The following is a 56317-nucleotide window of genomic DNA, read 5'->3' on the forward strand; positions in this document are numbered from 1 at the left end:
TCGGCGCGCACAATGCGTCGAACCTGCTGGCGGCCATGGCCGTGGCCCTGCAGTGCGGGCTGACGGTGGCGCAGTTGCAGGCCCTGGAAAGCTTCGTTGGCGTGTGCGGCCGGCTGGAGCGCGTGCCCAACGCCAAGGGGCGGCATGTGTTTGTGGATTATGCCCACACCCCGGATGCGCTGGAAAACGTGTTGCGGGCCCTGGACATGCTTCGTCGCGGGCGGCTTTTTGTGGTGTTCGGCTGCGGCGGCAATCGGGATCGCGGCAAGCGGCCGCTCATGGGCCGGGCCGTCTGCCGCTACGCCGACGTGGCCGTGCTGACTTCGGACAATCCGCGCAAGGAAGACCCCGAAGCCATCATGGATGATGTGCTGCCCGGGCTTTCGGCCTGCAAGGACGTCATCCGCATGGCCGATCGCCGCGCGGCCATCGCCGAGGCCTTGCAGCGCATGGACGAGGCGGACATCTGCGTCATCGCCGGCAAGGGGCATGAGGATTACCAGATCATCGGCGAAACCAAATATCCGTTCAGCGACCAGCAGGTGGTCCGCGACGTGCTCGGGAGCGTGTCATGACCGGCATGATCCTGGGGCAGATCGCCGCCGCCATGCAGGGCGTGCTCTCTGACGCTGCGCACGCGGACCGCGCGCCCACGTGCATCGCCACGGACAGCCGCACCGTGTCGGCCGGGGCGCTCTTTTTCTGCATCAAGGGCGAACGGTTCGACGGCCATGATTTCATCCGGGACGTCGCGGCCAAGGGCGCACTGGCCGCGGTGGTGGAGCAGGATGTGCCCGACGCGCCCATCCCCCCGATTCCCCCGATTCCCCTGATCCGCGTGGACGCCGTACTCCCGGCCCTGGGCCGGCTGGCTCTGGCGCACCGCCGGCAGTTCGCAGGCAAGGTGGTCGGCGTGACCGGCTCGGCCGGCAAGACCACGGTCAAGGAGTTGCTGGCGCATCTGCTGGCCGGCCTGGGGCCGGTGGCCAAAAACGCGCGCAACTTGAACAACCACATCGGCCTGCCCACCTCCATGCTCGCCGCCACAGGCGAGGAGGCCTTTTGGGTCATGGAGACGGGCGTGAATTTTGTAGGGGATATGGACCCCCTGGCCGCCATGCTGGAGCCGGATCTGGTGGTGGCGGTAAACGCCGGCGCGGCGCATCTGGAAGGCCTGCACGACGTGGCCACCGTGGCCAGGGAGAAGTGCAAGCTGGTCCGGGCCCTGCGCGAAGGCGGGATGGCAGTGGCCAATGCCGACATCCCGGAACTGCGCCAGGCCGTGCTCGACACGGGCAAGCCGGTGCGCTGGTTCAGTACTGTGAACGCGGCCGCGGCCGACTATCACTGCGAATTTCAGGGCTGTACGGAAACCGGCGGGCGATTTGCCCTTGCGCTTCGTGGGGAAGGCGTTGTAGTGGACGCACCCTTTGCCGCGCCCTTCCTGGCCCAGAGTCTGGCTGCAGCAGCCGGAACGGCCCATGCCCTGGGCGTGCCGGCGCAGCAGATTGCCGGGCGCCTGGCCACGGCCCAGCTGCCGGACCAGCGCTTCCAGGCCACCCGTGTTGGCCGCTGGCTGCTCATCGACGACTCGTACAACGCCAACCCCCTGTCCATGGCTGCGGTGCTGGAAGCGGCGCGGGTGATCGCCGGGCCGGCCAGGCTGGTGGCGGTGCTGGGGGAAATGCGCGAGCTGGGCGAGATGGCCGAAGCCGCCCACAAGGCCCTGGGCGCCCAGCTGACCGCTGCGATGCCTGCTGCGGTGTTCTGGACAGGCGGGCAGGGCGGGGCAGTGACGGCAGGGCTCAGGGATGCCGGCGGCGAGACGCCGGTGCGGATGCTGGAATCGCCCGAAGCGTTTGCGGAATCGCTGGCGGCGTTGTTCGACAAGGATGAGGAGGATGTGGTGGTGCTGTTCAAGGGGTCGCGGTCCAACAAGCTGGAACGCTATGTGGCCGCGTTGCGCGCCGTGCTGGAAGGAGCCTGCTGATGTTGTATTATCTGCTCTTTCCCCTGCACACGGAGCTGACGTTCTTTTACGTGCTTCGGTACATCACCTTCCGTTCCATCTGGGCCATGCTCACGGCGCTGGTGGTGACCATCATGATTGGTCCCACCTTCATCCAGTGGCTCAGGCGCATCAAGTTCGGCCAGTACATCCAGGAAGATTGCGTCAAGGCCCACATGGAGAAGGCCGGCACCCCGACCATGGGCGGCCTGCTCATGATTGCCGGCGTGGCCGTGTCCGTGCTCTTGTGGGGTGACCTGACCAACCATTACGTGTGGCTGTGCCTGATGGTCTTCCTGGGCTTCGGGTGCGTGGGCTTTGTGGACGACTACGCCAAGATCCGCAAAAAAAAGAATATGGGCCTGAGCGCGCGGGGCAAGTTCCTGCTGCAGGTCTTCATTGCCGGGCTGGCCATGCTGGCGCTGATTTACGAGCCGGCGTACAACACCACGCTCACCGTGCCCTTTGTCAAGGAATTCACGCCGGATCTCGGCTGGTTCTACCTGCCCTTCGCCATCTTCGTCATGGTCGGCTGCTCCAACGGGGTGAACCTGACCGACGGGCTGGACGGCCTGGCCATTGGCCCGTCCATCGTGGCCTGGGTCTGCTTTGCCGTGTTCGTGTACGTGGCCGGGAACAAGCTGGCCTCCAGCTATCTGTATGTCTCGTACATTCCCGGTGTGGGTGAGACGGCCATCTTCTGCGGCGCGCTTATCGGCGCGGGGCTAGGCTTTCTCTGGTTCAACGCCTACCCGGCCCAGGTGTTCATGGGCGACGTGGGCTCCCTGTCCATCGGCGGGGCGCTGGGCTTCGTGGCCGTGCTGGCCAAGCAGGAGCTGGTGCTGCTCATCGTGGGCGGGCTGTTTGTGGTGGAGACGCTTTCGGTGATTCTGCAGGTCGGGTGGTTCAAGGTCAGCGGCGGCAAGCGGATTTTCAAGATGGCCCCGCTGCACCACCACTTCGAGCTGCAGGGAATTCCGGAATCCAAGATCATCATCCGCTTCTGGATCATGTCCATTTTGCTGGGCTTTGCGGCCCTGTCCACCCTCAAGCTGCGGTGAGTTTGTCATGACGGCCACTTCCGTTTCCCTGCCTCAATGCTTCGCCGGTACCCGTGCCGCGGTGGTCGGCCTGGGCCGTTCCGGCGTGGCTGCGGCCCGCTTGCTGCTGGCGACGGGCGCGAGTGTGCGGCTCATTGACCAGCAGGAAGACCGCTGCCGCGACGTGGCCGACGCGCTGAGAGCGGAATACCCTGCCGCAGTGGTGAACATCGCCTCCGGCCCGCATCATGCCGGCCAGTTCGAGGGGCTGGATCTGGTGACCATGAGCCCGGGCGTGGCCGTGGCCAAGATCAGGCCCTTCCTTCCCGCGGAAAACGCGCCGGAGGTGCTGGCCGAGATGGAGCTGGCCGCGCGCTTCACCAGCATCCCCATGCTGGCCGTGACCGGCACCTCGGGCAAGACCACCACCGTGACGCTGATGGCCCGGATGCTGGAAGCGGCGGGCAAACAGGTGTTTCTGGGCGGGAACATCGGCACGCCCCTGGCCGAGTTCGTGCTTTCCGGCGAAACGGCCGACGTCTTGGTGCTGGAGATTTCCAGCTTTCAGCTGCAGACCTGCACCACTTTTCATCCCCGGGTGGGGGCCTTCCTGAACCTGACGCCCAACCACCTGGATTATCACGTGGACATGGAAGAGTACCTGGAGGCCAAACTCCGGCTTTTCACGCACATGGCGGCGGATGATCTGGCGGTGATTCATCGATCCCTGCAGCCCGAGATCGAGCGCCGCGGCGGAATCGCCGCGCCGGTCCGCTGGTTTGACGAAACCAGCGAGATTTCCGCCGGCCGGCTGCTGGGCGCGCACAACCGGGCCAATGTCCAGGCTGCCTGGCTGGCCACGTCCTTTTTTGGGGTGACCAAGACGCAGGCCCGGGCTGCCGTGGACGCCTTCGAGCCGCTGCCACACCGCATCCAGCCCGTGGCCGAGGTCAAGGGTGTGCTCTTTGTGAACGATTCCAAGGCCACGACGCCCGATGCCATGGCTGCGGCCATCCGCAGCGTGGAGCGGCCGGTGCGTCTGCTGGCTGGAGGCGTCTTCAAGGGCGGGGACCTGACGGAACTGATCCCGCTTCTGCAGGAAAAAGTCGTCCAGGTGGCGCTGTTCGGGGCCAATCGGGACGTTTTCGAGCAGGCCTGGAAGGATGTGGTCCCGGTCAGCTGGGATGACAGTCTGGAAGAAGCCACCCGGCGGTTGTTCGCCGCGGCCAAGCCGGGCGAGGCCATTCTGCTTTCGCCGGCCACGGCCAGTTTTGACCGCTATTCCGGCTATGTGGCGCGGGGCAAGGACTTTGTCCGCGTGGCCGAACTGCTGGCAGGGGAACAGGCATGAGTTCCGTACGCATCGCCATGAACGCCTCCGGGCCGCCGGCACCGCCGCGGATGATGAAAACCGCCGGTTCGGGTGGTTCGTCCTTTGACGCCGACTGGCTGGGGCGCATGGATTTCCTGCTGTTGGGGCTTACCCTGCTGCTGACGCTCTTCGGGCTGGTGATGGTGCTTTCGGCCAGCGGGGTCATGGCCTCGCGGCAGTTTGGCGGGGCGTATCACTTCTTCATCCGGCAGTGCATTTTTGCGGTGGTGGGGCTGGGCATCATGAGCTTTTTGGCGGCGGTGCCGTTGCAAAAGATCTACAACATGACCTACCCCATGCTGCTGGCCACCACCATCTTGCTGCTGGCGGTCATCGCCTCGCCCCTGGGGGTTACTGCCAACGGGGCCACACGGTGGATCAAGCTGGGATTCTTCAACTTCCAGCCCATGGAAATGGCCAAGATCACCCTGGTGCTGTATCTGGCCTGGTTTTTCTCGGAAAAGCAGGACATGGTCGGCCGGTTCTGGGTGGGCGTGGTGCCACCGTTTTTCGTCACCGGCGTGTTTGCCGGGCTGACGCTGTTGCAGCCGGACTTTGGCGGGGCAGCCATGATGACCATGCTGCTCTTCCTGCTGTGTCTGGTGGGCGGGACGCGGTTTGTGTTCCTGGGCGGGTCTGTGGCCCTGGCCGGCATGGCCGGCTGGCTGCTCATCGTCAACTCCCCCTACCGCTGGAAGCGGTTCACGGCCTTCCTGGATCCCTTTGCCGACGCGCGGGACACCGGCTATCAGCTGGTGCAGTCCATGTACGCCTTCGGCTCCGGCGGGCCCCTGGGCGCGGGGCTGGGCGCGTCCAAGCAAAAGCTTTTCTTCCTGCCCGAGGCACACAACGACTTCATCATGGCCGTGGTGGGCGAGGAGCTGGGATTCGCGGGCGTGACGGCGGTGTTCATCTTCATGGGGCTGCTCTGCTGGCGGGCCTTCCATATTGCCATGACCCTGGAAAACCTGCGCGACCGGCTCACGGCGTATGGCCTGACGCTGATCATCACCCTGGGCGCGGTACTGAACATGGCCGTGGTCCTGGGCGCTGCGCCGCCCAAGGGCGTGCCCATGCCGTTTTTGAGCTACGGTGGCTCCTCGCTGCTGGGGGCCATGGCCTGTGTGGGCCTGCTGTTGAATCTGTCGCGACAGCCACGCGGCAATCGCTCCCTTGGCGGTCTGGGAGGCGGACGGTAATGGCACTGGAACGCGTTCTGCTCACCACCGGCGGCACCGGTGGCCACATCTTCCCGGCGCTGGCCGTGGCCGAGGCCCTGCGCCAGGCACGCGGCGGCAGCGGTGCGGAGTCGGTGCGGCTGCTCTTCGTGGGCGGGCAGAGCGGGCCCGAGGCGCGGTTGTGCGCCAGGGCGGGCATTGAATTTCTGGGCCTGCCAGTACGCGGGGTCATCGGCCGCGGGGTCAAGGCCATAAGCGCCATGGCCGCGCTGGTGCAGTCGTTCTTCCAGGCCTTGCGGATCCTGCGCCGGTTCCGGCCGCAGGTGGTGGCCGGGTTCGGCGGCTATGCCTCCTTCCCGTCCATGGCCGCGGCAGCCGTGCTGGGTTTGCCCACGGCCCTGCACGAGCAGAACAGCGTGCCCGGCGTGAGCAACCGGCTCCTGGCCCGCACGGCGCGCACCGTGCTGCTTTCCTTTCCCGATGAACTGCAGCGATTTCATGCTGGTAAGACCGTGCTGACGGGCAATCCCGTGCGCCGGGATATCGCAGCCCTGCATGAGACGCCGCAGGCGGTGTCGGGTGAGAAGCGGCTGCTGATTCTTGGCGGCAGCCAGGGGGCAGTGGCTGTGAATGACGCCATCATCGCCGCCCTGCCCAGACTGCGCGAGGCCGGAGTGTCCATCCTGCACCAGGCCGGCGAGCGTGACGCCACCCGTGTCCGCGCGGCCTACGAAGCCGCCGGCTGGGACGGCAGCTGTGTCCAGGCCTTCATGGACGACATGGCCGGCGCGTACGCCTGGGCCGATCTGGCCGTCTGCCGCGCCGGGGCTTCCACGGTGTTCGAGCTGGCCGCGGCCGGACTGCCGGCGGTGTTCATCCCGTTTCCCTTTGCCACGCACAACCATCAGGCCGTGAACGCCCGGCATCTGGAACGGGCCGGGGCAGCCATTTGCATCGAGCAGCAGCAGCTGGCCAGCCGAGATCTGGCCGGTGAAGTGCTGGCGCTTTTCTCCAACCCTGAACGGCTGGCCGCCATGGGGCAGGCCGCCAGAGCCTGGGCCCGGCCCGGGGCGGCAGCGGACATCGCCGCGGCCCTGGAACGGCTGGCAGACGGGACCCAGGCAAGGACCATTGCATGATTACGAGCACGGGACATCAAATGCGCACCCGGGTGCGCCGCATGCACATGCTGGGCATCGGTGGCGCGGGCATGAGCGGCATCGCCGAGGTGCTGCTGAACCTGGGATATACCGTCTCCGGCTCGGACCTGTCCGACGGCCCGGTGGTCCAGCGCCTGCGGGAGCTGGGGGCCACCATTTACAAGGGGCATGCCCGCGGACAGGTGGGCGAGGCGGATGTGGTGGTCAAATCCACCGCCATTTCTTCCGAAAACCCCGAGCTGCAGGAAGCCATGGAACTGGGCGTGCCGATCATCCCGCGCGCCGAGATGCTGGCCGAGCTCATGCGCCTGAAGGCCGGCGTGGCCGTGGCCGGGACGCACGGCAAAACCACCACCACGTCGCTTTTGGCCGGAATTTTTGAGGAAGCCGGGCTGGACCCTACGGTGATCATCGGCGGCCGCCTGAACGCCTACGGCTCCAACGCCCGGCTGGGCGAGGGCGACTATCTGATCGCCGAGGCCGACGAGAGCGACGGCTCCTTCCTCTGCCTCTTCCCGCTCATCGCCGTGGTCACCAACGTGGACGCCGATCATCTGGATCATTATCCGAATCTGGAAGCCATCGACGCGGCCTTCATCCAGTTCATGAACCAGATTCCCTTCTACGGCCGCAACGTCGTCTGCGGGGATGACCCCGGCGTGCAGCGGCTGCTGGGCCGGGTCAAGCGGCCGGTGCTGCTCTATGGCTTCGGGCTGCACAACCAGCTGCGGGCCGAGGTGTTGGAATGTTCGGACATCTCCCGTTTCCGCGTCCTGCTGGACGGCAAGGAAGTGGGGGAGGTGCGGCTCCATCAGCCCGGCCGGCACAATGTGCTCAACGCCCTGGGGGCCATCGGCGTGGCCCTGGAGGCCGGGATTCCGCTGGACACGGCCTTTGCCGGGCTGGAGCATTTCCGCGGCGTGGGGCGGCGATTTGAGCGCAAGGGCGAGAAGGATGGCATTCTGGTCATCGACGATTACGGGCACCACCCGGCGGAAATCCGCGCCACCCTGGAAACGGCCAGAAGCTGCTTCCCGGGGCGGCGGCTGGTGCTGGCCTTCCAGCCACACCGCTTCACGCGGACGCAAGCGCTGTTTGGCGACTTCTGCAAAGTGTTTTCCACCGTGGACAAACTGCTGCTCACGGAAATTTATCCCGCCTCCGAGGCGCCCATCCCCGGCGTGAGCGGGCAGAGCTTGGCCCAGGGCATCCGGCAGATTTCCAATACCGATGTGACCTACTGCGCGGACTTTGCCGCCGTGCTGCAGGCCCTGCCGGACGTGCTGCAGCCCGGGGACATTTTCATGACCATGGGCGCGGGCAACATCTGGACCGTGGGCAGGGACTGGCTGGAGTCGTGAGGGATTCATGAGCACGCCGTTCATCACATCCGGCAGCAGACTGCTGCAGAACAACCGGCGCGGCAGCGGGAACAACCGCTACCGTCGCCAGGCCTCGCCCCTGCGCAAGCTGGAGCTGCCACGGTTCCGGGGCGGATTCTCAGTTCGCATGCCGGGTGTGCCCGTGATGACCGGTGTCTGGCAGTGGGGCGTGAACCTGTTGCTGTGGCCGCTGTTCATCATCGCGGCCAGCTGTGCCTGTCTGCTGCTGTATCGCTACGTGACCTCGCACGAGTATTTCACCCTGCGGGAGATCGAGGTCAGCGGCAACCGGCGGTTGACCAGCTCGGAAGTGATGCAGGCCGGTGGCGTGCATCTGGGGCTGAACACCCTGGATCTGGCCATGCATGACGTACGGGGCAAGCTGCTGGGCAATCCCTGGATCGAATCGGCCACGGTAACCCGCGAGTTGCCGGCCACCTTCCGGTTGACCATCGTGGAACGCGAACCCCGCTGGTGGGTGCAGCAGGATGAGGGCATCTTCTATGCGGACGAGCAGGGCCGCATTATCGCCCCTGTGGAACCGCGGGGTTTCACCTCCTTGCCGCTTATTCGACTTGAAGATACGGACCCCTCCATGCTGACGGTGCTGAACCGGCTGCGGCAGATGGCCGAGTCGAAAAAAATGCCGTTCACCATGCAGGCCGTGGGCTGGGTGCGGCTTTCCGCCGGCGGGGGGGTGGAGATGCATCTGGAGCCGCAGGACATCACCGTGGCCATGGAGTCGCATGACCTGCTGTCGCAGGTGGCCAGGCTCAAGGCGGTGTGGGGCGATCTGACCCAGCGCAATGAGCTGGAACGGGTGACGGCCATTCGCCTGGCCGGGGAAAAATTGTGGGTGGAGCGCAGCGGGCCGGCGATCGGAGCCAGCCCGGCAGCCCCGAAAAAGTTGAACAAGGGCCCGCAGGCGCCCAAGAAAGCCGCCAAGTCCTAGGACCGGCGGACGCAGCAGAAGCACGAGGCAAGGAGAAGCCATGTCCAAGTCCGATCTCATCGTAGGTCTCGACATCGGCACCACCAAGATTTGCGCCGTGGTGGGAGAAGCCACGCCCGACGGTGTGGATATCGTCGGCATCGGCACCAGCCCCTCCACAGGGCTGCGCAAAGGCGTGGTGGTGAACATCGAGCAGACCGTCCAGTCCATCAAAAAGGCCTTGGAAGAGGCGGAGCTCATGGCCGGCTGCGAAATCAGATCGGTCTATGCCGGCATCGCCGGCAGTCATATCAAGGGCTTCAACAGCCATGGCGTCATTGCCGTCAAAGGCGGCGAGGTGGGCGAGAAGGATGTGGAACGGGCCATCGATGCCGCCAAGGCCGTGGCCATCCCCCTGGACCGGGAAGTGATTCACATCCTGCCCCAGGAATACATTGTGGACGACCAGCGCGGCATTGCCGATCCGCAAGGCATGAGCGGCGTGCGGCTGGAAGTGCGGGTGCACATCGTCACCGGCGCAGTGACCAGCGCGCAGAACATTGTTCGCAGCTGCCACAGATCAGGGCTTGACGTCGCGGACATTGTGTTGGAATCACTTGCGTCTTCCAAGTCTGTGTTGACGGCGGAAGAGCGGGAGATCGGGGTGGCCCTGGTGGACCTGGGCGGCGGCACGACGGACATTGCCGTCTTTGCCAATGAATCCATCAAACACACCGGCGTGCTGGCCCTGGGCGGCACGAATCTGACCAACGACATCGCCTTCGGCCTGCGCACGCCCATGGCCGCGGCGGAAAAGATCAAGGTCCGGTACGGGTGCGCACTTGCAGATTTGGTGAAAAAGGACGAAACCATTGACGTCATGAGCGTGGGCGGGCGGGACTCCCGCCGTCTCTCGCGCCGGGTGCTGGCCGAGATTTGCGAACCACGGATGGAAGAGATTCTTTCCCTGGTGGATCAGGAGCTTGTCCGCTCCGGATTCAAGAACATGATCGGCGCGGGCGTGGTGCTTACTGGCGGCACGGCCCTCATCGAAGGCTGCCAGGAACTTGGCGAGCAGATTTTCAATCTGCCCACCCGGCTGGGATACCCGCAGCATGTGGGCGGGCTCAGGGATGTGGTCAACAGCCCCATGTACGCCACGGCGGTGGGGCTGCTTATGTACGGTGCGGAGAAGGAAGGTCTGGAACACAAGTTTCGCATTAGGGATGCGAACGTCTTCAACCGCATTCTGGGGCGGATGAAGAAGTGGTTCTCGGACATTTCGTAAGGTTTCTGGGGAAACAACGTGCAGCATGGGGATTTGCAGGAGGGAGTTATGGAGTTCCAAGAGCTTGAAGGCGAACAGATGGCCAAAATCAAGGTCATCGGCGTAGGTGGCGGCGGCGGGAACGCCGTGAACAACATGATCGCATCGGCCCTCAAAGGCGTGCGCTTTGTGACGGCCAACACCGATATCCAGGCCCTGGCGCGTTCCAAGGCCGAATTCAAGATCCAGCTGGGTGAAAAACTCACCAAGGGGCTGGGCGCTGGCGCCAACCCCGACGTGGGCCGCGACGCCACCCTGGAATCCATGGATCAGGTCAAAAAAATTATTGGCGATGCGGACATGGTCTTCGTCACCGCCGGCATGGGTGGCGGCACCGGCACCGGCTCCGCGCCGGTCATCGCCCAGTGCGCACGCGATCTGGGCGCCCTGACCGTGGGCGTGGTGACCAAACCCTTCTACTTTGAAGGCAAAAAGCGCAAGGAATCCGCGGAACGCGGCATTGCCGAGCTGCGCCAGCACGTGGACAGCCTGATCACCATCCCCAACGACCGCCTCCTGGCCCTGGCGGCCAAGAAGGCCACCTTCATCGAAATGCTCAAGAAGGCGGATGAAGTGCTGTACTACGCCGTCAAGGGCATCTCGGACCTGATCATGCTGCCCGGCCTGATCAACCTGGACTTTGCGGACGTGAAGGCCGTGATGGGCGAGATGGGCCTGGCCATGATGGGCACGGGCATTGCCCGGGGCGAAAACCGCGCCCGTGAGGCAGCCATGAAGGCCATCACCAGCCCGCTGCTGGAAGACGTGTCCATCGAGGGCGCCAAGGGCGTGCTCATGAACATCACCTGCGGCCCCGACCTGACCATCGACGAGGTCAGCGAAGCCGCGTCCACCATTTCCGAAGCCGCCCATGAAGATGCCCGCATCTTCTTCGGCACGGTGTTCGATCAGGATTCCACGGACGAAATGCGCATCACGGTCATTGCCACGGGCATCGAAACCGCGGCGGAAATGGCCCACAACGCCATGCCCGGCATGGCCCAGGGCCTGACCCGCGCCCAGCTGCTGCAGGGCCGGGAACCCGGCGGGCATGGCGGTCCTGGCGGGTATGGCGGTGGTGGCGGTGGCAATGTCACCCCCCTGCGTGGCGGCGCCAAGCAGCCTCCCCGGCAGGCCCCGCAACCCCCCGTGCGCGGTGGCGGCTACGGTGGCCCTGCCGGCGGTGGCGCGCCCATGGCGCATGAAGGGCTCTCGCCCATGACGCCAGGCCTCAAGGCCCGCAAGCAGGCCGGCCTGGAAGACGAATGGTCCATCCCTGCCTACCTGCGCTACCGCAAGGGCCAGGAAGAAGCCAGCATGGGCCAGATGAGCCCCGGTTCCCATGTTCCGGGAGAAGACGACTTCGTCTTCGATGAGGAGGAATTCGAGATCCCCTCATTCATCAGGAAGCAAGCGGACTAGGCTCCCCACCTGGATCCGCGTGCCTCGGGGCCAGTGGTGGCAGCACCAACGGCCTCAGTCGCACTCCATACCCCCCACTCCCCGAGTCGGCTTGGCGGAAGCGGCCCCAGACCGCACCGCCAAGCCCGACCGGGCGAAGTCGGCGCCCCCAGCCTCAGGCCGGGAAGGGCGGTATCTCCCCTGCGCTTCTTCATCGCGCGCTGTTTCCTGTTCTCAGAACGGGACCCGACGCTCCATGCGAGTGGCCATGCGAGTGGCCATGCGAGTGGCCCTCTTCTCCTTCACACGCGGTGAGGGAGTGGAAGAGGGGTCACGGTTTGTGTTTGGCCTGTGCCACCAGTCTCCATATGACGGCCTTGGAGGAATGGTTGTGGGAACGACCCGGGGGAAGCGGCTTGTCTTCTTCAGATGTCGCTTCCAGCCCGCAGATTTCACACCGATAGATCCCCGAGTACGGTGCCGGGTCCCCAGGGTTATGCAGGGTGTCGAAATCAATACGGTCTGACTTTTTAAAGTAGGCGAGATTATTGATGATAGGCATAATGACCTCGGCGATGGTAAAGGTTTCATTCAAACCAAACAGTAAAGATATCAAAAACGCCAAGCTAATAAATTTAAATTTGTTGAAGAATATTCGCCGGTGCACTGGCCAGTCGGAAATACGAAGAAAACCCCGCCAGGAGGGTCCTGACGGGGTGGAGGTGGCGATGCGGCGGCGATGGCGGCGCTATTTGATGCCCAGCTGGTCCTTCAGGTAGGCAAAGTCCAGGTTGGCTGAGACCAGCTGCGCGCCCTGCTTGATCTTGATCACCGCACGGAGCTTGTGGCGGGTGAGGATGGTTTCCATCTTTTTGGCCACGGTAAAGGTATCGTCCCGGACCACGATGATGGGGATGGAGAGGACTTCGGAGCGGGTCAGGATGATGTCGTTGGGATAGAGGTTGCCGGTGAGCACCAAGCAGGGGCAGGCGCCTTCCAGGGCCACCAGCTGCACGTCGGAACGGTCCCCGCCCACGATGACGGCAGAGTTCTTGTTCTTGCGGAAGTGGGTCATGAAGTTCTCCACCTGCATGGTGCCGATGAGGAAATTCTCCACGACCTTGTCAGCCTTGTTGTGGGCGGAGATGATCTTGCCGCCCAGGCGCTCGGCCAGCTCGCCGACCTTGATGGCCCCCATGAGCGGATCCTTGGGGATGACGCCGACCACCTTGACGCCATTGTTTTCCAGGAACGGCTTGATGAGGGTCTCGACCTCATTCATGTAATTGGGCGGGATATCGTTGAGGATGCAGCCGGCCATGGCGTCGCCCAGGGTGTCGCGCAGAACCACGAGGTAGTCGTAGTTGAGTTCCTTGCGCAGGCGGTCGATGACGATGCACTTGAGGCCCAACTCGCGGACCACGCGCACGCCGTCCAGGCGGGAGTAGCGGCCGGAATACATGGACCCGGAACCGGCCACAAGCATCACATCGCGGTCTTTCTGCAGCGCATCGTAGGCGGCCTGGATGTCTGGCAGGCGGTCGGGCTCCTGGCCGCTGAAGGCGCGGACCTTGAAGTCCTGGGTGACGACCACGGGCGTGACCCTGGCCGGATCTTCCTTCAATCCCAGCACATCCTGGACGAAGAAGGCGTCTTCATCGCCAAGCTTGCCGTCCACTTCCTGGGGCATGGCGCCAACGGGTTTCATGTAGCCCACGTTCAGGCCTTCTTTTTGCAGCCTGAGCCCCATGCCCATGACGATCATGTTCTTGCCCGAGTACCCCTCGGTGGAACCTATGTAAATGCCGGCGGCCATGGCGTTCTCCTTAAAGAAAGGGCGCGGAAAGTCTGTTCGGAAGGCTGTAACAGCATTGAGCGAATCAGCCAAGAGGGAGTTTGTTGAAGTTCCGGGGGTCGGGCGCCGGGGCTGTGCCTGCAGTGTGGCAGGCAGGGCATGTCCAGTGTGAGTCCGCCCGTTCAGGGGTTGACCCTCTGGAGCGAGGAGGTATACCGGAAAAATGCGTGGGGGCTGCCCGACGCATTACCCATGCAACACGTACAACACTCGCCGCAGCGCCAGGGGGGCGTCGCCATGTCGACAGAGCCAACGCGCGACGAATTGCTCGTCACGTTTCAGAATCGTATTCACTACACGTTTTGCGAAGTCAAGTTGCTGGATCAGGCTCTGACGCACAGCTCCTGGGCCAATGAGCACGGTGGCAAGGAGCCGCACAACGAGCGCCTGGAGTTTCTGGGGGATGCGGCGCTGGAATTATGCGTGACCCAGGAACTCTTTGAGCGGTTTCCTGACGAGCGCGAAGGGGAGATGACCCGCATGCGGGCGCGGCTGGTGAGCCAGCCTTCCCTGAGTGGGGCGGCGCGGCGCATCGGCCTGGATGGCTGCCTGCGCCTGGGACGAGGCGAGGAAAGCCAGGGCGGCCGCGAGAGGGCCTCGCTGCTGGCCGATGCCATGGAGGCCGTGATCGGGGCCATCTTTCTGGATGGAGGCTTTGAGCGCGTGCGCGAGGTGCTGCGGGAACTGTTTGCGGAAAGCTGGCCCGTGGCGGTGGAACGCAACAAGGTGAAGGATTTCAAGTCGCATTTACAGGAGCTGACGCAACGGTGCTACAAGGAGCGCCCTGCGTACCGCCTGCTCTCGGCCACCGGGCCCGAGCACGCCAAGGTGTTTGAGGTGCAGGTGACGCTGCCTACTGGCGTGGCACTTACTGCCACCGGCCCGAGCCTGAAGCGCGCGGAGCAGGCCGCCGCCCGTGCGGGGATAGAACTGGTGCAGCGGGAATGCAGACTGCCATAAAAAGAGAACGAGCATTTCGGGATGACTGCACTGCGAAGCAGCCTGGCATGTTGTGTAATTGCCAGGGAATGGCAGCTGATTGATGGTTCAAACAATACAAGCGTGCATGGTTGCCGCGCCAAAAGAACAACAGGGACCCGTCCCGCCAGGGGATGAGTCGCTTGACATATTCATATCCGCGGGGATATCCCTTAGATACAGCTGGGAATGATCGTGCAGCGGGGAACATCCTTAACCTTGTACAGTGAGGAGGGTGTTTTGTATGAGCATTCCAAACAAAAGCAACAAGGGCTGGGCGGACATCGTCTCAGGGAGGACCAAACATCAGCTGAAGTTTCTGGCCGCCAAGGTATTGCTGGGGCGACTGGTGCACGCGGCGCAGGAAAACCCTTCGCCAGCGGTAATCAGTGCGGGCGTGGAGCAGTTGCATGAGCTGTATTCCAAGAATGCGCACATGCCCAGCGTGCAAGAAGACATGAAAACCATATTTGGATAAAAGGGGGTGGTCATGAGCCAGAACATGCTGAACATTGCCGAGGCAGGGGATGCCATTGCCAGAGGACGGGTGCTGTTGTTGGCCGGGGACGAATCCGCGCTCAAGGCCTTGCCCCGGGGCAACTGGATCGGCGGCACCATCCCATATTTCATGTCTTCCGAATACGGTGGGGTGGCCACCAGAGAACAGATTTTTGCGACGGATTTGACGGATCTGGCCGCCGGCTGGGAGATCCAGCGCTACGATGCGGAAACCGTAGCGCAGGTGTATGTGAATGCGCCGGAAAACGGGTGCAGCTTCATCCTCATTCCTGCCTCCAGCCCCACCCACCTTTCTTTTGCCCTCAATGCGCCCAATTACGAGCAGTTCGGCGTGCGTCCGCTGGTGGGATGGATTGCCGGGGTGCACCTGGAGGATCTGGGCAAGCAGAGCCCCAAAGTCATCAATGGCCAGACAGGGGAACAGGTGGAAGACGGCGCCCTGGTGCTGGCCGTAACCCTGCCTGCCGGCAAGGCCGCCTCCCTGGGCATTATCAACCTCTTTGAACAAGGCGATGGCGACTCGCTGACCTTCCCGGAAACCGGCTTTGCCACCAAGGATGTGTTCGTGAATGGCAAACGCCGCAACTTTGCCGAATACATCACGGAAAAACAGCTGGATACCAAGCTGCCCCTGGTGGCGGACTACTATGGCGAGTCCGTGAACATCAGCTTCCAGAGCGTGGATGCAGCGCAGGGGCTGGTGCAGTTCTATGCCCCCGTGTTCAGCGGCATCCGATACAAACACGCCCGGCCCGTGCCCGACTATGTGCACGATTTCAAGGCCAGACTGGCTGGAACCGGCAGTGTGGAAGCCTCCCAGCTGATCTTTTCCTGCAACTGCATCCTGAACTATCTGTATTCAGAACTGGAGAGCAAAAAGACGGAACCCTTCACCGGGCCGATCACCTTTGGCGAAATCGCGTATCAGCTCCTCAACCAGACCCTGGTGTATGTGGAACTGCACGACGTGTAAGCCCGACGGGGTGTGATGCGGGGGGATGCTGCCAGCAGACCGCGCACAGGGTACTCGCAGGATACGCAGCGGCTGCGCATGGGTAAGCGGCATGTCCGCAGGGTAGAGGAACGGTTGCGCGTTGACTCCTCGTTTGAAACATCCTATCCCTACCCGTGTAGGTACAGTCAGCGTTGCTGACAACGCTGTGTGCAGGACTAATCCCATCGAAACGAGCACTTAGGGGCGAGTGGGGGGAGCAGGCATGAACATTCCAAGCGCAACCAACGAAGCCTGGCTGCGGATTGTGATGGGCAAGGAAAAGCATGCCCTCCGGTTTCTGGCAGCCAAGGTGCTGCTGGGCCGGCTGGTGCACGCCGTGGAGCAGGACCCCTCGCCGGAGAACGTTGCCGACTGCATTACCCAGCTGTACCAGCTGTATGCCTCCAATCAGCACATCCCCAAGGTGCAGGAAGACTTGCGCACCATCTTCGGAATTCGTTGAGAAGGACACGCAGGCTCCACACATTGGAGCTCCCTCCCCGGCCGGGCCGGTGGCGCCGGCCGGGGAGGACGTCCCGGTCATCTGACAAGCTGACTCTCCAACCGTCCGAAAAGTTTATCGTCCGGCACATATTCCATCCGACAACAACTCCAGTTCGAGAGGCCGGCAGTCGTCAGGCATTACTCAGTGCGTCTCAGCGTACGGCCTAGCCGCCGCCGATGAGCTGCATGGCCAGACGGGGCAGGCTGTTGGCCTGGGCCAGCATGGCGACGGCGCTCTGGGTGAGAATCTGGTTGCGCACGAATTCCGTCATCTCGGTGGCCACGTCCACGTCGGAGATGCGGGATTCGGACGACTGCAGGTTTTCAGCCTGGATGGAAAGGTTGGTGATGGTGTTCTGCAGGCGGTTCTGCAGGGCGCCCAACTGGCCGCGGATGGTGTCCTTGGACACGATGGCCGAGTTGATCATGGTCAGCATGTGCTGGGCCGCGCTCTGGGTGTTGATGCGCCGGTGGCCGTTGATGGTGGCATCCCAGAAGCCCAGGGAGGAAGCCGTGGCGCTGCCGATGTTGATGAAGTAGTAGTCTTCCGCCGAATCGTTGCCGGTGCCGAAGTGGATCTTCAGCGGTCCGGTGGACTCAATGCCGTTGCCGCGGTGCGACTCGGCCAGGGTGAGGTTGGGATCGGCAGAAAGCGTGCCATCCAGCAGTTTGACGCCGTTGAAGTCCGTCGCGTTGGCGATACGGGTGATTTCCGACATCATGGCCTGGAACTCGGAGTCGATGAGGATACGCTGATCCGAGTTATAGGTGCCGGTGGCGGCCTGCTCGGCCAGTTCCTTGAGGCGGATGAGCTTTTCGTCAATGACCTGCAAGGCCCCGTCCGCGGTCTGGATCAGGGAGATGGCGTCATTGGCGTTGCGCACCCCTTGCTGCAGGGTGGAGATGTCCGCGCGCATGAGTTCGCGGATGGCCAGACCGGCGGCGTCGTCCGCCGCGGTGCCAACCCTCAGGCCCGAGGAAAGGCGACGCGTGGAGGTGGAAAGCCGTCCATAGCTCTCCCCAAGGTTCCGCGCGGCGTTCATGGCCATGAGGTTGTGGTTGATAACCAGGGACATATGCATAACCTCCGTGTTGATGCTTGCCGAGTATTAAGCAAACCTGGTGCCAGAGAGACTTTTGTTAATGGTTTCTAAAGGTTGTAATTTTTTCGTATGCTTGCGTATGGCAAAGCGTCAATTTTTTCCCGGTCCGAGGGCCTTGCAGGGCTGCTGGCGCGGAAAAAATCGCCTCTGCCCCTCAAGTTGTGTCAGGATCTGGTCGATGAAGTAGGAGCAAAGTTCCCAGTGTGGCGGGATGGTCCCGGCATGGGGTGCTTTGGCGCAGGCAAGGTGGTGCTCCATGGCGATATCCCAGGTGAATCAGTCGTCAGGGCCGGGCGCGCGGCTGCAGTCGGGCGCAGCGCCGGCACAGATTGCCGAGGTGGCGTCCTCGGGCACAGCATCCGCAACGTCTGCCGCAATGGTGTCGCGCCTCTTCCGCCAAGGTAGCGGACAGGCACAGGACGAAGAAGGGCCTGGCGGTGGGCAGGGGCACTCTGCAGGCCACGCAGCCCCGGACGGACGGACCGCGGCCGCCGGACCCGGCGGGCAGGCCGACTCGCAGGCCGGAACGCCGGAAGACGCGACCAAGAACATGGCCCTGGATACAGCCCTGCAGCTGGCGGAAAAATACACGGCCTTCCAGGGTGTGGCCCTGGAATTCAACGTCCATGAGGACTCCGGCCGGCTGCAGGTGATTGTGACGGACAAGGCCACTGGCAAACTGGTGCGCAAGATTCCGGAAGACGAATTTCTGTCCCTGGCCCAACGCATCAAGGAATACAATGGCGGCCCGCTGCTGAACGACCGCGCCCTGTGAGGCGCGGCTGCCGGGAGTCGCGGAAGCTGGCGTACGGTAATGCAGGCAGAGGCCGCCGCAGTCTTGGGACTGCGGCGGCCTGTTGGTGTTGAGGCGTGTTTGTGCTGTGAGCGGGCTAGCGCTTGAGCATGATGACTTCGCCGAGCATGGAGTCCGTGGTGGTGATGACCTTGCCGTTGGCGGAGAAGCCGCGCTGGGTGGTGATCATATCCACGAATTCCTTGGCCAGGTCCACGTTGGAGAGTTCCAGTGAGCCCGAGGAGATGGTGCCCATGCCCGAGGAGCCGGCCGGCTGCGAGCTGGTGAGCGGGGCGTCGCGCGTTTCGGAGAACAGGTTGCCCCCTTCGCGGCGCAGGCCGGTCTTGTTGTTGAAGTCGAAGAGCGCGACCTGGTAGAGGTCCAGGGTGACGCCGTTGGAGTACCGGCCCTGGATGACGCCCTCGCTGTTGACGATGATGTTCTGCAGGTAGCCGAAGGTGTAGCCGTCCTGGGACTCGTATTCCGTGGAGGACGAGCTGTCGTAGCTGGTGGTGGCGGCAGCCTGACGTTTGGCGCTGGAGGTGTAGTGGGGGATATCGTCCAGCGTGGTGGCGAGGCCGGAGCCGGTGTTGATATCGCCGATGTCCGAGGCGCGGGAGGATTGCGCACCGGCCAGGGGGTCCACCCAGGAGGTGTTGGGCGCGGCTTCCAGGCCGAAGTTGAGTTCAATGAGCTTGCCAGCGGCGTTGGAGAGCGCAGGCTGCGTGGGAGTGCCGTCGGCATTGACCACCCAGCTGGCGTTGGAGAGCCCGGAGAAGTTGGCGGCAAACATGGGATAGCCATTGTTGGAGATGGCTGTTGGCCGCCAGTAGTCCAGATCCTTGAAGCCGGCGGTGGAGTTGGCGTCGGACTGCAGGGTGTAGGCGGAAAGGGCTTCCAGCTGGCCTGCGGAGTTGAAGGTCAGCGTGCCGGCCATGAGCAGGCCTGCGGCGGAGGTGCCGGCGATGGCGTCGCCAAAGACGCGCTTGTCTTCGTCTGGATTCATGGTGACGATGTATTCCCAGGTGTTGCGGCCATCGGAGTTGGAGACCTGGTCGTAGTACACTGTCAGGGTATGGGGGGAGCCGGCTTCGTCGTACACCTTGATGGTGGTGGAGTATTCGTACTGCAGGGACCCGAGAGGATCTTCAAGGGTGGCGTCCCAGGTCTTGAGCAGGGCGAAGAAGGGATCGACAGGATCGCTGGTGTTGTCGCTGCCGTCCTTGTCGAGCTGGGTGATAAGGGTGACGTTGTTGGTGTGCTGGGGTTCGGCCACGCCGCCTGCTTCCAGCTTGATGTTGGTGATGGACCCCACGCGGCTGACCTGGGTGGCTTCCTCGGAATTCTCGCTGCGCGTGTAGGTGTTGGCCGGCTGCACCGAGGAGGTGGAGAGCCTCCAGCCCTGGAGCACGTAGCCGTTGGTGTCTTTGAGGTAGCCGTTTTTGTCGAACCGGAAGTTGCCGGCGCGGGTGTAGTAGCGGTCTTCGGACCCCAGGGGGGAGACGCCGAAGAAGCCGTTGCCCGTGATGGCCAGGTCCGTGGACTCGTTGGTGGTCTCAAAGGAGCCCTGGGAGAAGTCGCCATAGATGGCGGAAGCCTGGACCCCGCGGCCAACCTGTGCGTTGGGATTGCCGCGCGTGGGGTAGTCCTGGCTGATGAAGTCGGCGAAGTGCATGTGGGAGGCTTTGAAACCCACCGTGTTGACGTTGGAGATATTGTTGCCGACGACGGACATGCGGTCCCCGTGGGCAAGCATGCCGGAAACGCCGGTCCACATGGAAGATGTCAGGCTCATTGCCGTCCTCCTTGACTGCTTTCGTAAAATTCCATGTAAATTTGCTATGGTAAGCTGGCTTAACTGTCAGCCGTGCTGTCGTCTTTCTTCGAGCTGGAACTGGTGTCCGTACCGCTTTCCGCAGCGCCGACCACTTCCTTGATGGAGGCGAAGTCCACGGTGCGGCCGTCCTTGAGCTGCAGGTAGAAGGTGCCGCTCTGCGTCTTGACGCCGGACACCTCGCCGGTGACGTCCATGTTGACCAGGACGAGTTCGCCGTTGGCGCCTTCGCAGGACATGCCCACGCCGTAGATGCCGTTGGCCACTTTCTTGCCATCGTAGTCCGTGCCGTCCCAGGTAACCTCGTAGCGGCCGGCCTGGTGGGGCCCAAGGGCGATGCTCTGGACGAGGCCGCCGGCCTGGTCGTAAATGTTGACGAACCCGCTCTTCATGGGTTCCTCGATTTCGTACCACAGGGAGGTGATGCCCTCGTCGGTCTTGGAGAAGGTATTGCCCGTGGCCACCACTTCCTTGCCGATGAAGCTGACGGCGGTAAGCATGTCCTGCCGCTCGGTGCCCTCGTTGAGGGAGTCCACGCCGTCGGCGATCTTGGTCAGCTGTTCCAGACTGGAGAACTGGGCCAGCTGGGAGGTGAATTCCGTATCCGCCATGGGGTTCAGGGGGTCCTGGTTTCCAAGCTGGGTGACGAGCAGGGTAAGGAACGTGTCCTTGCCGAGTTCATCGGAACCAGTGGTGGAATCCGTATTGGTTTTGTAGGCGGTGCCGGTCAGTCCGAGGCCGCTGGTGACATCGACGAACATGGTGGACTCCTGAACTAGGCGATGATGTTGATTCCTGCGGCCACACCGGCGTTGCGCAGCATGGCCAGGCGGGAAGATTCTTCCCCTGCACCATCATTTTGCATCTCTTGGGCCAATTGTGCGTCCTGTGCGGCAGCGCGGCGCAGAAATCCCCAGGCCCGCTGTTCGGCCGCGCGCGCGCCCTGTTCCTGGGCATAATTGTGCTGGCCGGCGCCCTGCCAGGCGGCCTGCTGGTCCTGGGCAAGATTGGTCTGCACGTCCAGTTTTTCCACCTTGAGGCCCTGCTGTTCCAGGTGCTGGCGAAGCTGGGTCATCTGCTGGCTGAGCAGGTGGGCGGTGTCCTGGTTGTCCGTGCGCAGGGTGGCAGTGACTTCCTTGTTGGCATTCATCTGCAGCACCACGGTGACCTTGCCCAGATCCGGCGGATCCAGCCGCAGGGTAAGCTGCTTGACGCCCTCGTTCAGGGAGCGGAGCATGCCCTCCTGCACGGTTTGCAGCACGCGTTCGGACGAGACGCCGGCGCGTTGGAAGGCGGCTTCCGCCCGGGACATCTTGGCCTGCTGGGTGAGGAGCTGGCTGTCCTGGGCGCGGGCAGCGGCGGCAACCGCTTCCGCCTGGGCGGTGCTGGTCGTGGTGGTGCTGGTCGTGGCGGTGGTGGACGTCCGGGCGTGGGCATCCGCACCAATCTTGTTCCACATGTCCCGCCAGCTTTGTTCCTGCTTGGAGAACGGCTGGTCCTGGGTGGTGGTGTTTTTTTCCTGGGCCTGTCCCTGCTGGGCCTCGGCGCTGGTGTGGCCCTTGAGAAGGGCGTCCCTGGCCTGCTGTGCCGTCTGCTGGGTGGCGTCCTTGCTGGTGGTGCCCGTGTGGTCCGTCTGGCCGTTCTTGGCGGCGTCTTCCGCGCCACGCTTGCCAACCTCGGCAATGGCTGCCTTGGCGGTAAGGGGATCCGGCGTCTCGCCCTTGGTGCCTTCCACCGCGCCTTCGTCGGTCTGGCGATGGTTGCGGGCAGCGGCTTCCTTGATATTGAACCGCTGGGCCTGGACGTCACGGCTTTCCTTGTTACTGGCCAGCTGGTCGCGCTTGGCTTCGTCGAGGGCCTGGTTGAGGGCGCTCTTGAGCTTGTCGTTGAGCAGATCGCGGGTGGAGTCGCGCAGGCTGCCAGTCAACTCGCCATTGGTGATGGCTGCTGTCTGGCGCAGGGTCATGGTGATGGCCTGCAACCCGGCGCGGCCAAGGCGGGCTTCGCCATTGGCGTTGAAGATGCCGGCAAACTGCTGGGCCGCGGATTCATCCAGCCCGGTGAGCTTGGCCAGGGCGGCCAGCTCGCCATAGCGCATGGAGACAGTCTTGGAGTCGCCCATTTCGGCGATCTTGGCCTGGATCTGCACCCAGGCCTTGCTGCCCTGGTTGCTGGAGAACTGGGTCAGGAGTTCCTTGGATTCGGTGGGCGTGAAGCCGAGCTTCTGGAAGAAGCCATGCAGGGTGCGCAGTTCCTCATCAGTGAGGGACTTGCGGCTGGACTCGCCGGTGTTCTTGGCGTCCAGGGTCTGGTTGACCTCCTGCATGAGGCTCTGCCAGGTCATGCCATTTTCGCTGGTGACCTTTTCCCGCAGGGTCTCCACTTCTTCCTTGCTCAGGCCGGCGCTGCGCAGGTCCTGCTCCAGGGCGGAAAAATCTTCCGCAGACACCTTGAGCGTGGCGGCCGAGGCCTTTTCCGATCCAAGCGTGGTGGTGCCCTGCGTGGAGCTGGAACCGGTGGCGCTGGCGGTGGTCGAGCTGGTGGTCGAACTGGTGGTGTCCCTACTTAAACTCGAAAGAATATTGGAAAAATTCTGCCCGTCGCCGGAGTCGGACGAGAAGGAGGAGGTGTAGGCATCCACCTGCTGCTGCAACTGTTGGCTCAATGGAAGAATCTGCATGGCTGGCTCCTTGAGCTGCCATACATCAAGAGCCGTGCCAGTGCGGGAGGTGCCAGGAGAAGATGACGGGATCAGCCGGCCAGGCCGTGCGCGCGCTCCACCAGCAGCAGCGCCTGGGCATAGCCCTGGGCGGAGAAATCGTGCTGCTGCAGGGTCAGGTGCAGCACGCTGGTCAGGGGGCGCAGCAGGGGCGGATGGGCGCGCCAGAAGGCTTCTTCCAGCAGTGCGCCGGTGCGCAGGGCTTTGGAAAGGTCGCGGCCCAGGCCACCGAGCCCCTTGCGAAAGCGCAGGGCCAGGGCCGGATGTCCCTGCTGCAGGGCCTGCCAGCCGGCCCGGGGAGCAATTTCGTCCCACAGGCCGAAGACGTGGCCCATATAGGCGTGCCAGAAGCCGGCCAGGGCCTCGCGGGCGGCGGGCTGGTGGTCCGGGGCCAGGGGCAGGAGGGCGTAGAGCCCTCGGGCATCCCGGCCCGTGGCCGACAGGCGCAGGCCGGGCAGATGGCGCACAGGGAGGGCCAGGGGATCGGCCGTGCGCAGGAATCGCCGGGCCAGGGCGGCAATGGCCGGGGGGGAAAAGGCTTCCCGGCAGGGCGGCTGCTCCCCGCGATGACACCGCCAGCAGCCCGTGCAGCTCATGGCCGCCTGGACCACCAGATGCCCCGGGGCGTGGGGGCCGGTTTCCCAGGGGCTGACCGGTCCCATGGAGAGGTTGATGGTCTTGAGCCCGGTCCAGGCGGCCAGATGCATGGGGCCGGTGTCCGGGGTGATCATCAGCCCCAGGGCCTGCCCCATGCGGGCAAAGCCGCTGAGGTCGAAGCGGCCGCAGAGATTGGCCACGGGCGCGCCGGCGGCGGCTTCCACCTCCCGGCCCAGGGCCACTTCGCCCGGTCCGCCCAGAAGCACCGGGGCCACGCCACGGCGGGCCAGCTCGCCGGCCAGACCGGCCCAGAAGGTGACCGTGGGGCGCTTGGCCTCTTCGCTGGCTCCGAGGAACAGGCCCACACGCGGCTTGCTCTGGAGGGGGGTGCGCGGCGGGGGCAGGGTGGTGGCGGCAATTTCGGCCAGGGGAGTCACGTCCAGGGCGTTGAGTTCGGCCCAGTGGAAGCGGTTGTGCCGATTGTTGTGGACCAGGGAGGCGCGATAGCGTTGCCAGTCGCCATGCACGTACATGACCCCCTCGCTGGTGCGCACAGGGCCGAGGGTGCGCTCGGCCGTGAGCCGGCCGGCCAGCCAGGCGGCTTCGGGGCGGTGGCTGAGGTTGAGAACGAGCTTGAAGCGGTGTTTGGCCAGCGCCTCGGCCTCGGTCCAGTCCACATAGGCGGCGTGCGGACTCAGCGGCATGAGATGCTTGAAGAATTTTCGTTCCGCCACCACCCAGAGCGGCCGGCCCGGATACTGCCGCGTGAGCCACAGGAGCAGGGGGAAGGTGAGCAGGATATCCCCCATGCGCTGCATCTGGAGGACGAGGACCGGGGCGGAGGCGCTGGGAGCGGCCATGCTCAGCCGAAGATCGCCTGCATCTGCCGGCAGAGCTGCAGGATCCGGTGGTCGTAGGTGTGCTCGGCCAGGACACGATGGCGGGCCGCGGCGACCATGCGCTCGCGCTCGGCGTCATGGGCCAGGTAATGGCGGACCAGGGATTCGATTTCCCCGGCGTCCTGATACACGGCGATTTCCTTGCCTGGTTCGAGGAGATCGGCCAGCTGCTCGCGCATGTCCGTAAGCACGAAGGCCCCGCAGGCCGGACAGTCGAAAATGCGCTGGTTCACCGCGCCCTTCATCTGCTTGCTGGTGGTGTTGAAGTTGATGGCCTGGGCCGGATAGAAGGCCGGGAGCTGGTCATAGTAGCTCAGTTCACGGTGCCAGGACCAGGGCCGGGATTCGCGGCGGAAGAGGATCTTCCAGCCTGTGTCCCCGCAGATGAGCGGGTCGAAGGGCAGCAGGCGGGAGACACAGTCGGCGCGGTACTGGCGGGTGGCCTCCCAGGTGAGCATGGCTTCCAGGGCCAGGCGGCGTTCGGCTGTGGGCAGGGCTTCCCAGTCGGCAAAACGGGCCGGGTGGCGTTCGCGCAGGAATTCCAGCACACCGCGGCAGTCGCAATCGCCAAATTCTTTGGCAATAGTCCGGTATTCAAGGAGAAACTCCCTGGGTGGACGGGCCTTCCGCATGCGGTGCCCCACCTTGAAGACCATGGAGTTGCCCACAAAGCTGACCCTGGCCCGGGGCATGCCCGACCAGGGCGGCAGGCCGGGCCGGAAGCGGTGGGTATCCGTGCCCAGGGGCAGGTAGTGCACGTGCTCGAACCCCAGGGCCTTGAGGGACGGCAGGTTGTCCTTGTCCCAGGTAAAGACGGCCGTGAGTGGGTGGACGACCTTGTGGTACAGGTTCAGGATCAGGTGCGGATTGTCCACGAACCAGGAGGCCAGGGGCAGGCGCATCTGCTCCAGGAGGCTGATGAGCACGCCCTCGCGGTCCACGCCGAGGTGGTTGATGGTAAAGAGGAAATCCGGCTTGAATTCCAGCACGGCCGTAAGCAGTTCCTCCATGAACCGGCCGGCGCCGATTTCCTGGTCCTCGATGTGGATGCAGTGCAGGGGCACGCCCAGACGGGCGCAGGCGGCCTGGACCTCGCCCATGAGAAAATACTGGCTGGTAACGCCCAGGATGCGTGGGGGCCAGTGGGTGAAGCGGGGCTGGCGGGCGCGGTCCCAGAAGTTGTGGGTCTGGCTGGCGGCAAGGCGGTCCTGCAGGGCCTGGTAGTGCCCGCGGTCGTGGCGCAGATAAAAGGGCAGGGCGATGGGGTGGAAGGGACGGCCGTTGTGAGCCATCTGCCAGCGGGTCAGGGCGGCCAGGGCGGCGGCGGCATCGGGGGCGGTGATCCATTCCACGCCGGGATGCCGTTCCTGCAGGCCGGTGGCGGCAAGAATGTCCAGCTCCTTGTCCACCACAGCCACCGGAGCGCCGGGATGGGCGGCACAGAGCGTTTCCAGCGCCGCACCCAGGCCGGAACCCAGCAGCACCAGCAGGCTGTCGGCTGGAGGGGGCGTGCCTCGAAGAGCCTCCTGCACCAGGGCCGCCTCGCCGGCACGGCCCTGGCGTCCGACCATACGGCGGGTGCGGCCAGCCTCGGTGAACAGGACGTCCTGAAGCAGGCCGTCCTCAACCTGCAGGGAAATCATCGGCCTGTTCACCAACTACGATCTCCCGGCCGGTGGAAAAAGAATTCGGTGCGCCGGTTGGTGTGGCGGTTCTCGTCCGTGGTGTTGGGCAGCAGGGGCTGGGAGTCGGCATAGCCCACGGCCTTGAGCCGGCTGGAGCGGATCTGCCCTTTTTCCATGATGTAGCGCAAGGCAGCGGCGGCGCGGGCCGAGGAGAGTTCCCAGTTGCTGGGATAGAGGTTGCTGGCGGTGGGGTGGTCATCTGTATGGCCGCGGACCACGAGGTCGTAGTTGTGTTCCTTGAGGATGGCGATGACCTTGGCCAGGGCGCTTTCGGCCAGCGGGGTGAGGGTGGCCGAGCCAGGCTGGAAGAGCGCGTCGTTGTCCACGCGCAGGATCACGCCCACGTCATCGGTGGCGACCTTGGTGACCTGCTTGAGGGAGGGGTCTTCCAGCATGGACTGGAGCTGCACCACCATGCCGAGCATGGCGCGGTCGTCCGAACTCATCTTGATGTCCTTGCGATCCAGGGCGACGGGGGACATGGCGGAATATGGGGCTTCCTTGCGCTTGGTCTGCACGCCAAAGGCGTCCTTGATGGAGCCCACCATGTCCTTGAACTTCTGCGCATCCATCTGGGCAAAGGAAAGCAGCAGCACGAAGAAGCAGAGCATGTTGGTGGCGAGGTCGGCAAAGGTTGCCAGCCAAGGCGGCAATCCCTCCTCGCATTCCTGCTCCTGGCATTTTTTGGGTGGCGGCGGCGCGGCAGCTTTGTTCTTGGCCATGATCCGCGCCTATTTGTTCCTGTCTTTCGGGGGGAGGAAGGATGCCAGCTTTTCCTTGATGACATTGGGGTGCTCGCCATTCAGGATGGCCAGCACGCCCTCCATGGTCATTTCCATGTACTGGCTTTCCTCGCCGCTGCGCTCGGCAAGCTTGTTGGCCAGAGGCGAGAAGAGAATGTTGGCCAGGAGCGCGCCATAAAAGGTGGTGAGCAAGGCCACGGCCATGGCCGGGCCGATGGAGGAGGGGTCGGAAAGATTCTGGAGCATCTGCACCAGACCGATGAGCGTGCCGATGAGGCCAAAGGCCGGGGAGTACACGCCCATGGCCTTGAACACGTTCTGCGCGCCCTTGTGGCGCTTGACCATGTTGGAAATTTCCGTCTCCATGACCGAACGCACAATGCCTTCCTCGGTGCCGTCTGCCACCAGGAGGATGCCGCGCTGCAAAAAGGGATCGGACACGCTGACCTTTTCCAGGGCCACCAGGCTTTCGCGGCGGGCGGTTTCCGCCAGCTGGATGATCTGGCGGACGTTGGCCTGGGGGTCTGGCGACTTGAAGATGAAGGCCTTCATCACCGCCTTGAGCGAGCCGATGACCGCGCCCACAGGGAACATGATGAACGTGACGCAGAACGTCCCCCCGCCCACGATGATGATGGAGGGGATATCAATAAACCCGCCAATGCCGCTGCCCATGGCGATGGAGCCGAAGACCAGCACAAAGCAGAGAATAAGGCCTAAAAGGGTGCCGATGTCCATCGAGTCATTGTCCTGCGTTCGTGTTCCCGATCAGTTTCAAGCCGTTATACGCTCGACAACGCTACAGGGAGGTGACGGCGATGGCGCCGTTTACCAGCCGGAAGCGTACGTGTTCCATGTGCTGGTCCACCATCAGCTGTGCATTGCCAATGGTCAGTTCCACCAGGGGCCGCACTTCTCCCTGGACAATCAACTCGCACTGGTCCAGGGCGCCGAGCAGGTCCAGCCGTTCGTCCACCGCGGCAAGCTTCTGCTCCAGAAGCGCCTTGCGGGCCCGGGCTTCCTCCTGCTTGGGCAGGAACTCCCGGGAGGAGGCCGGTCCTTCGCGGCGTCGCTCGGCCAGGTACAACAGCTGTTCCTCCACTTGTTCCAGGGCGCGCAGGATGGCGTCCTTTCTGAGTAGCATGAACGGGTTACGCCCAAGTACCACCTGGGTGATGGTGCAGGAACCACCGCCGAGCTGGTTTCCCACGTGCAGTCTGCCCATGCAATAGGTGGAACCCCCCTGCAGCCGGCCGCCAATTTCGATGCTGCCGCCGCAATAGCTCTGGCAGTGCAGCACAGAATTCTTGATTTGCATAGATTTCCCAGCCACAAGCTGGGAATTTTCCGCAAAGCCGGCTTTCAGGGTCAATCCCGCCTTGAGCACGGCCTTTTTTTCACCTTTGATACCCCCCAGGCAGACAATATGCTCCTTGGCTTCCAGGGTGGAACCGCCAACAGTATCATCGACCTGAATGCTTGTGGCCTTTAGAGAAAAGCCGGATTTGACTTCCTTGTGCACGTGCATGTGCCCGACGAAGGTCACATTGCCGGTGTGAAAGTCCACATCCCGGCGGATGTTGAGCTGGTCGTGCACGCGGATGAGGCCATCGAGGTAGAAGACATAGCCGTTGACAGCGGCCAGGAGCTTCATGGGATTGTCAGGATCCGGCCTGGTGCCAATGCCGGCAGGGAGGGTGGGGGTATCGAACACGAAGCGGGTTTGCCCGGCAGCCTGCTCCGGGGTGATTTCGGCGAATTCGGCCAGGGTTTGCCCGGCGAGGACGTTCTGCACATAGCCCATGTTGTAGTGGTCCACACCGCCGTGGGTGGCCAGCCGGGGCTTGAGGTGCTGGTGGTCGAAGTCGGGGTCAAAATGGTGCATGAGCAGAAAGGGCATGGTGGCACACTCGTTTCAGTGCGGCGCGGTGCCGCGGGCGATTCAGGGCTGGGGAAGGTCACTCCGGGCTGTCGGCGCAGTCTGAGCCTTGGTCACATTCCGGGCAATGGTCAAGATAGAAAAAACTATCCGCCAGATGCACCAAGTGCAGGGTTTTCATGATTTGCTCACAGGGCTGGGTCAGGAACAGGCGCTTGCCGTGCAGGGCAGTCCAGCGTTTGGCGGCCACCAGCAGGCCGATGCCTGTGGAGTCGAGAAAGGTTGCCTGGCGCAGGTTGATCACCACCCGCTCCAGCCAGGGCTGTTGGATGGCGTCTTCCACGGCATGGCGGATGGCAGGCATGCTTTCCACGGGGAGATGGTCCGCCAGGGTCAGGAACAGGGTGGCCTCAAGGCGTTGCAGGCAGGTGTGCGGCATCGGTGGTCCGTATCCTGTCAGCGGTGGGGGCATGCAGGTGGGGGCGGAAGCTGGTCCGCGTGGTCCACCATGGAGAAGTAGCGGGTCAGCTGGACCAGATCCAGGGTCCGGCGCACCTGGATGCTGGGCTTGAACAGGTGCAGCGGGATGCCCAGGGCCTGGAACCGGCTGTTCAGGGCCACGAGCATGCCGATGCCCGAGGAATCCATGAACCGGACGTGCTCCAGGTCGATGACGGCCATGCGGCAGCGGGCATCTTCCAGAAAGGGCTCCATGGCGTCGCGGAAGCGGCCGGTGGCGTCCAGGGTGAATTCGCCGTGGATGTGACACTGCAGCACATTTTCTTCCAGGGCAATGTGAAATGGCGGGAGCGGGCTGGTCATTTTGTCCATGGAGTCTCCGGGGCGGACTGGCCTGGCGCGCCTGATGCGCCTGATGCGCCTGATGCGTCAGATGATTCGGAAGCTTCGGGGGCGCCAGAGGGCGCGGCCCCTGCCGTGCCGTTCGCATCCGCCTCCGGCCAGAGCCAGTGTGCTGCAGGCACCTGCATGCGCATGAACACACTGTTGCGGTGTGCGCCTTTGCGGCATTCAAAATGGCTGGCCAGACGGGACATGATGAACAACCCCCGGCCTCCCTCTGCATCCGGCCGGGCGTTTTCCACCTTGACCGGCCAGGTGGGAAAACCCACGCCCCAGTCGGCCACTTCCACGTCGATATGCTGGCCGAGCCGCAGCGCCAGGATGATCTCCACATCGCCCGTCGAGTGGGCGTCCGGGTAGGCGTGGCGGACCACATTGGCGCAGGCCTCGGTCAGGGCGAGGTCGATATTGTAAAGCAGTTCCCTGTCGGTCACGGCCTCGGCCAGCAGGGCCACGGCAGCCTTGGCCAGCCGGCGGCTGGGGCCCGGCAGGGCCCGGGTGCGCAGGGAGTAGGTGTCCGCAGCCATGCGCTCTCGGCAGGGCGCGTCAGGGCACAGACCGGGAGGCGCAGCGAGGGGGGCATTCATTCCATGGCCTCCACCCAGAGGGCGGTGCAATCATCGCGAAACGCGGGGGGCTGAGGGGACGATGGGGACGCCGCCAGGGAGGCATCCGCAGCAACGGGAGTCTCGGAAAAGAGGGTGTCTGACGCTGGCTCTGCCTGGGCCAGGCTGGCCAGGGCCAGATCCAGCTGCTCCAGCAGCCGGGCCTGGCCGCCCTGGCGCTGCCGCTGTGCTTCCAGGGCCTGGGTCAGCTCCAGAAAACGGTCCAGGCCGAGCATGTCCTCGGGGCCGCCGCCAGCCAGACTCCATTCGAAGAAGCCGTCGGTATAGCAGAACAGGCGGGAGCCGCGGGCCCAGGGCAGGGACTCGGTGCGCCAGGGGGCGCGGAAAAAGCCCATGAGCGGCGCCGTGGGCTCCAGGCGTCGGGGCGGGCCGTCCTTGGGAAAAAGCAGGGGCGGGCAGTGCCCGGCGTTGCACCAGGTGATGCGGCCGGCGGTACGGTCAATTTCGGCCACGAAGCAGGTCAGGTGGTCCGGCGCGGTGGCCAGAATCTCCAGGAGCTGGTTGTTGAGCAGCTCCATGGTGGCGGTCAGCTCCATGCGCAGGGTTTTGGAAACGTGGAAGATTGTCCGCACAATGGCCATCAGGCAGGCGGCCCGCGCGCCGTGGCCGGAGACGTCGGCCACCACCAGCCGCAGCACGCCGTCATCCACGGGGAAATAGTCGAAATAATCGCCGCTGGCGTGACCCGAGGGGCGGTAGAGGCTGTCCACCACCAGCCCTTTCAGGAACGGGCTGGCCTGGGGCAGCATCATGCGCTGCAGGCCGCCCACGGTGCGCAGCTCCTCGGCCAGCTTGTGCAGGGAAGCCTTGAGGCTGCGGGTGAGCAACACCTGCCGGGCGGCCACCTGGGTCCGGGCCAGGAGTTCCACGCGGCCGCAGGGTTTGGCCAGAAAGTCGTTGGCGCCCAGGGAGAGGATTTTCGGCCGCACGGTGCGGTCATCTTCGGCCGTGAGCACGAGGATGAAGGTTTCCTGATCACCGACCTGATTGCGCACGTAATCCACCACGCCGAAGCCGTCCAGGCCGGGCATGTTCACGTCCAGGATGATGATGTCCGGCGGTTCGCGATGGTACTGGTCGATGGCTTCCAGACCGGTGCAGGCCTCGCGTACGCAATAGCGGTTGCCGAGCATGGCGGCCAGACTGAGGCGGATGACCTTGGAATCGTCCACCAAAAGGACGCAGATGCTGGCGTCCCCGGTCAGCGCGGGCGTTGGCGGCGCCGGCGGCGTCGGGGAAGGCGGGGGTGCGGAGTCGGCCTTGTTGTGCATGCGGTGCCTGGTTTGCCGTCCTTACCGGGCGTACGCCGGGCGTGTGCCGGGCATGTCTCGGGGGCATGTGCCGGCTGGTTGCAGGGAGCGCGTTGCAGAGGCCGCGGGGGCGGCCAATGCGCGGCCGGTTGTGCAATCAGCTGCCGCCAAAGAAGGCGGTATCCAGCTGCATGGTTACTGGTCCCCAGTTGACGAGGGAGACGTCCATGTCCCCACCAAAGACACCGCCACAGACACGACCCGGCGCCAGGGCCTCCAACGCTGCCAGCAGGCGCTCGTACAAGGTCCGGGCCACCTCGGGCGGGGCTGCGGTGGTGAAGGATGGCCGCCGGCCGCTGCGCAAGTCCGCGTACAGGGTGAACTGCGAAACCACCAGCAACTGGCCGCCATGCTCCAGGACATCGCGATTCATCTTCCCCGCTGTGTCAGGGAAGATACGTAAACTGACGAGTTTTTTCAACACGGTCGACCAGCATTTCTGGGAGGGCAGATCAAGGCCGTCCGCCACGCCGAAACCGGCCAGCACGAGCAGGCCCGGCCCGATGCGCGAAACCTCGTTTCCCTCGCAGTGTACGGCCGCCTCGCGAACGCGTTGCAGGAGCAGGCGCATGCGCGGGTTCCTGCTAAAACTGCCCTGCCGGGCTGTAGCTGGCGCACTGGCCGGGTTTTTCGCAGACCGTGACCGAGACCAGCCGCACGGGATAAGCCGTCAGCAGGGGGGCGAGATTCTGGAAGATGGAGCGAGCCAGGTTTTCCGAGGAAGGATTCAGCTGATCGAAGGGCGGGACCTCGTTCAGGTTGCGATGGTCCAGGGCGGCCAGGACCTGATCGGTACAGCGTTTCAGGTCCCCGAAGTCCATGAGGATTTCCACCGTTGGGTCCAGGGTCTGGCCTTCCACGACCACCTGCACGGAAAAGTTGTGGCCATGAAGCTGTTCGCATTTGCCCTGGTAATGCCGCAGGGCGTGGCCGGCGGCGAAGTCGCGGGTGACGCTCAGGCGCCAGGTATCCGTCATGTCAGGCAAGTCCTTGGCGAAACTGTTCAAACTGGCGGTAGAATTCAGGCGATGGATCCACAGCGAGCCGATCGTCGAGTTCCATGTAACAGATGCAGTCGTCCACCAGCAGGTTCAAGCGCACGGGAGTATCGCCTTCATGGGCCTTGAGCAAGGCCTTGAAGGTGGCGAGGCCCCCGTTTTCCAGCCGGGTGGCCTGCAGGGGCAGCCGTACCGGCTCGGTGCAGGCCGCCAGGGCCAGTTCCAGGAGCTGGACTTCTTCCACCAGCAGTTTGACCGCGGGCGGCGGGGCGTCCTCATCGTCACTCTGGGCCTGACCGGCGCCGTCCTTGTCATCGATGAGGGCCGTGAGCAGGAGCGGTTTCTCCTCCAGGATCAGGGCCTTGGCGGCCTCATAGGTTCTGGGGAAGAAGGTGGCTTCGGCCGAGCCGCCCAGGTCTTCTATCTGGGAGAAGGCCATCTTGTCGCCCTTTTTGGTCAGGTGCTCCTTGAGGGAGGTGATGATGGCGGCCACGCGGACCTGGCGGCGGTCCGGCAGGCCGCGGCATTCGGCCAGGGGGGTGGCCTGCAGTCGGAGGAGCTGCCGGCGGAAGGGCATGAGCGGGTGGTTGGACAGGAAGAAGCCCAGGGCCTCCTTTTCGTACCGGGAAAGAATTTCCGCCGGCCATTCCGGGAGGTTGGCTTCCGGACAGTCGAAGCCCACGCCGGGCATGGGGGGCGGCGCTTCTTCGGCCGGGGTCAGGGAGAAGAGGGAGACAATGGAATCGTCCTTCTCCTTGGCCTTTTTCTGCGCCCGGGCCACGGCCTGTTCCAGGGACTCGAACAGCGAGCGTTCCGTGGCCCCCATGCTGGCCAGGGCGCCGCATTTGATGAGGCTTTCCAGGACGCGTTTGTTGGCCTTGCGCAGGTCGATGCGGGTGAGGAAATCCAGCAGGCTGACGAAGGGGCCGTCGGCCTCGCGGGCGGTGACGATGGAGTTGATGGCTTCGTCGCCCACGTTCTTGACCCCGCCCAGGCCGAAGAAGATGACGCTGCCCTGCACCGAGAATTCCCGGCGCGATGCGTTGACGTCCGGCGGACGGACTTCCAGCTGCTGGCCGTCGGCGTCCTTCATGTCCTTGCAGGCGGCGATGTACTGCAGGAGCTTGTCCTGGTTGCCAAGTTCCGAGGTCATCAGGGCGGCCATGAACTCGGCGGGGTAGTGGGTCTTGAGCCAGGCCGTCCAGTAGGAGACCAGGGCGTAGGCCGCGGAGTGGGACTTGTTGAAGCCATACTCCGCGAATTTTTCCATCAAGTCGAAAATTTCGTTGGCTTTTTTCTCGGGCACGCCGTTATTGGACGCGCCTTCCACAAAGATGGCCCGCTGCTTGGCCATCTCCTCGGCGTTCTTCTTGCCCATGGCCCGGCGGAGCAGGTCCGCGCCGCCCAGGGTGTACCCGGCCACGATCTGCGCGATCTGCATGACCTGTTCCTGGTAGACGATGACGCCGTAGGTGGGCTGCAGGCATTCCTTGAGGGTGGGCCAGGGGTAATCCACCTTTTTGCGGCCGTGCTTGCGGTCGATGAATTCATCCACCATGCCCGAATTCAGCGGGCCGGGGCGATACAGGGCGAGCATGGCGATGAGATCGTCAAAGCAGGTGGGCTTGAGCATGCGCAGGTACTTGCGCATGCCTGAGGATTCCACCTGAAAGACGCCGTCGGTATCCCCACGCTGGAAGAGCTTCCAGGTTTCCTCTTTGGGATCGTCCAGGGGCAGGGCGTCGAGATCGGGCACGGGCTTGCCCTGGCGGCCGATGTTGTCCAGCGAGTCCTGGATGACGGTCATGGTCCGCAGGCCCAGAAAGTCGAACTTGATGAGGCCGATTTTCTCGACCATCTTCATGTCGAACTGGGTGACGATTTCCTCGCGTTTGCCGCGGTATAGGGGCAGGCGGTCGGAGAGGGGGCGGTCGCCGATAACCACCCCGGCGGCGTGGGTGGAGGCGTGGCGGCACAGGCCTTCCAGCCGCTGGGAAACATTGAGCAGCCGGGCAATCTGCGGATCCGCGGCCTGCAGGTTGGCCAGGTCCTGGCTCTGCTCCAGGGCCTTTTTGATGGTCATTTTCAGATCTTCGGGAACAAGCTTGGCAATGCGGTCCGTCTCTGCAAAGCTCATGCCCAGGGCCCGGCCCACGTCCTTGATGACAGCCTTGGCCTTCATCGTCCCGAAGGTGGTGATCTGGGCCACGGAATCGCCGCCGTACTTCTCGCTCACATAACGGATGACCTCCGTGCGCCGGCGTTCGCAGAAGTCCACGTCGATATCGGGCATGGACACGCGCTCGGGGTTCAGGAACCGTTCGAAGAGCAGATTGTACGGGATGGGGTCGATGTTCGTGATGCGGAGTGCCCAGGCCACCAGCGAGCCGGCGGCCGAGCCGCGGCCCGGTCCCACGGGGATGCCGTGGTCCTTGGCCCAGTTGATGAAATCCTGCACGATGAGGAAGTAGCCCTCAAATCCCATGCCGCCGATGACCTTCAGCTCCGTCTCCAGCCGGGCGCGGTAGGCCTCGGGATCCACGGGATAGGGCATCTTGCGCAGCCGGGCCTCCAGCCCCTCGCGGGCCAGGATCTGGAACTCCTCGCTCACCGTGCGGCCCTCGGGCAGCTCGTAGCGCGGGAAGTGGTGGCTCTTCAGGTCCAGCTTCACCTGACACATCTCGGCGATGCGCAGGGAATTCTCAATGGCTTCCGGGCAATTGGGGAAGGCGGCGCGCATCTCGTCCGGGCTCTTGAAATAGAGGTCCCGCGTCTCGAACCGCATGCGCTTGGGATCGTCCACACAGGCCGCGGTCTGAATGCACAAGAGGACGTCGTGGGCGTCCACATCCTCCTTGGTCAGGTAGTGGCAGTCGTTCGTGGCGATGAGCGGCAGCTTGAGCACGTCCGCCAGCTCGATGAGCTTCAGGTTCAGCCGGGCCTGCTCGGGCAGATCATTGGCCTGGACTTCCAGAAAAAAACGGCCGGGGAAGATGGAGGCATAGTCCCTGGCCGTCTCAATGGCCGCATCCATGCCCTTGCGCAGCATGGCCCTGGGCACCGCCCCGGCCAGACAGGCCGACAGCGCCACAAGCCCTTCATTGTATTGAGAAAGGAGCTTCAGATCCACCCGCGGCTTGTGGTAGAAGCCGTTCAGATGGCCGATGGAGACAAGCTTGACCAGATTCTGCCAGCCGGTCTCGTTCTTGGCCAGCAGCACCAGGTGATGGCGGTTGCGGGCATGCTCGGGCTCGCGGTTGGTGTGGTCGATCTCCTTGCCGGCCACGTACACCTCGCAGCCCAGAATGGGCTGGATGCCCTCCTTCTGACACTGGGTGTAAAACGTCAGCGCGCCATACAAATTCCCATGGTCCGTAATGGCCGCCGCCGGCGCGCCGTGCGCCTTGGCCTGGGCCACCAAATCCTTGATGCGGATGGCACCGTCAAGCAGCGAATATTCCGTGTGGCAATGCAAATGGACGAACGACATGCAAGGCTCCGATGAAAAGACGTGTGGGAGCTGGATAGCAGAAAGGGCGAAGGAAGAAAACGGCGAAGGAGAGGGGAAGAAGGGAGGAAGGGAGAGGAGAGAGGGGAGGAGAAGAAGGAGGAAAGGGGGAAGGAACCGGGGGAACTGAGTTCCCCCGGACCCCCTCCGGTTGGGGGGCGCGGGAAGGGGAAGGTATGGAAAAGTATTATTCTGAGATGCCCCGCGTTGTTGCCATGACTGAGGGCGAGGTGATTCAAAATGCCCTGGATGATCCGGATGCGCAACCGCGGGGCAGCGCTTTCATGCGCAAGGTCGTTACACGGGTTCGTCGCCCTGGGCGGGCTCCGGAACCGTGCGCGCTTGTGGCGTAGGAGCCAGATGTTGCCGCCTATTTTGGCAGGCAACAAGATTGCAGTGCGGCGGTATTTGGAGCGGGAGAAGGTGCAGGTGCGACAGATGGTTTTTTAGTTGTTCGGAATAACAGCTAAAAGTCTTTGGAGGGGAGAGCGCGAGAGGGGAACCTTTCTTCAGAAAGGTTCCCCTCTCGCTTCTGAATTCCCTCTACACCCCTGCTGCCTTGAAGGCGGCGTCTACCAGGGCCTGGGCTTCGTGGGCCAGGAGGCGGGCGTGGGATTCGCCGACCATGCTTTCGACGTAGATCTTATAGATGTCTTCGGTGCCGCTGGGGCGGGCGGCGAACCAGCCGGAGGGGGCGCTGACCTTCAGGCCGCCGATGGAGGCGCCATTTTCCGGGGCCTGGGTGATGACGCTCTGGATGCGTTCGCCGGCCAGGGTTTCGGTCTGGACCATGTCTGGCGTGAGTTTTTTGAAGGCCTGTTTCTGTTCGAGCCCGGCCGGGGCGGAGAGGCGGGTGTAGTAGGGGCGGCCGAATTCGCGGGTGAGGTCCTCGTAGAGTTCCTGGGGATTTTTGCCGGTGATGGCGGTCATTTCCGCGGCCAGGAGGTTCATGACGATGCCGTCCTTGTCTGTGGTCCAGACGGTGCCGTCTTTTTTGAGCAGGGAGGCGCCGGCGCTTTCCTCGCAGGCGAAGCCGTAGCTGCCGGAGAGCAGGCCCTCCACGAACCATTTGAAGCCCACGGGCACTTCGGCCACCTGGCGGTCGAACTTTGCGGCGATGCGGTCCAGGAGCATGGAGGTGACGATGGTTTTGCCGACCTTGGCCGTTTTGGGCCAGCGGGGGCGGTACTGGAAGAGGTACCAGACGCAGACGGCGAGGTAGTCGTTGGGGTTCATCAGGCCGGCGGGGGTGACGATGCCGTGGCGGTCGGCGTCGGGGTCGTTGCCGAAGGCGACGGCGTAGGCGTCCTTGTGGGCCAGCAGGCCGGCCATGGCGTAGGGGCTGGAGCAATCCATGCGGATGATGCCGTCCTTGTCCAGGGGCATGAAGGCGAAGGAGGGGTCCAGGGTGTTGTTGACGACTTCGAGATCCAGCCCGTAGCGCTCGGCGATGGGGGCCCAGAAGGTCAGGGAGGAGCCGCCGAGGGGGTCGGCGCCGAGTTTGATTTTCAGGTCGCGGACGCAATCCAGGTCCACCACGGTGGCGAGGTCGGCGACGTAGGGGGAGATGAAGTCGTAGGCAGCGGAGCTGGGTGCGGCCTTGGCTTTGGCGAAGGGGAAACGTCTGACGCCCTGGTTGCCGGCTTCCAGGTAGGTGTTGGCCATTTTCTGGATGGCCGCGGTCTCCTCGCTGCCGGCGGGGCCGCCGTGGGGCGGATTGTATTTGAAGCCGCCGTCTTCGGGCGGGTTGTGGGAGGGGGTGATGACGATGCCGTCGGCTTTGTGGTCCGGGTGGTCGCGGTTCCAGAGGAGCACGGCGTGGGAGATGACCGGAGTGGGGGTGGCGGTGAGCCCGGCCTGGTAGCGCACGGGCACGTCGTTGGCGGCCAGGACCTCCAGGGCGGTGACGAAGGCCGGCTCGGAGAGGGCGTGGGTGTCCATGCCCAGAAAGAGCGGGCCGGCGTGGCCCTGGGCGGTGCGATAGTCGCACACGGCCTGGGTGACGGCGAGGATGTGCGCCTCGTTAAAGCTGGACTTGAGGGCCGTGCCGCGGTGGCCCGAGGTGCCGAAGCTCACGGCCTGGCTGGGGTCAAGGACGTTGGGCGTCTGGGCAAAGTAGGCGGTGACCAGGCGAGGGATATTGGCGAGCATCTCGCGCGGGGCGGTGGTTCCGGCCAGGGGATGAGCGGACATGGCGGCTCCTGGGCGCAAAAGGAGGTGGCTGGATTGCGGGCATTTCCCAAAAAGTCTTGGAGTCTATGTACCGCAGATGGCAGGCAGTGGACAAGGACTTCGCGGTGCCGTGTCACGAGATTGTCACCCACTTGTGCGGGAGGGCGCGTGATGGTGTCAGGCGTGATTCAGAATGCGGGTGATGCGTTCGCGGATGGTCTGGTCAAAGCGTTGCTGGTCGAACATAGTCAGGGCTGTTTCCCGGGCGTGCCGGCTGAACGAGGCGAGGGTGTTTCGGTCTGCGATAAAGGGCAGGATGGCGGCGGCCCATTCGGCCGGACTGCTGTCCCAGGGAAGGAGGCGGCCGTTGTGCCCGTCTCTGATGATGTCCGGGATACCGCCAACGTTGCGGGCAATGACCGGAACACCGCAGGCCAGGGCTTCGGTGAGGACATTTGGCAGCTGTTCATGGAATGTGGGAAACACGAAGAGGTCTGCGCGTTGAAAGTGCGTGACGATTTCGTGATGCGGGATGTTCTTGAGATGCCGGACATTGTCCGGGAGGGAGAGTTTTTCCACGGCCGGGTCGCTGGAGATGATGGTCAGGACGACGGGCGCGGGCCTCAGACGGTCCAGGACATCGAGCAGCACCCGGCCACCCTTGCGATGAAAATCGTTGCCGATGAACAGCAGCTGCAAAGGGGTGAAGGCCTCCGTGCGGGCTGCGACGGGCTCAATGGGATCCGCAGGTTTCCAGACAGTCAGGTCGAGGGAGTTGTAGACCGGCTCAATGCGATCCTGGCGGACGCCAAAGTCCTGCATGAGTGAATTGGCGCACCATTGCGACATGGGAAAGCAACAGGCAAGCTTGCGGAAGAGCCAGCCGTACAGCAGGCTGTACATGGGGAGGGCGATGGCCGTCTTCAACCGTTCTTTTGTCGTGGAATGGGCTTGCAAGACAAGCCGGCGTGCAAGGGCCGGGGTGGTGTCGTGGAAGAGGACCACAGGCTGGGTGTGGATGGCCCGACACAGGGGGAGCAGCTGTTCATAGCACCCCAGGACGATGAGCTGATAATCGGCCATGCGCAGGTTCTGCAAGCTGCGGGAGATGGCCCAGGTGGCTTCCAGCATGTTGCTGCGCCGCAACAGCCGGGGGGCAGGGTGAGCGCGGTAGGTGTCCGGGGAAAAGGGAATGATGTCGAGGTGTGCGCCAGGGATTCCGGACAGGGCGCGGGCGATGTTGCCGGAGAAGACCTTGTTGCCCAGGACATGAGAGGGCAGGCACAGGATTCGGGGACCGTGCATCGGCGCACCTCGGGGAAGGTTGCGGTGGCGCGTTTCCTCTTCACGTAAAAAACGCATTGGACGAGTGCGCCGCATGTGTGCTGGCAACAAAAGAACAAGGGCTGCATAGCATGATTACATGCCAATGCAACCCTTGCGGAACCGGAATGCGGGTTTTGCCTAGACGTTGAACAGGAAGTGCATCACATCCCCGTCCTGGACCACGTATTCCTTGCCTTCCACGCGCAGCACGCCGGCGGCGCGGCATTTGGCTTCGGTGCCGTGGGTGACGTAGTCGTTGTAGGCGATGACTTCGGCGCGGATGAAGCCGCGTTCGAAGTCGGTGTGGATGACGCCGGCGGCCTGGGGGGCTTTGTCGCCCTTGTTGATGGTCCAGGCGCGGACTTCCTTGACCCCGGCGGTGAAGTAGCTGATGAGTCCCAGGGCGGCGTAGCCGGCGCGGATGACCTGTTCCAGCCCCCCGGCGGTAACGCCGGCGGCCTGGAGGAATTCCTCGCGTTCGGCCTCGTCCAGACCCACGAGCTCTTCCTCCATGCGGGCGCAGATGGTCAGGACCGGGGCGTTGCGGGCCTCCGCGAAGGTGCGGACGGCGGCCACGTGGGCGTTTTCCGCGGCCAGGCCGGCTTCGTCCACGTTGCAGGCGTAGAGCAGGGTTTTGGCTGTGAGCAGACCCAGTTCGCGTACCAGGGTGGCCAAGCCCTCGGCGGCCAGGCCGGGGTAGGTGGCGGCGGGGTTGCCGGCGTCCAGCCAGGCCAGGAGCTTTTTGCCTTCCTCGGCCAGGGTGCCGGCTTTCTTGTCGCCTTTGGCCTGCTTCTGGAGGCGGTCGATGCGGTTTTCCAGGGACTGCATGTCCGCCAGGAGCAGTTCGGTCTCGATGGTTTCGATGTCGCGCAGGGGATCGACGCCACCGTCCACGTGGGCGATGTCGTCATCCTCAAAGCAGCGGACCACGTGGAGGATGGCGGCGCACTCGCGGATGTTGGCCAAAAATTTGTTGCCCAGGCCCTCGCCCTTGGACGCACCCTTGACCAGGCCGGCAATATCCACGAAATCCACGGTGGCGGACTGGATGCGTTGGGGCTTGACCAGCTCGGCCAGCTTGTCCAGCCGGGGGTCGGGCACGGGGGTGACGGCCTTGTTCGGCTCGATGGTGCAGAAGGGATAGTTCGCCGCCTGGGCGTTCTGCGCTTTGGTCAATGCATTGAACAAGGTGGACTTGCCGACGTTGGGCAGCCCGACGATCCCGATCCCTAAAGCCATCTGCGATACCTCGTGCAAGAAAATGATGGAGCCCGTGGGCAGCGCGCCCGCGGAACCCCTCTTCTTATCCTAGATGGAATTGCTTTGCAATGCGGGGAAATTTGGGTAACACTCCGGCGCCATGCAAACCACTTCCGCTTCTTCCAAGACGTTGCTGGCCAATGGCATTCTGTTGCTCACCGCCTGCATCTGGGGTTTTGCCTTCGTGGCCCAGCGGGTGGGCATGGATCATCTGGGGCCCTTTGCCTTTAACGGGATTCGTTTTTTGCTGGGCGCGGCCTCGCTGCTGCCCCTCATCCTTTACAATCGGGCAAAGGGGCGGCTGGGCGGCGTGAGCAGCGGGCGCGGGGCACTCCTGGCCGGGATGGGCATTGGCGTGCTGTTGTTCGTTTCCGCCAGCCTGCAGCAGATTGGCGTGGTGACCACCACGGCGGGCAATGCCGGATTCCTGACCGGGCTGTATGTGATCCTGGTGCCGGTCATTGGCCTGTGGTGGGGGCAGCGCACCGGGGCGGGGACCTGGATCGGCGCCGTGCTGGCCGTGGCGGGGATGTGGCTGCTTTCCGTCCAGCAGGGGTTCCATATTGTTTCCGGGGACATCTGGGTCATGGCCAGTGCTGTGGGCTGGGCCCTGCATGTGCTGCTGGTGGGGAATCTGGCGCAGAAGATCGACGCCCTGGTGCTCTCCTGTGTGCAGTTTGTGGTTTGCGGCGTACTCTCGTTGCTGACGGCGTTGCTGGTGGAGGATTTCACCACTGCCGACGTGGCGGCCGCAGGCATTCCCATTCTATATGGTGGCTTGATGAGCGTGGGCGTGGCCTACACACTGCAGGTGGTGGGGCAGCAGTGGGCCAAGGCCTCGCATGCGGCCATCATCCTGAGCCTGGAAGGCGCCTTTGCGGCCCTGGGCGGCTGGTGGCTGTTGGGGGAAACCCTTTCCCTGCGCCAGTTCCTGGGGTGTGCGCTCATGCTGGCTGGCATGCTGGTCTCCCAGTGCTGGCCTGCTTGCCAAGAGAAGCCTGCTGTGGAATAACTGTCACAGGCTGGAAAAGTCCGCGTTTGCCTGGCAAGCGCCAACCATCCCCTGACGCACAGGAGGAAGCATGTCCGCCTGGCTGGTCTGGTTTCTGGTGGGGGTCGGGTTCCTGATTCTGGAATTGATCCTGCCGGGATTCATCGTCATCTTCTTTTGCATGGGCGCGTGGGTGTCCATGCTGGCCATGCTGGTGGCGCCGGAGCTGAGTACGACGCTGCAGGTGGTCATTTTTGTCGTTGCGTCTCTGACCTCGCTGTTTTCCCTGCGCAAGTGGGGGATGAAGACCTTCCATGGACGTTCCGAGGTCAATGAGGATGCCAGAATTGACGACAAGATCGGCAAGTCTGCGGTGGTCACCCAGGCCATCGCCCCGCATGCGCCAGGCGAAGTGAAATGCCTGGGCAGCTTCTGGCGGGCTGTGGCTGATGAAACCATCGCCGTGGGCACGCCGGTGATCATCGAGGCCCAGGCCTCGGGCGACGGGTTGACCTTCAAGGTCAGACCTGCAGCATAAAGGGGGAAGCATGTTCGGAGAAGCCTTGGGCGCGGTCGTTATTTTCGCCATTATTGTCGTGGTGCTGCTTGTGAAGACCGCGGTGGTTGTGCCGCAGCGGTCGCAGTTTGTGGTGGAACGGCTGGGCAAGTATCACGCCACCCTGGACGCCGGGTTCCACATCCTCATTCCCTTCCTGGACCGGGTGGCCTACCGCCGCTCGCTCAAGGAAGAGGTGATGGATATCCCGTCCCAGTCCTGCATTACCAAGGATAACGTGGCCGTGGCCGTGGACGGCGTGCTCTACCTGCAGGTGGTGGACGCCAAGCTCTCCTGCTACGGCATTGAGCAGTACAAGATCGGGGCGAGCCAGCTGGCCCAGACCTCCCTGCGTTCGGCCATTGGCAAGATCGATCTGGACAAGACCTTTGAGGAACGCGAGTCCATCAACCAGCAGGTCATCCAGGCCGTGGACGAGGCGGCGCAGAACTGGGGCGTGAAGGTGCTGCGCTATGAAATCAAGGACATCACCCCGCCGGATAGCGTCATGGACGCCATGGAGCGCCAGATGCGGGCCGAGCGCGAGAAGCGGGCGGCCATCTTCCAGTCCGAGGGCGAACGGCAAGCGCGCATCAACGTGGCCGAGGGGCTGAAGCAGGAAGCCATCAGCGTCTCCGAAGGCGAAAAGATGAAGCGCATCAACGAAGCCGAAGGCCGGGCCCGGGAAATTCTGCTGGTGGCCCAGGCTACGGCGGCCGGGCTCAAGCATGTGGCCGAAGTGCTTGCAGCCCAGGGAGGCAGGGAGGCTGCGGATCTGCGCGTGGCCGAACGCTATCTGGGCGAGTTTGGCAACCTGGCCAAGAGCGCGAACTCCTTGATTATTCCTGCAAATCTTACGGACGTGGCCGGGCTGGTGGCCGGGGCCATGACCGTGATGGAGCAAACCAAGACCAAGCGCGAGGAATTCACGCTGGGACAGAGCTGATTCCGGGGTGGTCGCGTTCTCCTGGATTTTCGGGGAGGTCGTTCCGCTGAACTGGCGGGGCGACCTCCTTCTTTTTTTGCGTGAAATTATGCTCAGATCGAGCCAAGAGGGAGGATTTACAGGACGGATCAATCACGAGATCCTTGACGGCAGCGCCGGGATGAAGCAGAACAGACCGTCTTTGATTGATCGATCAAGCCGGCCGAGGGAGCAACTTCATGGAAACGACTCGACAGGTGCCCAACAGCGACGCCGACGGCTTTGCGCCGGTGGTGGACAAACGCGCGCGCATTCTAATTGCTGCGCAATCCGTCTTTGGACGGCTGGGGTTTTCCCGCGCCACCATCAAACACATCGCCTCGGAAGCCGGGGTGGGCTTCGGGCTGGTGGCCCATTATTTCGGCAGCAAGGAAGCCCTATTTCTGGAGGCCGGGCTGGCCATGGCCCAGTCCCTGCTGGAAACGCTGGCTGCGGCCGCCGCCACGCAGGAAAAGGGGCTGGACTCGTTGGAGGCGGTGATTGCCGCCTACTTTGAGTTCACCAAGGAGAAGGCTGAATCCTTCCCGGTGGTGTTCCGCTGCTCACCGTTTTCCGACGTGGAACGCAAGCTGGACCGCGACCGCATTGCGTCAAAATTTTTGGAAATCATCGATGTGATGCGCGAGTGCGTGGAGCGCGGCGTGCGCGATGGGTCCATCCGCCCCCTGCCCATCGACCCCATGGGCTTCATCGTCTATGGCACGCTGGTGGGCGCGTTGCGCACGGAGTTCCTTTCGCCCTTCAAAGTGCAAGGAATGTTTGAGGAAACCATTGCGTTTGTTCGTCAGGCGCTGGCTGCCTCGCCCGGGCAGGGGGCCGCAGCCATAGCCGCCCGGGCTTCAAAGGGTGCCGGAAGTTCCGGCGGCCTGCCCAACCACCAGGACCCTGCCGGGGGCTCGGAGCTGGTCACGCATGGTTGATGCCCTCAAGGACCTGCTGGGGTTGCTCGCGTTGGCCACGCTCATGGCCGGCCTAGTAATCTGGAGGTTTCATCCCGATCGCGGGGCGCGTCTGCTGACCCGCCGGCGGTACACCCGGAAGAAGACCCGCCGCGAGCCATAGCCCCCTGGCGTCCCGTTACCGGTGCCATTGCCACCACAAAAGGGGCACGCGTTGTTTCGCGTGCCCCTTTTGTTATGTGCAGGGTGGCCGGGCCGCAGTCCGGCCAGTCTCGAAAGCCGCTATGGCTGTACGCGCAGCATGTAAGCTGCGTCCCAGTTGAGGTACTTGCGAGCCAGAGCCTGGAGATCTTCAGGCGTGAGCTTCTGGGTTGCGGCGAGTTGCTCGCGGTTCAGGTCTGCCGGGAAGCCCTGGGTGAGCAGGGTGGCAGTCTCATCGGTTCGGCTGATCAGGGATTGATGGTCGCGATAATAGTCGCCGGTGAGGACGTTTTTGCCGCGAGTCAGCTCTTCCTTGGGCAATGGCGTTTCGTTGAGCTGGGTTGTGACCTTGCGGAAGCCTTCCAGGGCCTGCTCCATTTTTTCCGGATCCGCGCCGATGTAGAAGAACAGTGCGCCGGTGGTGGGGCTTTGCCAGAGGAAGGCGGTGACGGTGTATGCCAGGCCCTGCTTGTCCCGCAGGTCGGAGAAGAGCAGGCCGCTCATGCCGGCCAGGGTGGCGCGCAACAGGGTCAGGCCGGGGGTGTCCGGGTGATCCGCGCCGGGCAGGGGGAAGGCGATGAGCAGGTGGGCCTGGTTGCGCTCGGCCAGATGCAGGGTGGAGGTTTTGGCGTCGTTCCAGGTGGGGGCGGTCCACTCCAGGCTGCCGCGGGCCGGGTCGCCGCCAATGCCTGCGGCCAGTCGCTGGGCCAGGGCCACCATGCGCGCGCGGGAGTATTCTCCGCACACGGCCAGGGTCCAGGGCATGGTGCGCTGCTTGTGCCAGAAGGAAAGCACATCCTCACGGGTAAGAGTAGGGATTTCCTCGGGCTGCCCCTGATGGAAGTAGCCATAGGGATGGTTTTTGAAGAGGAACGGGAAGACGTGCCGCAGGGCCAGCCCCATGGGCTGGTCCTCTCGTTTTTTGATGGCCGCGACGAGGTTTTTCTGCTCCCTGGCCAGCTCTTCAGGCGCAAAAGCCGGGGAGGTGAGGGCCTCCTCCAGGAAGGGCAGCAGCTCGTCCTGGAAGCGGGTGGGGAACTTCATGGACACGGTGAAGAGATTGCGCTGGGCGCTCACACTCATGGAGGCGGCGCGGTCGGCCAGGAAGTCCTGAATCTGCGTGGCCGTGCGGTTGGCAGTTCCCCGGTTGAAGACCCAGGCGGCCAGTTCGGCCAGCCCCTGCTTGTCCGGCGGGACAAGGTGGTCGCCACCGCGGAAGCTCAGGGTCAGGGCCGTGTAGGGCAGGGTGGCGTCCGGCATGAGGACCAGGCTGCGTCCGGGGGCGAGATCCACGCGTTCGGGCTCGCCGCGGCGGCCCTGGCCGTAGGCCTGGCCGGCAATGGGGCCGGTGGCGCGGGGGCCGCTCTTGCTCCAGGCGCTGGCCACCATGCGCTCCAGGGTCCGGGCGCGCTCAGCGTTGCTCACGGGCGGGATGAGGGCCGCGCCGGGAGCAGCGGCGCTGGTGTTTGCGCTGGCATTGGCGCTCGCGCCTGTGGCATTGCCATTGGAGGCCGGGGCCGGGACGAGCAGGGAAGCCACCAGATGGTCGGGGTGGAGGAATTCCTGCACGCGGGCCTGGAGGATGTCCGGCGTCACGGCATCCAGTTCGTGGAAATAGTTCTCCTCAGCCAGAAGCGAGTTCTCAAAGAACTGGAAGAAACCGAGCTTGGAGGTCAGGCCGGCAATGGTCTCCTTGGCCTGGAAGAGTTCATCCTCCAGGTTCAGCTTGGCGCGGGCCAGGGCCTCGGGCGTGAAGGTGCGGGCATCCAGGGTGGCCAGTTCCTGCATCAGCTCGCTCCAGAAGCGTTCCAGATCGGCCGGGTCCAGGGTGGCATAAATGGAGAAGACCCCGGTCCGTTCCAGCATCAGGGCCGAGCAGGAGATGCTATCCACCAGCTGGCGCTCGTATTTGAAGGTCCGGTACAGGCGGGAGGTGCGATCGCCGCCAAGGAGATAGGCCAGGACTTCCAGCGCTGTGCTTTTGGCCGAGCGGAAGGACGGGATGGGGAAGGCGATGTGCACATAGGCCTTGTTCAGGGGCAGGGACCCCACCTGCACCGAGGGGCCGGGGATGGCCTGGGTGACGGCCTCCAGCTGCGGGGTGGAAAGCGGTTGCGGAGGTTCCACCTGCCCGGTGTTCTGCAGGGAGCCGAAGAGGGCCGTGGCCTTGGCCAGCACATCCTCCTCCCTGACCCGGCCGCAGACCGCCAGGAGCATGGACTGGGGCTGATAGAGCGCGGCGATGTAGCGGTGAATGTCTTCGGCGGTAATGGCTTCCACGGTTTCCCGGTAGCCGATGATGGGCCGGGCGTAGGACGTGCCGGGCCAGATGCGGGGCTGCAGTTCCTTGAAGATACGGGAGGAAGGCGTATCCTCCCCGCGTTCCAGCTCGGCCAGGACAACCTTCTTTTCGGAGGCCAGTTCCTCGGGATCAATGGTGGCGCCAAAGATCATGTCCTGGATCACTTCCATGCCCAGCTGCCAGCGGTCGGCAGGCATGTCAGCGATATACATGGTGTAATCGAAGCTGGTGGCGGCGTTCAGATAGCCGCCGGCGCTTTCGATATCCTGGGCCACCTGGCCCGGGGCGCGGGTTTTGGTGCCTTTGAAGACCATGTGTTCCAGAAGGTGGCTGATGCCGGCCTGCTCGGGCGTTTCAAAGGCCGAACCGGCGTGCACATAGAGCCGCAGGGAGACCAGGGGGAAGCGGTCGTCCTCCTGCACGAGCACTGTCAGGCCATTGGGCAGGCGGGTGATACGGGGCGCGGAAGCATTTGTCTCATCGGATGGCATGGTTCCAGCCTGAATGGTTGGGGTGGATACGACAATCGACAACGCAAGGCACAACAAACACAACGTGATACGCAACACGGGAGACTCCAATCTGATGATTGCGCGGCAACCTCAAACAGCAGGAACAACCGGAAGCGACGGGCATAGAGGCTGCCACGCCTGAACAAGAGAACGGGCATGATACTGAAACAGGCGGTTTGCCAAAGCCCACTATAGCCATTTCTACAAGGATGCCTAGGGTTCTGCAACTCCCATGAAGAAAAAGACATCCTTTGCTGTGCCCCTGTACCTGGGCACTGCGTCTGCTGTTGCGTCGGGGCACTGGCAAGGGTAAAGGATGGGGATGGATTCCCCCACCGTCCTGAACGAGCTCAGCACCGGGCCGCGCAAAGTTGGCGTGCTTCTGGCCGCCTTTGGCACCGGAGTGCCGGCGGCGCAGCGTTCCCTGGCGCAGTTCGAGGCCGAAGTGCGCCGGATGTTCGACAGCGTGCCTGTGCGCTGGGCGTTCACCTCCACACGCGTGCGCACCCGGCTGGCCGGGGAAGGGGTGAAGACGGATTCTGTTCGCAAGGCCTTGGAGAAAATGTATTTTGAGCGATTCACCCACGTGGCTGTGCAGTCCCTGCATGTGACGCCGGGTGCGGAGTTTGAGGAGTTGGGGCAGGCGGTGGAAGATGTGTGCCGGGAACATGGCGGGCAGCGTGGGGGCCGGTGTCCGACGATGGCCCTGGGGCTGCCGCTGCTGGCTCTGGATGCGGAGATTCCAGCCGTGGCCCGGGCGATTCTGGATACCTTGCCGCCGGAACGCGCGCCTGACGATCTGGTGGTGCTCATGGGACACGGCACCTCCCATGAGGCCGACGAGCGCTACGATCGCCTGGCCGGGGTCCTCGCCGGGCTGGACCCGCTGTTGGTGGTAGGCACCATGGACGGGACGCGATCCCTGGACGTGGTGCTGGACGAGTTGACGCGGATGCCGGCCGGGCGGGTGTGGCTCACGCCGCTTCTGGCCGTGGCCGGGGCGCATGTGCTGCGGGACATGGCCGGGCCGTCGCCGGAATCATGGAAATCCCGATTGGAGGCGGCGGGGCGCACGGTCTTGGCCGTGCAGACTGGCGCGGCAGAGCGGCCGGCCCTGGCGGCCATCTGGATGGAGCACCTGCGGCGGGCCATGGAATCGCTGCAGCTTCCCGGAATTCTTCCAGTCCATAGTTGATGGTCGGCTTCTTGCAGATTTCCTGCGGGCAGATGTCGGATTTCTGTCGCAGTATCTTTTGCAGGAGGCGGACGCATGGAAGGGCTGCACATCAATCCCAGCAAGGCATCGGGTGCGCGGGGTACCGCGTGGGGTCGGCGGATTGCGCGCGTGGTGGTGCTGGTCGCGCTGCTGTTGCTCTTGTGGGTTGCGACTCTGGCCGGCATGGCCCGCGCCGGCGAGCCCGCGGCCACCTTGCAGCAGTTTCGTTTTTTTTCCGAACAGAAGGACGCCGCAGTGGTGGTGCGCGTGGAATACAACCACGACCTGCTGGGTTGGGTGCATGCCGGGGAGGTGGCCTTTCGCGACTCCGGGGCCGTGGTGCTGACCATTCGTGGCGAGCCGCCGCGTCTGGTTGGCGATCTGGCCCAGGCCCTGACCGCGGTCATCAGACGGCGGGGTGCGGACGCCATGCTCGGGCCGCAGCTGGCGGCGCGCATTGAGCGATACAAGCCCCTGCCCTGAAGCGCCGCAGGATTCGTCATGAGGCATTCCCACGCGGAACGCTGCAGATGCAGCGTTCCGCGTGGTTTTTTTGGAGAGGAGCGGGGAATCAGAACGGCTTTTCAAAGGCCCCGAGGGTGATTTTCTGCCGTTTGGCGGCGCCGCCGCCGCGTTGGCTCTGTTCCAGGGCCAGCAGACGTTTTTTGAATTCGTCCATTTCCAGGATGGAGGTGAAATCCTTGAGCAGCGCCATGTAGCCTTCCGCCTGCTCCAGGGTCAGCCCGCCCTGGGAGAGGGCCTGCAGAATGGCCGTGCCGAATGCGGCGGCCTGCTCCTGATTGGTCAGGGCCGGGATGGCCAGGGGCGGCGCAGGGGTTTCGGGCTTGGGCCAGACATGGTCCATGCACCAGGTCAGGCATTGGCTGTCACCTTTGAGCGCCCGCTCGACCATGACCTTGGTCAGGGCCAGGGCGTGGTCCTCAATATACTGGCGAACCTTGGCAAAAATGGCCGGGTGCATGTGCTGCTGGGGAATGTGCTGGCGTTCGGCCGTGGACTCTGCGCGGTGGTCTGGTCGTTGGTCTGGCCGGGAATCGGGGCGCTCGGGGCGGGATTCACGACGCGGACGGCCAATGCTGGTGTCCCCGGGCCTGGCCATGGTGGAGGTGGCGTCCACCACGGGACGTTGCCGGGCCGGCGAGGCAAACCGCGCGGATTTGTCCACCGGGCTTTGGCTGGCCGCGGGGGAGGGGGCCATTGCGCTGGCGTCATGTGCAGCGTGTTCGGATGCGGGTTCCGGTCTGGGCGTTGCACCGGCAAGGCGGGAGGAGACAGGGGAAGCCTGGGGAGTATCTTCCGTCGCCGGGGTGCTCGCGGGGCGGGAGCCCTCCCTGGACAACGGATGCTTGGCAGCCAGCCGGGACAGCAGTTCGCGTTGCAGATCCAAGGAAATGGCCTGGGGTGAAGGATCTGCAGGCACTGCAGGCTCCTTCGGGGGAGTGGCCTTTGCCGCCGTCCGGGATGCAGGTGGCACGGGTGGCACGGGCGGGGCCGTGTTGGCGGTCGTGACGGGCTCGGAGGCCATGCCCGGCGGCGGGGCGAGCAGTTCGACAGCCTCGCCGGTTTCATCCAGCTGGAAGGTAAATTCATCGGTCCCAGGGAAACCTTCCCCCGAACCGTCCGGGCTCAACGATTGTTCCGCCGTGTCTTGCGTATCTGGAGTCGGTGTCGGTACTGGCGATACGGGCGCAGCAATCCGTGCGGAGGGTTCAGGGTGCAAGGCGTGCTCCAGGGAAAATACCGAGGATTCGGCCGGCGCGGTGGAGGCGACGTGGTCGGCATGGTCCTTCCCGGCCTCCTGCCTGCCGGGCTCGGGCAGAATCCCCACCGAGGGCGCTGCCGGCGGCTGCAGCATGGTCGTTAACGGCACATCGAGACGAATTCCCGGCGCGGCATCCACAGTGGGGAACGCCGCCGGCAGGATCGAATCGCCCCCCAAATCATCCATGGAATCGTTTGACGTGGAGGCCGTGGGGGCGGGTTGTTGGGTCTCCGGCACCAAGGGAGGTTCGGCCCCGGCAACGGGCTCCATGAGGGATTCGATAGCGGCCTCGAACACCACTTCCGCGGCAGCCTCCACGGGCTGTTCCTGCAGGGGGGGGGCTGCGTCCGGGGGCGCCGGGGGTGCGGACTTCAGGCTGGCCTGATCCAGCCCGGCCGCCTCGGTCAGAATGGGGGCCGGTTCTCCAGGTTCGTTGACCTCATGCTCCAGTTCCAGCGGCTCCATGGTTTCCGAAAGCGACTTGCCTTCGGCAGGAGCGTCAGCGAGTTCTGCAGAGGCGGAGGCATCGGCCAGCGCATCGGCAGGAGGCATTTCTTCAACAGGCTCCGGGGCAGGGGGCGCAGCTGCGGACGAAGTAAAGACAATCTCGGCCATGGGCGCGGTCATGGCCTCTGGCAGCGGGCTTTCGCCGGCGGCAAGCAGGGCGTCCAGGCTGATTTCCTCAGCTTTGCGCGACTTCGCCGCGGCAGGGCCGCCCGCAGCGGGCGCGGCGAGGTTCTGGGATGCCTGTTCAAGCAGCAGGGGTGGTTCCTGTGCCTCTGGCTGCATTGCGTCTTCGGATGGGGGGGCAGTCTCCGGAGCGGGCGCGGGTTCCGGGCTCTCTGCCAGTTCGGGAAGTTCCGGCATGGCCAGCTCGGCCAGGGCAGCTGGTGCGACTTCTTCGCGCGCTTTGCCCACACCAGCAGGCAGATCGAGGGTGATGCCGTCCAGGTCCATGGGGCCATCGTCCTGGGCTGGCTGCGCCGGGGTGAAGGGCAGGCCCTCATCGTCTTCGGTCATGAGGGGTTCGGCATCAAGGGGGACCCTGGTGCGGGAAAGATGCGAGTACTTGTCTGCGGGTTCGGCAGGCGTTCCCGGTTCGGCCTCAGGCAAGGGGTCCATGGCCAATTCGGAAATTTCTGGCAGGGCGTCTGCAGGTTCCTCAGCCGGCAGGGGAGAGGCGTCGAGTGGCAGGGCGGGTTCGGCATCAGTAGTCCCGCCTGGCAGGCCGGTTGCCAGATCGGTTGCCAAATCGCCAGGCAGATCGCCCGGTAGATCTTCGGCCAGGTTGTCCGGCAGTTCGTCCTCATCATAAAAGCGTGACGAGCCGGCCGCGGACTGCGCGGCAGTGTCCGCCGCAGGGCCAGTGTCCCTGGCGGGTTCCGGCTCCTTGGCCGCATCGGCCTTGGGCGCGGCCTGCTGGGAGCGGGATTGGCGGGCCATTTCCTCCCAGGAGGCGCGGTCCGCATCAGTCAGTTCGTTGTCCCAGACCTGGCGGGCCACGCCGGAGAGAACGCTTTTGTCAACCTTGTATTCCTTGCTGAAGACTTCGGTGAAATATTCGAAGCCCAAAGAATCGACACCGTGGCTCATGCTTGCTCCCGCGGACGTGCGCCGCCGCTCCTGCTGCGTTGCGACAATGATGGCATGCATCCTAACAAACAAGCATGCATTTCGGCAAATGGCCCGACGGGGGCTGTCCAGGATTTCTTGGGCCTTGGCATTTTTTCTTGGGAAATATCGGGCAGATCTTCGCTTTGGCTAGTAATTAACTGAAATATAATGTTAAAGTTTGTTTGTTGCCCGGGGGGATGGAAGGCCCGGGCCTCTGTACGCGTAGGCAAGTATATGGTAAGATTGCCGAAGCCAATTCTTCCCAACCGTTTTGCCCAGCGGGTGCATTACCGGCGCACGCAGTGGAGGCCGCAGGCATGGAGCAAGGCAACCCCCTCACCGGCACGCCCGGCCCCGAAATACTTAAAGTAGACCAGACCGCTGGAGCCGGGCTTCTTGATGCACAGGCCCTGCAGGCGCTGGCGGCGTTGCTGGCGCCCGCAGTGCAGGCCGGCGTGACCGCGGCGCTGGAGCCGGCACTGGACAGGCTGACGCAGCAGCTTGCCCGGCTGGCTGACCGGCTGGATGTGCTGGAAACACTGGATGGTGCGACCATTCGGGAGGACTCGGACGTTTTTGCCGCCCCGCCCGCCCCGTCCGCAGATACCGCGTTGGAAGAGATGGCCGGGCCGGGCGAGGCCGCAGGCGCACTTGACGCGGAGTCGCTCCCCGAGGTGCCCGCTGGGCCTGAACCGGAAGCACTTGCTGCGGATGAAAGCGGAGAATTCATTTTTGACGAAGAAGAAGCGCCGGTTGTCCCGCCGGTTGTCCCGCCGGTTGCCCCGGAGCAGGGCCTGGACGGGGAGGCCCTGCCAGAGTTGCCGGAACTTCCTGCATTGACTGACCAGACTGATCTGGCCGATCTGGCTGACTTGGCCGATCTGGCCGATGCCGCCTTCCTCTCCCGACCCGAAGACAGCGGGGTCTCTGCTATGGCGGACGAATCGGTTGCGCTAACGGCGGATGCCGAGTCGCTGCCGGCGTACCCCACCGAAGAGGAAACGCCGGAATCAGCGGTCCAGGATGCCCCGCTGGAATTGCTGGACGAGCTGGGAGCCCCAGTCTTCCAGGAGTCGCAAGACACGCAGGATGTGATCGCCTGGGACGAGGTGCTTGAATCCCCCCAGCCGGGATTGCCAGCCGCAGCGGGCGAAACGGCGGAATCCCCGGCACCGTCCGAGGACGACGAGGTGCTCGCTGCCCTGGGGGCGCTCTCGGGGGAAACGACACTGGAAGAGCCGGTCTTTGATCTGGATGAAATCTCTGCCGATGAGTTTTCCGCCCTGGAAACCCTGGATCAAACCCTGGCCGGGATGGACACCGAAGAGACGTTGGATGTCCGCGATGTGTCCGGGGCTGATACGGCCGGGCAGGACGCGTTTGCCCGGGAAACGGCCGTAGGCTTCCCCGATGCGGACGATACGCTCACCACGGAGCTTGACGCCCTGGCCGAGGGCGAGGGCGGTGAACCGGCCGACCATGCTGGCGAGACCTTGCCACTGGAAGCCTTCACAGGCTCCACGCCCCTGGATGCGCTGGCGGATGCAATGGCCGAAACCCCCCTGGATGCCTTGCTGGCCGCTCCCTTTGGGGAACGACCCGACACGCCGGAGGGGCACCCCGCGGCGTTCGGATACGCCGACACCGATACGTTGCCGGTGGAGACTGTGCCAGACACCGTACCAGACACTGCGCCAGATTCTTCGCCAGGCGAAGTCCGGACTCCTGAGCCGGCTCCGGGCATGGTGGAAGATGCGGCGGTGGATACCTCGGCTGCGCTTTCGGCAGATACTGCCGACACCGGAGAGCAGATTGAGGAGACCTATCTGGTGGTCGAGGAGGTGCTCACCCCCGAGCAGCTGGCCCAGGAACTCGACAGTCTTGCCCACGAGGAGATGGATCTGGCGGAATCGCTTGCCGATGCCGGGCAGGATGTCGATGCCTTGGCCCGGGAAACAGGCGCTGTGCCGGACGTTGCCGTGTCGGAAGAGGAGTTCGCCTCTCTGGCCCTGGATGGCCAGGATGGCGGGTCTGTGGCAGACACGTTGGAGGATATGGACGCCACCACCGTGTTTCAGGGGGAGATTTCTGACTTGTTTCCCGATTTGGATGAGGCCATGGAACTCGATGCCCTGGCCGACACCGCGCCTGCGGCCGGGCTGGCCACGGCCGCGGAAGAGGCGGGCGCCTCGTCTGTGGCAGAGGAGCCGGCAATGGATGCCTTGGCAGAAGACGTCTCCCCTGACGCTGGTGAAATGGAAGGATCGGAAGACGTGGACGATGCGGGGGCGACGGAAGAGGAGCACTGGGAGTTCCTCATGCCTGGCGAAGGTGCGACCACATCGGATCTGACCCGTTCCGGCGAGACCGGCATTGAGCTTGGCGAATCGGCCCTGCCCGGGGACAGCCTCGATGCCTGGGCCGTGGAGCTGCCGAGCCTGGATGCTGCCAATACGGCTGGTCCCTGGACGTTTGATCTGCCGCCACTGGATGATGCGCCTCAGGATGAGGTGTCACTGGGGGGCTCCCTGTCGCACAGTGGGCTGCTGCCAGGGCTTGATGCGGAGGACCATGCCGCGGAAACATCCAAAACGGTTGCTGCCGAGGAAGCAGGCCTGGAGGACGCCCTCGCGGCAGGCGAACCTGACGCGTCTGACGCGTCCGGCACGTCTGGTGAATCGGGTGAGCCTGAAGATGGGCTGACGGACATTGGCGCAGCCATCGCGTCGGCCGCGGTTTCCGGAGTGGCAGGCGGGCAAGTCCCTGAAGCTGCCAGCGCGCTGCCTGGAGCGCCTGCAGCCGAGAAGGACGCGGCGCCCGTAGCCGAGGAGGCCGAGACCTCGCAGGAGACGGCCGAGAGCGAGGCTGCCGTTGGGGGCAAGTCGGTGATTGTCCTGGATGGCACCGAGGAAGCCGAGTCCGATCGTTCGGTCATCGAATTCAATGAATACAATGAGCCGTTGGAGCCGCCGCGCACGCCCAAGGAGACGCGGCGGGTCATCTGGTACATGCATAAGCGTGGCTGCCAGGCCACGCAGATTGCGGATTATCTGTCCCTGGAACGGGTGCCGAGCTTCTCGGGCCGGGCCAGCTGGGACGTGCGCGACGTGAACACGGTGATCAAAAAAATTGCCGCCCGCCTGGAGTTGCGTCGCCAGCAGCTGCAACAGCAGCAGGCTGGCACCATGGGCGCGTTGATCGGCTGATTGCGCACTGGATCTGGATCCTGTTCCCGCGAACACGCCGGGGCCTTGCGGCTCCGGCGTGTTTTTTTGCGTCCTGTGAAAACGTTTGGCGCACGCGTCAAGCGGGTCTGGCGGGTTTTGGCCGGGCAGGGGCGGGCAGGGACGGTCCCCTGGGTGGCGGATGGCTATGGTGAGGAAACGACATCGCGTTCCACCGGGCTCGCCACGGGCGTTGCAGCCAGGAGCGGACGCAGAGGAGGCTCTCATGCATGGCGAACCGTGTTGCCCATCGTCCGAGAACGGCATGTGGAATCCGGAACAGCTGGACTGGTCCGCCCTGCCCCATGGGCTGGCGGAGCTGAAGGCGCTGGTGGGCGCGACGGCGGCGGTACTGCTGGCCGAGGCCTATGGCGGTGACACTGTGTATGTCCCCAGTCGGGCGCGCCCGGATCATCCCCTGGCCACCTGCGCCGGGCTGGCCGCGGCGGAAACGCTTGCCCGCGTGCACGGCGGGGAGAAGCTGCACATCCCCAAGCCGGATGCCATCGAACGGCAGGTGCGGGCAGGCCGGCTGCGGCAGCTGCGCAACCAGGGCATGAGCGTGGCCGGTCTGGCCCGGGCCTTTCATCTGACCCCGCGGCGAGTGCGGCAGATTCTGGCGCATTGATTCCATCGCGGCAGGTCAGTCACAACATTCTTCCAAAAGGAGAGTCGGCAATGCAGCAGCTTATGGAAAAACTCGGTTCCCGCAAGCTCTGGACCGCCCTGCTGGGCAGCCTGTTCCTGCTCGGCGCGCGGGCGCTGGATCTGCAGGTCAGCGAGGATCAGTTGTATGCCGCGGCCGGGGTGCTCATGTCGTACGTTCTGGGGCAGGGGATGGTGGACGCCAAGGCGGTCCAAGGCGTCACGGTGGTCAAGGACGGTGGAAAAGACAGCGGCACGGTGGCGAATCTCAATGGATGACCAAGACATGCGTGACCTGTGGGACGCCATCGATACCTTGCGCACCCGGCAGCATGAAGCGATCACGCTGCTGGCGGAGATCAAGGCCATTCTTGGCGAGCGTTGCGAGGGCCGGGGGCGACGCATCCAGGAACTGGAAGCCGGGCTG

The 56317-nt window shown here is 64.1% G+C and carries 49 protein-coding genes (2 of these 49 running past the window's edge); 27 read left to right on the forward strand and 22 right to left on the reverse strand.

Going from position 1 to position 56317, the window contains the following annotated elements:
* The 10 genes in view from ACYQ00_RS07530 to ftsZ are tightly spaced (at most 48 nt apart) and all read left to right on the forward strand, a layout consistent with a single transcriptional unit that may run on beyond the window.
* Positions 1-575 carry the final stretch of a UDP-N-acetylmuramoyl-L-alanyl-D-glutamate--2,6-diaminopimelate ligase gene (locus tag ACYQ00_RS07530; protein ID WP_460031521.1) on the forward strand. The gene continues 892 nt to the left of window position 1, outside the view, so the window shows 575 of its 1467 coding nt (coding positions 893-1467); its start codon lies beyond the left edge, outside the window; the stop codon is at positions 573-575.
* The gene (locus ACYQ00_RS07535) at positions 572-1990 is read left to right on the forward strand and encodes a UDP-N-acetylmuramoyl-tripeptide--D-alanyl-D-alanine ligase (RefSeq protein ID WP_460031522.1); all 1419 of its coding nucleotides are present in this window, start codon (positions 572-574) and stop codon (positions 1988-1990) included. Before ACYQ00_RS07530 ends, ACYQ00_RS07535 begins: the two co-directional genes overlap by 4 nt.
* A complete protein-coding gene (gene mraY / locus ACYQ00_RS07540; RefSeq protein WP_460031523.1) occupies positions 1990-3069 on the forward strand; it encodes a phospho-N-acetylmuramoyl-pentapeptide-transferase in 1080 nt (359 codons plus the stop codon). Before ACYQ00_RS07535 ends, mraY begins: the two co-directional genes overlap by 1 nt.
* A gap of 7 nt (positions 3070-3076) precedes the next feature.
* Positions 3077-4399: a Mur ligase family protein gene (locus ACYQ00_RS07545; protein WP_460031524.1), complete on the forward strand. Its 1323-nt coding sequence runs from the start codon at positions 3077-3079 to the stop codon at positions 4397-4399.
* Positions 4396-5619, forward strand: coding sequence for a putative lipid II flippase FtsW (ftsW, locus tag ACYQ00_RS07550; protein WP_460031525.1), 1224 nt, complete (start codon positions 4396-4398; stop codon positions 5617-5619). Before ACYQ00_RS07545 ends, ftsW begins: the two co-directional genes overlap by 4 nt.
* Complete coding sequence (murG, locus tag ACYQ00_RS07555; protein WP_460031526.1) at positions 5619-6737, forward strand: undecaprenyldiphospho-muramoylpentapeptide beta-N-acetylglucosaminyltransferase; 1119 nt, start codon at positions 5619-5621, stop codon at positions 6735-6737. The genes ftsW and murG overlap by 1 nt, the downstream gene beginning before the upstream one ends.
* A 20-nt stretch (positions 6738-6757) precedes the next feature.
* Complete coding sequence (gene murC / locus ACYQ00_RS07560; RefSeq protein ID WP_460032494.1) at positions 6758-8119, forward strand: UDP-N-acetylmuramate--L-alanine ligase; 1362 nt, start codon at positions 6758-6760, stop codon at positions 8117-8119.
* Between the two features lie 7 nt (positions 8120-8126).
* A complete protein-coding gene (locus ACYQ00_RS07565) occupies positions 8127-9092 on the forward strand; it encodes a cell division protein FtsQ/DivIB (protein ID WP_460031527.1) in 966 nt (321 codons plus the stop codon).
* 40 nt (positions 9093-9132) lie between these two features.
* Positions 9133-10359: a cell division protein FtsA gene (ftsA, locus tag ACYQ00_RS07570; RefSeq protein ID WP_460031528.1), complete on the forward strand. Its 1227-nt coding sequence runs from the start codon at positions 9133-9135 to the stop codon at positions 10357-10359.
* Between the two features lie 48 nt (positions 10360-10407).
* Positions 10408-11820 (forward strand): cell division protein FtsZ, encoded by a 1413-nt coding sequence (gene ftsZ, locus ACYQ00_RS07575; protein WP_460031529.1) that lies wholly within the window; start codon positions 10408-10410, stop codon positions 11818-11820.
* Positions 11821-12547: 727 nt separating this feature from the next.
* Here the strand turns inward: ftsZ and ACYQ00_RS07580 are convergent.
* A complete protein-coding gene (locus tag ACYQ00_RS07580; protein ID WP_460031530.1) occupies positions 12548-13615 on the reverse strand; it encodes a phosphotransacetylase family protein in 1068 nt (355 codons plus the stop codon).
* Between the two features lie 276 nt (positions 13616-13891).
* Between ACYQ00_RS07580 and rnc the strand changes: the two genes are divergently transcribed.
* From rnc to ACYQ00_RS07600, 4 genes are all read left to right on the forward strand, one after another.
* Entirely contained in the window at positions 13892-14614 is a 723-nt protein-coding gene (gene rnc / locus ACYQ00_RS07585) for a ribonuclease III (protein ID WP_460031531.1), read from the forward strand.
* A 262-nt stretch (positions 14615-14876) separates the two neighbouring features.
* Positions 14877-15110 (forward strand): hypothetical protein, encoded by a 234-nt coding sequence (locus tag ACYQ00_RS07590; protein ID WP_460031532.1) that lies wholly within the window; start codon positions 14877-14879, stop codon positions 15108-15110.
* 12 nt (positions 15111-15122) lie between these two features.
* Positions 15123-16124, forward strand: coding sequence for a DUF6976 family protein (locus ACYQ00_RS07595; protein WP_460031533.1), 1002 nt, complete (start codon positions 15123-15125; stop codon positions 16122-16124).
* 244 nt (positions 16125-16368) lie between these two features.
* Entirely contained in the window at positions 16369-16608 is a 240-nt protein-coding gene (locus tag ACYQ00_RS07600) for a hypothetical protein (RefSeq protein WP_460031534.1), read from the forward strand.
* Between the two features lie 205 nt (positions 16609-16813).
* Here ACYQ00_RS07600 and ACYQ00_RS07605 read toward each other — a convergent pair whose 3' ends face one another.
* Entirely contained in the window at positions 16814-17725 is a 912-nt protein-coding gene (locus tag ACYQ00_RS07605; protein WP_460031535.1) for a flagellin N-terminal helical domain-containing protein, read from the reverse strand.
* 283 nt (positions 17726-18008) lie between these two features.
* Between ACYQ00_RS07605 and ACYQ00_RS07610 the strand changes: the two genes are divergently transcribed.
* Entirely contained in the window at positions 18009-18527 is a 519-nt protein-coding gene (locus tag ACYQ00_RS07610) for a flagellar protein FlaG (RefSeq protein ID WP_460031536.1), read from the forward strand.
* Between the two features lie 115 nt (positions 18528-18642).
* Here the strand turns inward: ACYQ00_RS07610 and ACYQ00_RS07615 are convergent, their stop codons facing one another.
* From ACYQ00_RS07615 to dnaE, 15 genes are all read right to left on the reverse strand, one after another.
* Complete coding sequence (locus tag ACYQ00_RS07615; RefSeq protein WP_460031537.1) at positions 18643-20340, reverse strand: flagellar hook protein FlgE; 1698 nt, start codon at positions 20338-20340, stop codon at positions 18643-18645.
* Between the two features lie 59 nt (positions 20341-20399).
* Positions 20400-21140, reverse strand: coding sequence for a flagellar hook assembly protein FlgD (locus ACYQ00_RS07620; protein ID WP_460031538.1), 741 nt, complete (start codon positions 21138-21140; stop codon positions 20400-20402).
* 14 nt (positions 21141-21154) lie between these two features.
* Positions 21155-23059 carry a flagellar hook-length control protein FliK gene (locus ACYQ00_RS07625; protein WP_460031539.1) on the reverse strand — a complete coding sequence of 635 codons (1905 nt, stop codon included), beginning with the start codon at positions 23057-23059 and terminating at the stop codon, positions 21155-21157.
* Between the two features lie 71 nt (positions 23060-23130).
* Positions 23131-24555, reverse strand: coding sequence for a glycosyltransferase family 9 protein (locus ACYQ00_RS07630; protein ID WP_460031540.1), 1425 nt, complete (start codon positions 24553-24555; stop codon positions 23131-23133).
* Between the two features lie 2 nt (positions 24556-24557).
* Positions 24558-26249, reverse strand: a complete 1692-nt coding sequence (locus ACYQ00_RS07635) for a CgeB family protein (RefSeq protein ID WP_460031541.1) — start codon at positions 26247-26249, stop codon at positions 24558-24560.
* On the reverse strand, positions 26246-27001 hold the full coding sequence (locus tag ACYQ00_RS07640; RefSeq protein ID WP_460031542.1) for an OmpA family protein: 756 nt from the start codon (positions 26999-27001) through the stop codon (positions 26246-26248). Before ACYQ00_RS07640 ends, ACYQ00_RS07635 begins: the two co-directional genes overlap by 4 nt.
* Before the next feature lie 9 nt (positions 27002-27010).
* Positions 27011-27760 (reverse strand): motility protein A, encoded by a 750-nt coding sequence (locus tag ACYQ00_RS07645; protein WP_460031543.1) that lies wholly within the window; start codon positions 27758-27760, stop codon positions 27011-27013.
* A gap of 61 nt (positions 27761-27821) precedes the next feature.
* Positions 27822-28922 (reverse strand): FapA family protein, encoded by a 1101-nt coding sequence (locus ACYQ00_RS07650; RefSeq protein ID WP_460031544.1) that lies wholly within the window; start codon positions 28920-28922, stop codon positions 27822-27824.
* Between the two features lie 58 nt (positions 28923-28980).
* Positions 28981-29340 carry an STAS domain-containing protein gene (locus tag ACYQ00_RS07655; protein WP_460031545.1) on the reverse strand — a complete coding sequence of 120 codons (360 nt, stop codon included), beginning with the start codon at positions 29338-29340 and terminating at the stop codon, positions 28981-28983.
* Between the two features lie 17 nt (positions 29341-29357).
* Entirely contained in the window at positions 29358-29732 is a 375-nt protein-coding gene (locus ACYQ00_RS07660; RefSeq protein WP_460031546.1) for an STAS domain-containing protein, read from the reverse strand.
* Positions 29720-30349, reverse strand: a complete 630-nt coding sequence (locus ACYQ00_RS07665) for an ATP-binding protein (protein WP_460031547.1) — start codon at positions 30347-30349, stop codon at positions 29720-29722. Before ACYQ00_RS07665 ends, ACYQ00_RS07660 begins: the two co-directional genes overlap by 13 nt.
* Positions 30346-31659, reverse strand: coding sequence for a SpoIIE family protein phosphatase (locus tag ACYQ00_RS07670; RefSeq protein ID WP_460031548.1), 1314 nt, complete (start codon positions 31657-31659; stop codon positions 30346-30348). Before ACYQ00_RS07670 ends, ACYQ00_RS07665 begins: the two co-directional genes overlap by 4 nt.
* A gap of 136 nt (positions 31660-31795) precedes the next feature.
* On the reverse strand, positions 31796-32269 hold the full coding sequence (gene dtd, locus ACYQ00_RS07675) for a D-aminoacyl-tRNA deacylase (RefSeq protein ID WP_460031549.1): 474 nt from the start codon (positions 32267-32269) through the stop codon (positions 31796-31798).
* A gap of 13 nt (positions 32270-32282) precedes the next feature.
* Positions 32283-32675: a 6-carboxytetrahydropterin synthase QueD gene (gene queD / locus ACYQ00_RS07680; protein WP_460031550.1), complete on the reverse strand. Its 393-nt coding sequence runs from the start codon at positions 32673-32675 to the stop codon at positions 32283-32285.
* Position 32676: 1 nt separating this feature from the next.
* The gene (gene dnaE / locus ACYQ00_RS07685; RefSeq protein ID WP_460031551.1) at positions 32677-36186 is read right to left on the reverse strand and encodes a DNA polymerase III subunit alpha; all 3510 of its coding nucleotides are present in this window, start codon (positions 36184-36186) and stop codon (positions 32677-32679) included.
* On the opposite strand from dnaE, the gene ACYQ00_RS07690 reads away from it, so the two are divergent.
* Positions 36185-36334 carry a hypothetical protein gene (locus ACYQ00_RS07690; protein WP_460031552.1) on the forward strand — a complete coding sequence of 50 codons (150 nt, stop codon included), beginning with the start codon at positions 36185-36187 and terminating at the stop codon, positions 36332-36334. The two genes, dnaE and ACYQ00_RS07690, sit on opposite strands and share 2 nt — an antisense overlap.
* 413 nt (positions 36335-36747) lie before the next feature.
* On the opposite strand, the gene pgm is transcribed toward ACYQ00_RS07690, so the two are convergent.
* From pgm to ychF, 3 genes are all read right to left on the reverse strand, one after another.
* Positions 36748-38397 (reverse strand): phosphoglucomutase (alpha-D-glucose-1,6-bisphosphate-dependent), encoded by a 1650-nt coding sequence (pgm, locus tag ACYQ00_RS07695; protein ID WP_460031553.1) that lies wholly within the window; start codon positions 38395-38397, stop codon positions 36748-36750.
* A 156-nt stretch (positions 38398-38553) separates the two neighbouring features.
* Positions 38554-39681, reverse strand: coding sequence for a glycosyltransferase family 4 protein (locus ACYQ00_RS07700; RefSeq protein WP_460031554.1), 1128 nt, complete (start codon positions 39679-39681; stop codon positions 38554-38556).
* A gap of 159 nt (positions 39682-39840) precedes the next feature.
* Entirely contained in the window at positions 39841-40941 is a 1101-nt protein-coding gene (ychF, locus tag ACYQ00_RS07705) for a redox-regulated ATPase YchF (protein WP_460031555.1), read from the reverse strand.
* A gap of 121 nt (positions 40942-41062) precedes the next feature.
* Between ychF and ACYQ00_RS07710 the strand changes: the two genes are divergently transcribed.
* From ACYQ00_RS07710 to ACYQ00_RS07730, 5 genes are all read left to right on the forward strand, one after another.
* Positions 41063-41974 (forward strand): DMT family transporter, encoded by a 912-nt coding sequence (locus tag ACYQ00_RS07710; protein WP_460031556.1) that lies wholly within the window; start codon positions 41063-41065, stop codon positions 41972-41974.
* 70 nt (positions 41975-42044) lie between these two features.
* Entirely contained in the window at positions 42045-42491 is a 447-nt protein-coding gene (locus tag ACYQ00_RS07715; protein ID WP_460031557.1) for an NfeD family protein, read from the forward strand.
* Between the two features lie 10 nt (positions 42492-42501).
* Entirely contained in the window at positions 42502-43455 is a 954-nt protein-coding gene (locus ACYQ00_RS07720) for an SPFH domain-containing protein (protein ID WP_460031558.1), read from the forward strand.
* 218 nt (positions 43456-43673) lie between these two features.
* Positions 43674-44414: a TetR/AcrR family transcriptional regulator gene (locus ACYQ00_RS07725; protein ID WP_460031559.1), complete on the forward strand. Its 741-nt coding sequence runs from the start codon at positions 43674-43676 to the stop codon at positions 44412-44414.
* Entirely contained in the window at positions 44407-44556 is a 150-nt protein-coding gene (locus ACYQ00_RS07730) for a hypothetical protein (RefSeq protein WP_460031560.1), read from the forward strand. The genes ACYQ00_RS07725 and ACYQ00_RS07730 overlap by 8 nt, the downstream gene beginning before the upstream one ends.
* 119 nt (positions 44557-44675) lie before the next feature.
* On the opposite strand, the gene ACYQ00_RS07735 is transcribed toward ACYQ00_RS07730, so the two are convergent.
* Positions 44676-47387, reverse strand: a complete 2712-nt coding sequence (locus ACYQ00_RS07735; protein ID WP_460031561.1) for a M16 family metallopeptidase — start codon at positions 47385-47387, stop codon at positions 44676-44678.
* Positions 47388-47730: 343 nt separating this feature from the next.
* On the opposite strand from ACYQ00_RS07735, the gene ACYQ00_RS07740 reads away from it, so the two are divergent.
* Positions 47731-48603 carry a sirohydrochlorin cobaltochelatase gene (locus tag ACYQ00_RS07740; protein WP_460031562.1) on the forward strand — a complete coding sequence of 291 codons (873 nt, stop codon included), beginning with the start codon at positions 47731-47733 and terminating at the stop codon, positions 48601-48603.
* Between the two features lie 75 nt (positions 48604-48678).
* Complete coding sequence (locus tag ACYQ00_RS07745) at positions 48679-49107, forward strand: hypothetical protein (protein ID WP_460031563.1); 429 nt, start codon at positions 48679-48681, stop codon at positions 49105-49107.
* Positions 49108-49195: 88 nt separating this feature from the next.
* Here ACYQ00_RS07745 and ACYQ00_RS07750 read toward each other — a convergent pair whose 3' ends face one another.
* Positions 49196-52000, reverse strand: coding sequence for a hypothetical protein (locus ACYQ00_RS07750; RefSeq protein ID WP_460031564.1), 2805 nt, complete (start codon positions 51998-52000; stop codon positions 49196-49198).
* Between the two features lie 338 nt (positions 52001-52338).
* Here ACYQ00_RS07750 and ACYQ00_RS07755 point away from each other — a divergent pair, with 338 nt between their 5' ends.
* The 4 genes from ACYQ00_RS07755 to ACYQ00_RS07770 form a co-directional block, all read left to right on the forward strand.
* Positions 52339-55227 carry a hypothetical protein gene (locus tag ACYQ00_RS07755; protein ID WP_460031565.1) on the forward strand — a complete coding sequence of 963 codons (2889 nt, stop codon included), beginning with the start codon at positions 52339-52341 and terminating at the stop codon, positions 55225-55227.
* A gap of 244 nt (positions 55228-55471) precedes the next feature.
* Entirely contained in the window at positions 55472-55873 is a 402-nt protein-coding gene (locus ACYQ00_RS07760) for a Mor transcription activator family protein (protein WP_460031566.1), read from the forward strand.
* A gap of 50 nt (positions 55874-55923) precedes the next feature.
* Positions 55924-56169 carry a hypothetical protein gene (locus tag ACYQ00_RS07765; RefSeq protein ID WP_460031567.1) on the forward strand — a complete coding sequence of 82 codons (246 nt, stop codon included), beginning with the start codon at positions 55924-55926 and terminating at the stop codon, positions 56167-56169.
* Positions 56170-56176: 7 nt separating this feature from the next.
* Positions 56177-56317 carry the 5' portion of a hypothetical protein gene (locus tag ACYQ00_RS07770; RefSeq protein WP_460031568.1) on the forward strand. The gene runs 96 nt beyond the window's last position, so only the first 141 of its 237 coding nucleotides appear in the window; the start codon lies at positions 56177-56179; its stop codon lies off the right edge, out of view.

The sequence above is a fragment of the Megalodesulfovibrio paquesii genome (assembly GCF_054653055.1).

Bases quoted from the DNA above. Each gene is read 5' to 3' on its own strand.
- ACYQ00_RS07535 (WP_460031522.1), top strand. From the start codon at position 572: ATGACCGGCATGATCCTGGGGCAGATCGCCGCCGCCATGCAGGGCGTG.
- mraY (WP_460031523.1), top strand. From the start codon at position 1,990: ATGTTGTATTATCTGCTCTTTCCCCTGCACACGGAGCTGACGTTCTTT.
- ACYQ00_RS07545 (WP_460031524.1), top strand. From the start codon at position 3,077: ATGACGGCCACTTCCGTTTCCCTGCCTCAATGCTTCGCCGGTACCCGT.
- ftsW (WP_460031525.1), top strand. From the start codon at position 4,396: ATGAGTTCCGTACGCATCGCCATGAACGCCTCCGGGCCGCCGGCACCG.
- murG (WP_460031526.1), top strand. From the start codon at position 5,619: ATGGCACTGGAACGCGTTCTGCTCACCACCGGCGGCACCGGTGGCCAC.
- murC (WP_460032494.1), top strand. From the start codon at position 6,758: ATGCGCACCCGGGTGCGCCGCATGCACATGCTGGGCATCGGTGGCGCG.
- ACYQ00_RS07565 (WP_460031527.1), top strand. From the start codon at position 8,127: ATGAGCACGCCGTTCATCACATCCGGCAGCAGACTGCTGCAGAACAAC.
- ftsA (WP_460031528.1), top strand. From the start codon at position 9,133: ATGTCCAAGTCCGATCTCATCGTAGGTCTCGACATCGGCACCACCAAG.
- ftsZ (WP_460031529.1), top strand. From the start codon at position 10,408: ATGGAGTTCCAAGAGCTTGAAGGCGAACAGATGGCCAAAATCAAGGTC.
- ACYQ00_RS07580 (WP_460031530.1), bottom strand. From the start codon at position 13,615: ATGGCCGCCGGCATTTACATAGGTTCCACCGAGGGGTACTCGGGCAAG.
- rnc (WP_460031531.1), top strand. From the start codon at position 13,892: ATGTCGACAGAGCCAACGCGCGACGAATTGCTCGTCACGTTTCAGAAT.
- ACYQ00_RS07590 (WP_460031532.1), top strand. From the start codon at position 14,877: ATGAGCATTCCAAACAAAAGCAACAAGGGCTGGGCGGACATCGTCTCA.
- ACYQ00_RS07595 (WP_460031533.1), top strand. From the start codon at position 15,123: ATGAGCCAGAACATGCTGAACATTGCCGAGGCAGGGGATGCCATTGCC.
- ACYQ00_RS07600 (WP_460031534.1), top strand. From the start codon at position 16,369: ATGAACATTCCAAGCGCAACCAACGAAGCCTGGCTGCGGATTGTGATG.
- ACYQ00_RS07605 (WP_460031535.1), bottom strand. From the start codon at position 17,725: ATGTCCCTGGTTATCAACCACAACCTCATGGCCATGAACGCCGCGCGG.
- ACYQ00_RS07610 (WP_460031536.1), top strand. From the start codon at position 18,009: ATGGCGATATCCCAGGTGAATCAGTCGTCAGGGCCGGGCGCGCGGCTG.
- ACYQ00_RS07615 (WP_460031537.1), bottom strand. From the start codon at position 20,340: ATGAGCCTGACATCTTCCATGTGGACCGGCGTTTCCGGCATGCTTGCC.
- ACYQ00_RS07620 (WP_460031538.1), bottom strand. From the start codon at position 21,140: ATGTTCGTCGATGTCACCAGCGGCCTCGGACTGACCGGCACCGCCTAC.
- ACYQ00_RS07625 (WP_460031539.1), bottom strand. From the start codon at position 23,059: ATGCAGATTCTTCCATTGAGCCAACAGTTGCAGCAGCAGGTGGATGCC.
- ACYQ00_RS07630 (WP_460031540.1), bottom strand. From the start codon at position 24,555: ATGGCCGCTCCCAGCGCCTCCGCCCCGGTCCTCGTCCTCCAGATGCAG.
- ACYQ00_RS07640 (WP_460031542.1), bottom strand. From the start codon at position 27,001: ATGGCCAAGAACAAAGCTGCCGCGCCGCCGCCACCCAAAAAATGCCAG.
- ACYQ00_RS07645 (WP_460031543.1), bottom strand. From the start codon at position 27,760: ATGGACATCGGCACCCTTTTAGGCCTTATTCTCTGCTTTGTGCTGGTC.
- ACYQ00_RS07650 (WP_460031544.1), bottom strand. From the start codon at position 28,922: ATGCCCTTTCTGCTCATGCACCATTTTGACCCCGACTTCGACCACCAG.
- ACYQ00_RS07655 (WP_460031545.1), bottom strand. From the start codon at position 29,340: ATGCCGCACACCTGCCTGCAACGCCTTGAGGCCACCCTGTTCCTGACC.
- ACYQ00_RS07660 (WP_460031546.1), bottom strand. From the start codon at position 29,732: ATGGACAAAATGACCAGCCCGCTCCCGCCATTTCACATTGCCCTGGAA.
- ACYQ00_RS07665 (WP_460031547.1), bottom strand. From the start codon at position 30,349: ATGAATGCCCCCCTCGCTGCGCCTCCCGGTCTGTGCCCTGACGCGCCC.
- ACYQ00_RS07670 (WP_460031548.1), bottom strand. From the start codon at position 31,659: ATGCACAACAAGGCCGACTCCGCACCCCCGCCTTCCCCGACGCCGCCG.
- dtd (WP_460031549.1), bottom strand. From the start codon at position 32,269: ATGCGCCTGCTCCTGCAACGCGTTCGCGAGGCGGCCGTACACTGCGAG.
- queD (WP_460031550.1), bottom strand. From the start codon at position 32,675: ATGACGGATACCTGGCGCCTGAGCGTCACCCGCGACTTCGCCGCCGGC.
- ACYQ00_RS07690 (WP_460031552.1), top strand. From the start codon at position 36,185: ATGCAAGGCTCCGATGAAAAGACGTGTGGGAGCTGGATAGCAGAAAGG.
- dnaE (WP_460031551.1), bottom strand. From the start codon at position 36,186: ATGTCGTTCGTCCATTTGCATTGCCACACGGAATATTCGCTGCTTGAC.
- pgm (WP_460031553.1), bottom strand. From the start codon at position 38,397: ATGTCCGCTCATCCCCTGGCCGGAACCACCGCCCCGCGCGAGATGCTC.
- ACYQ00_RS07700 (WP_460031554.1), bottom strand. From the start codon at position 39,681: ATGCACGGTCCCCGAATCCTGTGCCTGCCCTCTCATGTCCTGGGCAAC.
- ychF (WP_460031555.1), bottom strand. From the start codon at position 40,941: ATGGCTTTAGGGATCGGGATCGTCGGGCTGCCCAACGTCGGCAAGTCC.
- ACYQ00_RS07710 (WP_460031556.1), top strand. From the start codon at position 41,063: ATGCAAACCACTTCCGCTTCTTCCAAGACGTTGCTGGCCAATGGCATT.
- ACYQ00_RS07715 (WP_460031557.1), top strand. From the start codon at position 42,045: ATGTCCGCCTGGCTGGTCTGGTTTCTGGTGGGGGTCGGGTTCCTGATT.
- ACYQ00_RS07720 (WP_460031558.1), top strand. From the start codon at position 42,502: ATGTTCGGAGAAGCCTTGGGCGCGGTCGTTATTTTCGCCATTATTGTC.
- ACYQ00_RS07725 (WP_460031559.1), top strand. From the start codon at position 43,674: ATGGAAACGACTCGACAGGTGCCCAACAGCGACGCCGACGGCTTTGCG.
- ACYQ00_RS07730 (WP_460031560.1), top strand. From the start codon at position 44,407: ATGGTTGATGCCCTCAAGGACCTGCTGGGGTTGCTCGCGTTGGCCACG.
- ACYQ00_RS07735 (WP_460031561.1), bottom strand. From the start codon at position 47,387: ATGCCATCCGATGAGACAAATGCTTCCGCGCCCCGTATCACCCGCCTG.
- ACYQ00_RS07740 (WP_460031562.1), top strand. From the start codon at position 47,731: ATGGATTCCCCCACCGTCCTGAACGAGCTCAGCACCGGGCCGCGCAAA.
- ACYQ00_RS07745 (WP_460031563.1), top strand. From the start codon at position 48,679: ATGGAAGGGCTGCACATCAATCCCAGCAAGGCATCGGGTGCGCGGGGT.
- ACYQ00_RS07750 (WP_460031564.1), bottom strand. From the start codon at position 52,000: ATGAGCCACGGTGTCGATTCTTTGGGCTTCGAATATTTCACCGAAGTC.
- ACYQ00_RS07755 (WP_460031565.1), top strand. From the start codon at position 52,339: ATGGAGCAAGGCAACCCCCTCACCGGCACGCCCGGCCCCGAAATACTT.
- ACYQ00_RS07760 (WP_460031566.1), top strand. From the start codon at position 55,472: ATGCATGGCGAACCGTGTTGCCCATCGTCCGAGAACGGCATGTGGAAT.
- ACYQ00_RS07765 (WP_460031567.1), top strand. From the start codon at position 55,924: ATGCAGCAGCTTATGGAAAAACTCGGTTCCCGCAAGCTCTGGACCGCC.